The organism is Marinomonas sp. AWM4_232, assembly GCF_056158325.1.
In genome coordinates, this window is record NZ_JBSWTA010000001.1 from 3,259,615 (window position 1) to 3,317,285 (window position 57,671).

General features: G+C 45.6%; 49 protein-coding genes, 22 tRNA genes and 1 pseudogene (2 of these 72 only partly in view). 51 read left to right on the forward strand and 21 right to left on the reverse strand.

Annotated elements, in window-relative coordinates; genetic code table 11:
• The 3 genes in view from cheB to ACXAC1_RS15385 are tightly spaced (at most 34 nt apart) and all read right to left on the reverse strand, a layout consistent with a single transcriptional unit that may run on beyond the window.
• A protein-coding gene (gene cheB / locus ACXAC1_RS15375) for a chemotaxis-specific protein-glutamate methyltransferase CheB (RefSeq protein WP_475062589.1) crosses the window boundary here: on the reverse strand, window positions 1-476 show its 5' portion. The gene continues 643 nt to the left of window position 1, outside the view; 476 of the gene's 1,119 nt are visible here — the first part of the coding sequence; the start codon lies at window positions 474-476; its stop codon lies off the left edge, out of view.
• Window positions 477-482: 6 nt separating this feature from the next.
• Entirely contained in the window at window positions 483-2,033 is a 1,551-nt protein-coding gene (locus ACXAC1_RS15380; protein WP_475062591.1) for a chemotaxis protein CheW, read from the reverse strand.
• Window positions 2,034-2,067: 34 nt separating this feature from the next.
• Window positions 2,068-3,978 (reverse strand): methyl-accepting chemotaxis protein, encoded by a 1,911-nt coding sequence (locus tag ACXAC1_RS15385; protein WP_475062593.1) that lies wholly within the window; start codon window positions 3,976-3,978, stop codon window positions 2,068-2,070.
• A gap of 359 nt (window positions 3,979-4,337) precedes the next feature.
• On the opposite strand from ACXAC1_RS15385, the gene ACXAC1_RS15390 reads away from it, so the two are divergent.
• The 22 genes from ACXAC1_RS15390 (at window position 4,338) to ACXAC1_RS15495 (ending at window position 9,747) form a co-directional block, all read left to right on the forward strand.
• Window positions 4,338-4,414, forward strand: a tRNA-Pro gene (locus ACXAC1_RS15390).
• 12 nt (window positions 4,415-4,426) lie between these two features.
• Window positions 4,427-4,502 (forward strand) — tRNA-Thr (locus ACXAC1_RS15395).
• Window positions 4,503-4,538: 36 nt separating this feature from the next.
• Window positions 4,539-4,614, forward strand: a tRNA-Thr gene (locus ACXAC1_RS15400).
• A gap of 21 nt (window positions 4,615-4,635) precedes the next feature.
• Window positions 4,636-4,711 (forward strand) — tRNA-Thr (locus tag ACXAC1_RS15405).
• Window positions 4,712-4,737: 26 nt separating this feature from the next.
• Window positions 4,738-4,813 (forward strand) — tRNA-Thr (locus ACXAC1_RS15410).
• Between the two features lie 26 nt (window positions 4,814-4,839).
• Window positions 4,840-4,915 (forward strand) — tRNA-Thr (locus ACXAC1_RS15415).
• A gap of 26 nt (window positions 4,916-4,941) precedes the next feature.
• Window positions 4,942-5,017 (forward strand) — tRNA-Thr (locus tag ACXAC1_RS15420).
• 15 nt (window positions 5,018-5,032) lie between these two features.
• Window positions 5,033-5,108: transfer RNA gene (locus ACXAC1_RS15425), tRNA-Val, on the forward strand.
• 36 nt (window positions 5,109-5,144) lie between these two features.
• Window positions 5,145-5,221, forward strand: a tRNA-Asp gene (locus ACXAC1_RS15430).
• A gap of 27 nt (window positions 5,222-5,248) precedes the next feature.
• Window positions 5,249-5,324 (forward strand) — tRNA-Val (locus ACXAC1_RS15435).
• 34 nt (window positions 5,325-5,358) lie between these two features.
• Window positions 5,359-5,435, forward strand: a tRNA-Asp gene (locus ACXAC1_RS15440).
• A gap of 47 nt (window positions 5,436-5,482) precedes the next feature.
• Window positions 5,483-5,558: transfer RNA gene (locus tag ACXAC1_RS15445), tRNA-Val, on the forward strand.
• A 36-nt stretch (window positions 5,559-5,594) separates the two neighbouring features.
• Window positions 5,595-5,671 (forward strand) — tRNA-Asp (locus tag ACXAC1_RS15450).
• Window positions 5,672-5,698: 27 nt separating this feature from the next.
• Window positions 5,699-5,774: transfer RNA gene (locus ACXAC1_RS15455), tRNA-Val, on the forward strand.
• Between the two features lie 34 nt (window positions 5,775-5,808).
• Window positions 5,809-5,885, forward strand: a tRNA-Asp gene (locus ACXAC1_RS15460).
• Window positions 5,886-5,932: 47 nt separating this feature from the next.
• Window positions 5,933-6,008, forward strand: a tRNA-Val gene (locus tag ACXAC1_RS15465).
• A 36-nt stretch (window positions 6,009-6,044) separates the two neighbouring features.
• Window positions 6,045-6,121: transfer RNA gene (locus ACXAC1_RS15470), tRNA-Asp, on the forward strand.
• A gap of 27 nt (window positions 6,122-6,148) precedes the next feature.
• Window positions 6,149-6,224 (forward strand) — tRNA-Val (locus ACXAC1_RS15475).
• A gap of 36 nt (window positions 6,225-6,260) precedes the next feature.
• A tRNA-Asp gene (locus tag ACXAC1_RS15480) sits at window positions 6,261-6,337 on the forward strand.
• A gap of 27 nt (window positions 6,338-6,364) precedes the next feature.
• Window positions 6,365-6,440, forward strand: a tRNA-Val gene (locus ACXAC1_RS15485).
• Between the two features lie 761 nt (window positions 6,441-7,201).
• Window positions 7,202-8,206, forward strand: coding sequence for a helix-turn-helix domain-containing protein (locus tag ACXAC1_RS15490; RefSeq protein ID WP_475062595.1), 1,005 nt, complete (start codon window positions 7,202-7,204; stop codon window positions 8,204-8,206).
• Between the two features lie 263 nt (window positions 8,207-8,469).
• Window positions 8,470-9,747 (forward strand): MFS transporter, encoded by a 1,278-nt coding sequence (locus ACXAC1_RS15495; RefSeq protein WP_475062597.1) that lies wholly within the window; start codon window positions 8,470-8,472, stop codon window positions 9,745-9,747.
• 45 nt (window positions 9,748-9,792) lie between these two features.
• On the opposite strand, the pseudogene ACXAC1_RS15500 reads toward ACXAC1_RS15495, so the two are convergent.
• Window positions 9,793-10,116, reverse strand: a pseudogene (locus tag ACXAC1_RS15500) (thioesterase II family protein); the annotation flags it as partial.
• On the opposite strand from ACXAC1_RS15500, the gene ACXAC1_RS15505 reads away from it, so the two are divergent.
• From ACXAC1_RS15505 to ACXAC1_RS15535, 7 genes are all read left to right on the forward strand, one after another.
• Window positions 10,103-10,771, forward strand: a complete 669-nt coding sequence (locus ACXAC1_RS15505; protein WP_475063846.1) for an AMP-binding protein — start codon at window positions 10,103-10,105, stop codon at window positions 10,769-10,771. The pseudogene ACXAC1_RS15500 and the gene ACXAC1_RS15505 overlap by 14 nt on opposite strands.
• 181 nt (window positions 10,772-10,952) lie before the next feature.
• The gene (locus ACXAC1_RS15510; protein ID WP_475062599.1) at window positions 10,953-11,558 is read left to right on the forward strand and encodes a phosphopantetheine-binding protein; all 606 of its coding nucleotides are present in this window, start codon (window positions 10,953-10,955) and stop codon (window positions 11,556-11,558) included.
• Window positions 11,558-13,069 carry an ABC transporter ATP-binding protein gene (locus ACXAC1_RS15515; RefSeq protein ID WP_475062601.1) on the forward strand — a complete coding sequence of 504 codons (1,512 nt, stop codon included), beginning with the start codon at window positions 11,558-11,560 and terminating at the stop codon, window positions 13,067-13,069. Before ACXAC1_RS15510 ends, ACXAC1_RS15515 begins: the two co-directional genes overlap by 1 nt.
• 80 nt (window positions 13,070-13,149) lie before the next feature.
• Window positions 13,150-13,344 (forward strand): hypothetical protein, encoded by a 195-nt coding sequence (locus tag ACXAC1_RS15520; RefSeq protein ID WP_475062603.1) that lies wholly within the window; start codon window positions 13,150-13,152, stop codon window positions 13,342-13,344.
• Window positions 13,344-15,131, forward strand: coding sequence for an ABC transporter ATP-binding protein (locus ACXAC1_RS15525; RefSeq protein WP_475062605.1), 1,788 nt, complete (start codon window positions 13,344-13,346; stop codon window positions 15,129-15,131). The genes ACXAC1_RS15520 and ACXAC1_RS15525 overlap by 1 nt, the downstream gene beginning before the upstream one ends.
• Complete coding sequence (locus ACXAC1_RS15530; RefSeq protein WP_475062607.1) at window positions 15,128-15,394, forward strand: hypothetical protein; 267 nt, start codon at window positions 15,128-15,130, stop codon at window positions 15,392-15,394. The genes ACXAC1_RS15525 and ACXAC1_RS15530 overlap by 4 nt, the downstream gene beginning before the upstream one ends.
• 43 nt (window positions 15,395-15,437) lie before the next feature.
• Window positions 15,438-15,785, forward strand: coding sequence for a chorismate-binding protein (locus tag ACXAC1_RS15535; RefSeq protein WP_475062609.1), 348 nt, complete (start codon window positions 15,438-15,440; stop codon window positions 15,783-15,785).
• Window positions 15,786-15,840: 55 nt separating this feature from the next.
• On the opposite strand, the gene ACXAC1_RS15540 is transcribed toward ACXAC1_RS15535, so the two are convergent.
• A complete protein-coding gene (locus ACXAC1_RS15540) occupies window positions 15,841-16,770 on the reverse strand; it encodes a helix-turn-helix transcriptional regulator (RefSeq protein WP_475062610.1) in 930 nt (309 codons plus the stop codon).
• A 156-nt stretch (window positions 16,771-16,926) separates the two neighbouring features.
• Here ACXAC1_RS15540 and ACXAC1_RS15545 point away from each other — a divergent pair, with 156 nt between their 5' ends.
• The 10 genes from ACXAC1_RS15545 (at window position 16,927) to ACXAC1_RS15590 (ending at window position 26,261) form a co-directional block, all read left to right on the forward strand.
• Window positions 16,927-19,053: a TonB-dependent receptor gene (locus ACXAC1_RS15545; protein WP_475062611.1), complete on the forward strand. Its 2,127-nt coding sequence runs from the start codon at window positions 16,927-16,929 to the stop codon at window positions 19,051-19,053.
• 116 nt (window positions 19,054-19,169) lie between these two features.
• The gene (locus tag ACXAC1_RS15550) at window positions 19,170-20,171 is read left to right on the forward strand and encodes a helix-turn-helix transcriptional regulator (protein WP_475062613.1); all 1,002 of its coding nucleotides are present in this window, start codon (window positions 19,170-19,172) and stop codon (window positions 20,169-20,171) included.
• A gap of 125 nt (window positions 20,172-20,296) precedes the next feature.
• The gene (locus ACXAC1_RS15555) at window positions 20,297-22,435 is read left to right on the forward strand and encodes a TonB-dependent receptor (RefSeq protein WP_475062615.1); all 2,139 of its coding nucleotides are present in this window, start codon (window positions 20,297-20,299) and stop codon (window positions 22,433-22,435) included.
• Between the two features lie 338 nt (window positions 22,436-22,773).
• On the forward strand, window positions 22,774-23,484 hold the full coding sequence (locus tag ACXAC1_RS15560; RefSeq protein WP_475062617.1) for a 4'-phosphopantetheinyl transferase family protein: 711 nt from the start codon (window positions 22,774-22,776) through the stop codon (window positions 23,482-23,484).
• 63 nt (window positions 23,485-23,547) lie between these two features.
• Window positions 23,548-23,733, forward strand: a complete 186-nt coding sequence (locus ACXAC1_RS15565; RefSeq protein ID WP_475062618.1) for a hypothetical protein — start codon at window positions 23,548-23,550, stop codon at window positions 23,731-23,733.
• Between the two features lie 29 nt (window positions 23,734-23,762).
• Window positions 23,763-23,975, forward strand: a complete 213-nt coding sequence (locus ACXAC1_RS15570) for a hypothetical protein (RefSeq protein ID WP_475062619.1) — start codon at window positions 23,763-23,765, stop codon at window positions 23,973-23,975.
• Between the two features lie 438 nt (window positions 23,976-24,413).
• Window positions 24,414-24,776 carry an IS66 family insertion sequence element accessory protein TnpB gene (gene tnpB / locus ACXAC1_RS15575; RefSeq protein WP_475062621.1) on the forward strand — a complete coding sequence of 121 codons (363 nt, stop codon included), beginning with the start codon at window positions 24,414-24,416 and terminating at the stop codon, window positions 24,774-24,776.
• A gap of 36 nt (window positions 24,777-24,812) precedes the next feature.
• Complete coding sequence (locus ACXAC1_RS15580) at window positions 24,813-25,592, forward strand: transposase domain-containing protein (protein ID WP_475062623.1); 780 nt, start codon at window positions 24,813-24,815, stop codon at window positions 25,590-25,592.
• Window positions 25,593-26,081: 489 nt separating this feature from the next.
• A tRNA-Asp gene (locus ACXAC1_RS15585) sits at window positions 26,082-26,158 on the forward strand.
• Between the two features lie 27 nt (window positions 26,159-26,185).
• Window positions 26,186-26,261, forward strand: a tRNA-Val gene (locus tag ACXAC1_RS15590).
• A 1,155-nt stretch (window positions 26,262-27,416) separates the two neighbouring features.
• On the opposite strand, the gene ACXAC1_RS15595 is transcribed toward ACXAC1_RS15590, so the two are convergent.
• Together ACXAC1_RS15595 and ACXAC1_RS15600 are read right to left on the reverse strand one after the other, a co-directional pair.
• Window positions 27,417-28,424, reverse strand: a complete 1,008-nt coding sequence (locus ACXAC1_RS15595) for an MsnO8 family LLM class oxidoreductase (RefSeq protein ID WP_475062624.1) — start codon at window positions 28,422-28,424, stop codon at window positions 27,417-27,419.
• A 53-nt stretch (window positions 28,425-28,477) separates the two neighbouring features.
• Window positions 28,478-29,305 (reverse strand): helix-turn-helix domain-containing protein, encoded by an 828-nt coding sequence (locus tag ACXAC1_RS15600; RefSeq protein ID WP_475062625.1) that lies wholly within the window; start codon window positions 29,303-29,305, stop codon window positions 28,478-28,480.
• A gap of 183 nt (window positions 29,306-29,488) precedes the next feature.
• Here ACXAC1_RS15600 and ACXAC1_RS15605 point away from each other — a divergent pair, with 183 nt between their 5' ends.
• From ACXAC1_RS15605 to ACXAC1_RS15615, 3 genes are read left to right on the forward strand one after another with little or no spacing between them, the layout of a single operon-like run.
• Window positions 29,489-30,628, forward strand: a complete 1,140-nt coding sequence (locus ACXAC1_RS15605; RefSeq protein WP_475062627.1) for a tyramine oxidase subunit B — start codon at window positions 29,489-29,491, stop codon at window positions 30,626-30,628.
• Window positions 30,629-30,673: 45 nt separating this feature from the next.
• Window positions 30,674-31,096: a RidA family protein gene (locus ACXAC1_RS15610; RefSeq protein ID WP_475062628.1), complete on the forward strand. Its 423-nt coding sequence runs from the start codon at window positions 30,674-30,676 to the stop codon at window positions 31,094-31,096.
• A 54-nt stretch (window positions 31,097-31,150) separates the two neighbouring features.
• Window positions 31,151-32,443, forward strand: coding sequence for an NAD(P)/FAD-dependent oxidoreductase (locus ACXAC1_RS15615; protein WP_475062630.1), 1,293 nt, complete (start codon window positions 31,151-31,153; stop codon window positions 32,441-32,443).
• A gap of 143 nt (window positions 32,444-32,586) precedes the next feature.
• Here the strand turns inward: ACXAC1_RS15615 and hpaR are convergent, their stop codons facing one another.
• From hpaR to ACXAC1_RS15635, 4 genes are all read right to left on the reverse strand, one after another.
• Window positions 32,587-33,018, reverse strand: coding sequence for a homoprotocatechuate degradation operon regulator HpaR (hpaR, locus tag ACXAC1_RS15620; protein ID WP_475062631.1), 432 nt, complete (start codon window positions 33,016-33,018; stop codon window positions 32,587-32,589).
• Between the two features lie 76 nt (window positions 33,019-33,094).
• Entirely contained in the window at window positions 33,095-34,252 is a 1,158-nt protein-coding gene (locus ACXAC1_RS15625; protein ID WP_475062633.1) for an MFS transporter, read from the reverse strand.
• Window positions 34,253-34,345: 93 nt separating this feature from the next.
• The gene (locus ACXAC1_RS15630; protein ID WP_475062635.1) at window positions 34,346-35,257 is read right to left on the reverse strand and encodes a p-hydroxyphenylacetate 3-hydroxylase reductase component; all 912 of its coding nucleotides are present in this window, start codon (window positions 35,255-35,257) and stop codon (window positions 34,346-34,348) included.
• A gap of 69 nt (window positions 35,258-35,326) precedes the next feature.
• Window positions 35,327-36,496 (reverse strand): p-hydroxyphenylacetate 3-hydroxylase oxygenase component, encoded by a 1,170-nt coding sequence (locus tag ACXAC1_RS15635; RefSeq protein WP_475062637.1) that lies wholly within the window; start codon window positions 36,494-36,496, stop codon window positions 35,327-35,329.
• Window positions 36,497-36,712: 216 nt separating this feature from the next.
• Here ACXAC1_RS15635 and ACXAC1_RS15640 point away from each other — a divergent pair, with 216 nt between their 5' ends.
• The 9 genes from ACXAC1_RS15640 to ACXAC1_RS15680 all read left to right on the forward strand — a co-directional run bounded on the left by ACXAC1_RS15640 (window position 36,713) and on the right by ACXAC1_RS15680 (window position 48,587).
• A complete protein-coding gene (locus ACXAC1_RS15640; RefSeq protein ID WP_475062640.1) occupies window positions 36,713-38,647 on the forward strand; it encodes an FAD-dependent monooxygenase in 1,935 nt (644 codons plus the stop codon).
• Window positions 38,648-38,776: 129 nt separating this feature from the next.
• On the forward strand, window positions 38,777-39,727 hold the full coding sequence (locus ACXAC1_RS15645) for a tripartite tricarboxylate transporter substrate binding protein (protein ID WP_475062642.1): 951 nt from the start codon (window positions 38,777-38,779) through the stop codon (window positions 39,725-39,727).
• Between the two features lie 54 nt (window positions 39,728-39,781).
• Entirely contained in the window at window positions 39,782-41,143 is a 1,362-nt protein-coding gene (locus ACXAC1_RS15650) for an aldehyde dehydrogenase family protein (RefSeq protein WP_475062643.1), read from the forward strand.
• 58 nt (window positions 41,144-41,201) lie between these two features.
• On the forward strand, window positions 41,202-41,702 hold the full coding sequence (locus tag ACXAC1_RS15655) for a universal stress protein (protein WP_475062644.1): 501 nt from the start codon (window positions 41,202-41,204) through the stop codon (window positions 41,700-41,702).
• Window positions 41,703-42,230 carry a hypothetical protein gene (locus ACXAC1_RS15660; RefSeq protein WP_475062646.1) on the forward strand — a complete coding sequence of 176 codons (528 nt, stop codon included), beginning with the start codon at window positions 41,703-41,705 and terminating at the stop codon, window positions 42,228-42,230.
• Window positions 42,231-42,239: 9 nt separating this feature from the next.
• The gene (locus tag ACXAC1_RS15665) at window positions 42,240-43,724 is read left to right on the forward strand and encodes a tripartite tricarboxylate transporter permease (protein WP_475062648.1); all 1,485 of its coding nucleotides are present in this window, start codon (window positions 42,240-42,242) and stop codon (window positions 43,722-43,724) included.
• 172 nt (window positions 43,725-43,896) lie between these two features.
• Window positions 43,897-44,685, forward strand: coding sequence for an IclR family transcriptional regulator domain-containing protein (locus ACXAC1_RS15670; RefSeq protein ID WP_475062650.1), 789 nt, complete (start codon window positions 43,897-43,899; stop codon window positions 44,683-44,685).
• Between the two features lie 97 nt (window positions 44,686-44,782).
• Entirely contained in the window at window positions 44,783-46,462 is a 1,680-nt protein-coding gene (locus tag ACXAC1_RS15675; RefSeq protein WP_475062652.1) for an arylsulfatase, read from the forward strand.
• Between the two features lie 70 nt (window positions 46,463-46,532).
• Window positions 46,533-48,587 (forward strand): tetratricopeptide repeat protein, encoded by a 2,055-nt coding sequence (locus tag ACXAC1_RS15680; RefSeq protein WP_475062654.1) that lies wholly within the window; start codon window positions 46,533-46,535, stop codon window positions 48,585-48,587.
• Between the two features lie 21 nt (window positions 48,588-48,608).
• Here ACXAC1_RS15680 and ACXAC1_RS15685 read toward each other — a convergent pair whose 3' ends face one another.
• The 10 genes from ACXAC1_RS15685 to ACXAC1_RS15730 all read right to left on the reverse strand — a co-directional run.
• Window positions 48,609-49,793, reverse strand: coding sequence for a multidrug effflux MFS transporter (locus tag ACXAC1_RS15685; RefSeq protein WP_475062656.1), 1,185 nt, complete (start codon window positions 49,791-49,793; stop codon window positions 48,609-48,611).
• Between the two features lie 63 nt (window positions 49,794-49,856).
• Window positions 49,857-51,287: an aldehyde dehydrogenase family protein gene (locus tag ACXAC1_RS15690; RefSeq protein ID WP_475062658.1), complete on the reverse strand. Its 1,431-nt coding sequence runs from the start codon at window positions 51,285-51,287 to the stop codon at window positions 49,857-49,859.
• Between the two features lie 35 nt (window positions 51,288-51,322).
• Complete coding sequence (locus ACXAC1_RS15695) at window positions 51,323-51,748, reverse strand: GlcG/HbpS family heme-binding protein (RefSeq protein WP_475062660.1); 426 nt, start codon at window positions 51,746-51,748, stop codon at window positions 51,323-51,325.
• Between the two features lie 4 nt (window positions 51,749-51,752).
• Complete coding sequence (gene hpaD / locus ACXAC1_RS15700; RefSeq protein WP_475062662.1) at window positions 51,753-52,607, reverse strand: 3,4-dihydroxyphenylacetate 2,3-dioxygenase; 855 nt, start codon at window positions 52,605-52,607, stop codon at window positions 51,753-51,755.
• A 106-nt stretch (window positions 52,608-52,713) separates the two neighbouring features.
• On the reverse strand, window positions 52,714-53,598 hold the full coding sequence (locus ACXAC1_RS15705; protein ID WP_475062664.1) for a helix-turn-helix domain-containing protein: 885 nt from the start codon (window positions 53,596-53,598) through the stop codon (window positions 52,714-52,716).
• A gap of 114 nt (window positions 53,599-53,712) precedes the next feature.
• On the reverse strand, window positions 53,713-54,519 hold the full coding sequence (gene hpaI / locus ACXAC1_RS15710) for a 4-hydroxy-2-oxoheptanedioate aldolase (protein WP_475062666.1): 807 nt from the start codon (window positions 54,517-54,519) through the stop codon (window positions 53,713-53,715).
• Window positions 54,520-54,528: 9 nt separating this feature from the next.
• Entirely contained in the window at window positions 54,529-55,332 is an 804-nt protein-coding gene (gene hpaH, locus ACXAC1_RS15715; RefSeq protein WP_475062668.1) for a 2-oxo-hept-4-ene-1,7-dioate hydratase, read from the reverse strand.
• 9 nt (window positions 55,333-55,341) lie between these two features.
• Window positions 55,342-56,106 (reverse strand): fumarylacetoacetate hydrolase family protein, encoded by a 765-nt coding sequence (locus ACXAC1_RS15720; RefSeq protein ID WP_475062670.1) that lies wholly within the window; start codon window positions 56,104-56,106, stop codon window positions 55,342-55,344.
• Window positions 56,107-56,114: 8 nt separating this feature from the next.
• Entirely contained in the window at window positions 56,115-56,852 is a 738-nt protein-coding gene (locus ACXAC1_RS15725; RefSeq protein WP_475062672.1) for a fumarylacetoacetate hydrolase family protein, read from the reverse strand.
• Window positions 56,853-56,929: 77 nt separating this feature from the next.
• Window positions 56,930-57,671, reverse strand: partial view of a helix-turn-helix transcriptional regulator gene (locus ACXAC1_RS15730; RefSeq protein WP_475062674.1) — the 3' portion only. The gene runs 20 nt beyond the window's last position; the window shows 742 of its 762 coding nt (coding positions 21-762); its start codon lies off the right edge, out of view — the gene reads right to left on this strand; the stop codon is at window positions 56,930-56,932.

Genomic DNA, 57,671 nt, shown 5'->3' on the forward strand with positions numbered 1-57,671 from the left:
CTAACAGTTTGTTGTCTTGAGCGTCGCTCTGCTGTTTTTGTATTGGATACGGTTGGATCACTAACGGCTCTAGGGCGTTTTACTCGCGCTCTCAAAGCAATGCGAATTTTGCTAAGGAGATCGGGGAACGCTTCATTGATGTTTAACGAAACCGTGCCTCCTGGTTTGCAAACATAGTCGACTGCACCCAGCTGAATCGCTTCAATGGTCGACATGGCTCCTCGTTTGGTTAAAGAGGAGAGCATGACGGTAGGGCAGGGATAGCGTTCCATTATATGGCTTAGGCAAGTTAGCCCGTCCATTACCGGCATGTTGATATCCAAAGTGATCGCATCAGGCTGGAAGTGCTGAACCTTTTCCAGACACTCCTCGCCGTTACGAGCAATTTCTACACGATAGCCCTGTTGGCGTAAAAACTCACCGATGTGCTTACGCATGAGGGCTGAATCGTCTACTACAAGTATCAGCTCATTCATGAATAATTACCCTAATTGATTAGCAACGATAGTTTGCTCATTGGCGCTTAGTAGTTCTTTTGCAGACAGAATCTGAATAATTCGGTTACGTTGAGAGAGATTGACTACCTTACCGAGCATACGATTTTGGTCGTCAGATAGTGGAGGAGTATCTTCTATTTGACGTTTCGAAAGACGTAGCACTTCAGAGACCGAGTCCACTACGAAGCCCGTTTTTACGGAATCGATGTTGACCACCAGTATGCGTTGTCGATCACTGGCTTCTGTGCGATTCATGTCAAAACGTGTGCGCATATCGACGACGGGTAATATCGTTCCTCTAAGGTTAACCATGCCATCAATGAAGCTGGCGGTTTTAGGTACCTTGTCGAGTTTTTCTGGGACGCGTGTAATTTCTTGAACATCTTCGATGCTTATACCGTATTCCTGATCGGCAAGTTTAAACACCACCATTTGCTCGTTATCACTATCAAGGTCTAGATCATTATCTTGTTGTTGCTCCATGGTCTGGTCCTCATGATGGGCTTCGTCAAACGCCTTCTGAACGCTAGGGTATTGCAGCAAGCTGCCAGGCTTTAGCACTGACACCAGACGTTTTCCGTTGTCTAAACGACAAATTTTTTCAATATCATCGCTGTTAAAGGTGTTGAGTAATTTCGGAACTTCTCCTTGTTCATTTGGAGAAACTCGCAACACTTCTTTAACACCGTCAACAACCAAACCAACACAGCTGCTTTGCGAAGGTTTATCGTTGAGATCCACCACCAAAATGCGATGATCTTCATTGACTTCACCTTCATACATGCCAAACAAGGAGCGCAAACTGATCAGAGGTAGCACGCGACCGCGAAGGTTGATCAGTCCAAGCACATGGGAATCCACGTGAGGAACCTGTGAAATATCATCGGGGAGGCGTACGATCTCTTGAACAGACCCTAGGTGAAAAGCGTATTCTTGTTCTTCAACGTTGAAGCTGACGAGCATATCGATGTCTTCATCCGCTTCCTCTTCTTCAATAGTGATTGATGTTGTGGAGCCATCAGCCATGCTATTTGATTGGGCTGCATCAGAGATGATGTTTTGAAATTGAGTCTCTACGCATTGCCTTGGTAATAGGATTTGTATAAAACCCTGATCGTCACCACTATTGATCACACCCTGTAATAGTTCGGCATTGATACTGCTTTTGATGCCTTGAGCGTCTTGTATATCACTTTCAGTGACATCAATGACGCGTGATACACGGTCAACCATAAGCCCAATGTTGGAGCCGACATTGACGACCAATATGCGCGAGCTTTCAGTTTGTTCAACACTGTTAAAAGATAATATGGTACGTAAATCCAATACCGGTAAAACGTGTCCCCTTAAGTTAGCTAACCCAAGTAATGACGAGGAAGTCAGAGGCACATCAACCATGCTTGGGACGCGAATAATCTCGACAACATCGATCATTGGGAACGCATAACGCTCTTTGCCAATGAAAAATGTCACGTACTGGTTTAATGATTCTTCGAACTCTTCGTGAGTGAGTTCCGCTACCATGGCATTAGTCATAAGAATCTCCTATACATTCGTATAAATGAAGCGCTTAGACGTTTTGCAATTCGTCAGCAACGGAAGCAATCTCTTCGATTGACATGGACAGTTCTTCGGTACTACGAGACTGCTGCTGAGCCGCAGTGGCACATTCTTCTGCTGCTGTGCTCGCTTGTTCCGCTGCCGCTGCAATCTGTTCCATACCTTTAACGGCTTGGCTAACTGCAGAGGAAATCTCTATCGCGGTTCGTTCTACTTGAGTACTGTTATCTCGAACTGAAATGATATCTTGCTCGATTTTGTTAAGGTCTTGGGTGGACTGAGCAGCTTTATCTACTTCGCGTTTGGCACTTTCTGATGTTTCGGATAGGTCGATGCGCACACGCACAGTTTGATCGCGAATGGCTTTGACCAAATCTTTAATTTGGTCGACGTTCTCGGCAGCTTCGTCAGCTAAGTTTTGGATGTCGCCAGAAACCACCGCAAAACCTTTACCGTATTCACCCGCTCGAGCTGCTTCTACGGCACCATTGACAGCCAACATACTGGTTTTGATGGAAACTGTTGTGATGGTGTCGATAACTTTATCAATGGTGCTGACCATTTGCTCCATTGATGTGATCGCATCAACGTTGCTGCGAGCCGCTTCTAATGATGTGCCGATTCCTGCGATCATTTCATCAACACTGGTTTTGTTGGTAGTAAGTAACTCTTGGATATTCGTTATCAGTTCAAGGGTATTTTGGGAGCGTGTAGAAGCTAGCTCAGAGCCCGTCTCAAGTTGTTTCAAAGCTGCAGCAGATTCTTCTGCCGCTGCTGCCGCTGTTTCGGCACCGCGGCTGATTTCTGAAATCGCAGCGCTAATTTCGCTGGCTGCTCTGTTGATTTCTTCTATAGAGCTGGAAAGCTCTTCTGATGCAGAAGCAACGTCTTCAGCGCTTTTACTGATATCAGAACTGTTTTTGAGGTCGTCAGCGACACTTTCTAAGTCTTGTGAAGATTCTTCTGCGGTTGATAATGCAATGCCTTGCTGTTCAATGGTTTTTACGACTTGTTCTGCTGCGGCAGATTGTTCCTCTGCTGCGGAGGCGATTTCTTCAGAGCCTTTTAAGATATCTCGGCTGGCGGCAAACATCTGATCAGCACTCCCAAGAAGCTCATCGGAGGAGGCGCTAATATCACTGATATCAATGAGGATTTGCTGTAATTGAGAGGTGACTAAGCGACCTTTTTCGACTTCCTCTCGGGCTGTAGTGGCAGATTCTTGAACCGAGTCACTCACTTGACGCGATTGTAGCTGGATACGTTCGATTTGAGCTGCAATATCCAACGCACTTTTCTCAGACACTTCTGCAAGGGATCTAACGGTGTCTGCTACCACAGCAAACCCTTTACCATGCTGACCTGCTCGCCCCGCTTCGATAGCGGCGTTAAGAGCAAGAAGGTTGGTTTGATCTGCGATGCGAGTCACTTGTTTCACTGTTTCGCCGATGTTGCTTGCGAGTTGTTCTAGTTCAGACATCATGGCAACCGAAGCTGTTTGCTTGTCACTGGCGGTACCAATGTTGTCGACAAGATTGGAAATTTCTTTGGAAACATGTTCGATGAGAGTTTGTAGAACGTCTGATCGTTCTTTTGACTCGGTAATGACTTCTTGTTGAACTTTTAGAGATTGGTTGACTTGGTTGATGGCCGCCAGACTTTCTTGGCAGGAGCTGCTGCTTTGTTCTGCCCCAGCAGCAATGCTTGCTGAAGCTTTGGATAACTGTTCTCTTGCGCTACTGGCTTCGGTGATGGCGCTGGCTAATTCGGCGGTCGAAGCCGCGATCCGTTCAGCAGCTTGCTGTTGCTTGGCAACAGTTCTTGCTTGCTTACGTTGAGCTTCTGCACGCTTTGCCGAAGCAGCTGCGTTATCAGTAAGGGATGACGAAGGGGCTGCAACAGTGGACTTTTTTAGGGCCATAACTCAATCTCCAAACACATTAGTCTCTAGTTCCGCAGTGAAGAGTGCTGAACTGCATTCATCGTTTAAAGATAGAGAAATTTATTCCAGGTAATAGTGGAGTCCTGTTGAGAGACTGTGATCAATTTGTGAACAGTTGGTATCTGAATGTAAATTGATCAACGACATTTATTTGGTGAGATTCTGACAGAGCATTTTCAGGAGGGGCGAGGTTTTCCTTATATATAAATAAGTTAGCGGGAAGGTATGTTTTTTAAACAAGAAAAATAAACTGAAAAAAATCTAAAAAAAATCTTTCCTTTTGAATTCGTTATAGTAATATACGCACCCGCTGACAGGGGCAGCGCTCTGGTTAGCAACGGGGCGTAGCGCAGCCTGGTAGCGCACTAGCATGGGGTGCTAGTGGTCGCAGGTTCAAATCCTGCCGTCCCGACCAAAAATTAGAAATGCCGCTATAGCTCAGTTGGTAGAGCACCTGACTTGTAATCAGGGGGTCCCGAGTTCGACTCTTGGTGGCGGCACCATCTAAAGTTTGGTTGTACAATTCGTTAAGCGTTTAAGCCGCTATAGCTCAGTTGGTAGAGCACCTGACTTGTAATCAGGGGGTCCCGAGTTCGACTCTTGGTGGCGGCACCATTAAAACACTTCGCGATATATGCCGCTATAGCTCAGTTGGTAGAGCACCTGACTTGTAATCAGGGGGTCCCGAGTTCGACTCTTGGTGGCGGCACCACTTACAATTTGAAGCGTTTCTTTTGCGCCGCTATAGCTCAGTTGGTAGAGCACCTGACTTGTAATCAGGGGGTCCCGAGTTCGACTCTTGGTGGCGGCACCATCATAAGATGTAGCAAAAGATTATATGCCGCTATAGCTCAGTTGGTAGAGCACCTGACTTGTAATCAGGGGGTCCCGAGTTCGACTCTTGGTGGCGGCACCATTTAAATTGTTACTGGATTTTTGTTTGCCGCTATAGCTCAGTTGGTAGAGCACCTGACTTGTAATCAGGGGGTCCCGAGTTCGACTCTTGGTGGCGGCACCAATATCCAATTGAGAAGGGTGTGTAGCTCAGTTGGGAGAGCGTCGCCCTTACAAGGCGAATGTCGGGAGTTCGAACCTCTCCACACCCACCACTTATAAGTTAGTGGCTAAACAACTTATGACAATATGGAGCGGTAGTTCAGTTGGTTAGAATACCTGCCTGTCACGCAGGGGGTCGCGGGTTCGAGTCCCGTCCGTTCCGCCATCTTTCCTCAAGATGTAAAACTATGACGGGTGTGTAGCTCAGTTGGGAGAGCGTCGCCCTTACAAGGCGAATGTCGGGAGTTCGAACCTCTCCACACCCACCACTTATAAGTCAGTGGCTAAACAACTTATGACAATGGAGCGGTAGTTCAGTTGGTTAGAATACCTGCCTGTCACGCAGGGGGTCGCGGGTTCGAGTCCCGTCCGTTCCGCCACTTACTTTTAATGAGAAGTAAGTCGGTAGCAGTACCATCATTATGATGGGTGTGTAGCTCAGTTGGGAGAGCGTCGCCCTTACAAGGCGAATGTCGGGAGTTCGAACCTCTCCACACCCACCACTTATAAGTCAGTGGCTAAACAACTTATGACAATATGGAGCGGTAGTTCAGTTGGTTAGAATACCTGCCTGTCACGCAGGGGGTCGCGGGTTCGAGTCCCGTCCGTTCCGCCATCTTTCCTCAAGATGTAAAACTATGACGGGTGTGTAGCTCAGTTGGGAGAGCGTCGCCCTTACAAGGCGAATGTCGGGAGTTCGAACCTCTCCACACCCACCACTTATAAGTCAGTGGCTAAACAACTTATGACAATGGAGCGGTAGTTCAGTTGGTTAGAATACCTGCCTGTCACGCAGGGGGTCGCGGGTTCGAGTCCCGTCCGTTCCGCCACTTACTTTTAATGAGAAGTAAGTCGGTAGCAGTACCATCATTATGATGGGTGTGTAGCTCAGTTGGGAGAGCGTCGCCCTTACAAGGCGAATGTCGGGAGTTCGAACCTCTCCACACCCACCACTTATAAGTCAGTGGCTAAACAACTTATGACAGTATGGAGCGGTAGTTCAGTTGGTTAGAATACCTGCCTGTCACGCAGGGGGTCGCGGGTTCGAGTCCCGTCCGTTCCGCCATCTTTCCTCAAGATGTAAAACTATGATGGGTGTGTAGCTCAGTTGGGAGAGCGTCGCCCTTACAAGGCGAATGTCGGGAGTTCGAACCTCTCCACACCCACCACTTATAAGTCAGTGGCTAAACAACTTATGACAGTATGGAGCGGTAGTTCAGTTGGTTAGAATACCTGCCTGTCACGCAGGGGGTCGCGGGTTCGAGTCCCGTCCGTTCCGCCATCTTTCCTCAAGATGTAAAACTATGATGGGTGTGTAGCTCAGTTGGGAGAGCGTCGCCCTTACAAGGCGAATGTCGGGAGTTCGAACCTCTCCACACCCACCACTTATCAATATTGATAAATTTCCTCATAAGTATCTGATCTTAAATAGCTTTTATTTTTCTCCTGTCACATAATGCTTGTGACCACGCTTTGACCAAAATTTTTCCTGATTTTTGATGTGACCGATTTGTGGCATATTTTGCGAATTCCAATTCTTTTGACTTTTTTCAAAGGCATTTTTCGTGTTATTTTGCAGTTCGTACTAACAAGTTACAAATCCCATAGTTTCTCTTTTACAGCACCTTGTTTGACCTCATTGGCTTTCTCTTCCTCTCAGTTAATTTAAAGCTTGAATGGCTTTATGCTCTCGCCAGATCTTGTATGAGTAGATTTCTATTTGAATGGGTTGTGGCATGACTTTAGTTTGATTGATGCTCTTGGAGTGTAGTGGTTTAATCAACCCATCTATTTAGCCAAGGAAGTGTTCTTTGATACTCGCTATAACACGAAGCTTCGAATGATTGTTCATACTGCTTAATGTTGGTCCTATGGTCATACGTTAACGTTGCGCTAATCAAAGTGATGGCGCTTGTTTTATTTCTATTTATATAGTTATGTTATAACGTTTTAAATGAAGATAAAACAAGCGATATTTCTATGGACAGTCGAAAGCAGGTTCTTGCTGCCAGTGTCTATTGTTTAAGGAAGCAATCAGTGTGTGAGCAACTTTATATTTGAAAATGAGAATTATTATCTATAATGTCATCAAAGTATTAGTCCGCTATTGTTGGCGCTATGTTTTAGGGAAGGAATCAAGGCTCGAATGATGAGTACCCAGTTAGATATACTAGATTTTTATCATGACTCTTGCCATAAGCACGGTCAGTACGTTGCTTCAGGGCAAGCTTCACTGATGGGGCGTAAGTACTACCAATATGACGTGATCGGCCCTTCCTTAGAGAAGGGAGGCTGGATGGATTTATTTCAAATAGTCCATGGGCTAACGATTGGTCGTGCATGTGTATCTGCTCCCATGCATTCACAGTACACAGAGTCCCCAGGTGTTATTGCCATCTTTATTGTGTTGTCGGGACAGCTAAATATAGAGACATCTGATGGCAAGATCTTACATAGCTTTGAATCTGGGGCAGTCGGTATTGGCTGTCGGTCTTGTGTCGAAAACCTATTGCTAAATTATAAGTCCAGTCAAGATAATAGGCTTGAAGCGGTTTCTATTGATGTGCCCGTTAGTTTCTTTGGGCAGCTATTTTCGGACCGCGACCTTTCTGAAATAAAATCCTTTCCGCGCGATAATTGTCTGCTCAAAATGGATCACTTATGTCGTCATTTTGCGGTCAAGGTTGCGGACAAGATTATGCAATGCAACTGCGAAAAATTGAACGACATTATCTATGTCGAATCCCTAGTGCTGGAGCTTATTCATAAGATCGCATCACACTTTACGCAGATATTCCAGCCGCATTTTGACATTCATAGACATAGGCACTATCACCAGGTTTGTGAGGCGATCAATATCCTTGAAAACCACTATGATACGAGACATACCATTGCTTCTCTGTCGCGCCAAGTAGGTCTAAATGAGTGTTATTTAAAAGCACTATTTAAGCAGCAGACGGGGCAGACGATTGCTGAGTGTCAACGCAGTATACGTATGAAGAAGGCGAGATATTTTATCGAGTTCTCAGGCTGTAGCGTCATGGATGCTGCGCAGAAAGTTGGTTATAACAATCCAGGACATTTTTCAGCCGCTTTCCGTAAAGAGTATGGTTTATCTCCTTCTTCTCTTAAGCAACTGCTTATGCGTTAAGATCCCCACCCATTCCGCTAGGTATTCTTGCATTCGGACGAATGCTTTGGAGTTGTGCTGCCCTGATCGGGTGGCACATTCTTCCCCATGTTTAGCCCACAGTAATTATTCCAAGTTGAAGATGATTTTTTCCCGATTAGAGATGCGGTTTCCCAGTCGGAGCTGACAGCTTAGTAATTACTCTTAATAATGAGAAACATTCCCATGTTTGTTTGTAAACATATTTGGGCATTAAAAATAATTACTTTGGATCTAATAGAGCAATGAGCAGTATCACGAATCAACCTCGAAGTTTGTCAGTTTCTCGCTCTGAATGGTGGCTGCTTGGTAGCCTATATACAACACAATCACTTGGTATTTGCTTTTTTATCATTGCCCTAGTGGCTATTTTGAGAACTAGGGGCGTGTCTTTTGAGATGCTTAGCATGGTATACATGTTAGGCATGGTGTGGCCCTTTAAATTTCTTTGGGCTGGGTGGGTTGATAAGTGGTCATTTGGTCGATTAGGTCACTATCGTGGTTGGATGATTCTGGCTCAGCTTGGCATGATTATAGTGTTCGCAGCCATGGCATTATTTGATGCTGTTGAGGACTTCTGGACTGTCTATGCGCTGTGTTTGGGTATGGCTTTTTTATCGGCAACTCAGGATATAGCGGTTGATGCAACGGCCTGTCGTATGCTGAGAGAAGAAGACCGAGGGATTGGCAATGGTATTCAAATTGCGGGTGGACTGCTTGGGAATCTGTTAGGTGCCGGTGTTGTTTTAATGATGTATGACAGGCTTGGTTGGGCGGGGTGTTTGTCGGTACTGATGTTGGTGACGAGCGTATCCTTTATTCAACTGCTGTTTTACCAAGAGCGGGATATCGTGATGACAAGGGAATCTGGATGGGTGTTCATAAAGCATATGAGATCTTTTTGGCAGCGTCCCGGAAGTAAGCAATGGTTGGTGATTTTACTTATTTATCCTATCGGAAGTAGCTTAGCTTATTCGTTGGTGGCGCCTGTTTTAGTGGATCAAGGTTGGGCTCTAGAGCGTATTGGCTTTTTAGTTAATGTGGTAGGTTCTAGTTTAGGCGTATTGTCAGCATTAGGAACAGGGTGGCTCATTAAAAAGATGAGCCGCAATAGGGCGCTGCTATTGGCTGGGGTGGTTCAGCTACTGGGGATTGCGGCAATCGCATTACCGGTTTATGGCATGAGCGATAGCTGGTCTGTGACATTTGCGATAGGAATCTATTTTATTTGTTATAACCCGGCGGCAACCATATTAGCGACTTCAATGATGGATTATGTGGCAAATGGTAGTGCACCGGGAACGGAATATACCATGCAGTATAGTATCAAATCTTTTTTTAGTATTGGTATGGTTTCGGTAGGAACCGCCTTAATCGCAACGTTGGGATATTCTGGTGTTTTAATTCTAGCCTTTTTTATTGGCTTGTTTTCTATATTGATTGTTATTCCATATAAATATAAAAGTGCTTCCGTGATGTCTGAAACATATGAATATATACCAGATTTGAAAGAGACTTCATAAATTATAGGAGTGTGATAATGATCACACTCCTATATTGGATGATGCTTATTTAAGTAATATTTTATGAATCTCATCTATTGCTGGCTGTGGGTTTTCTGATAGATAGAAGTGGCCACCAGGAAAGTCTTTTATGGAAAATTTCCCTGTGTGCCATCGACTCCAACCTTGAGCTTGCTCAAGTGTTAGTTCTGAATCATCTACTCCTCTAAAGACGGTAATAGGGGCATTGATATTGGCAGTGGATTGGCCATCCCATGTTTCGAGAATTTTGTAGTCTATACGTATAGATAGAAGAAAAAGATCGCGTATTTCAGGGATTTCTAGCAATTCAGGAGGTGTTCCTCCTAAACGGGTCATTTCTTCACATAAGTCTTGCTTTTCTTGGAGCGCTCAACAAGTCTTTGGCATGGCAGAGGGGTTAATTTGTTATACCCGTATAGATGATAGCGAAGAACTTATCGTTAGCAATCAAGGTCGCCCTATGAGTGCTCTGGACGATATCCGTATCGTCGATGAACTTGGCAATGATGTAGCGGAAGGTGAAGAAGGGGAATTACTGGTAAAAGGCCCTTACACACAAAGAGGATATTATCGCGCTCAGCAATATAACCAACATGCTTTTACCACCGATGGTTATTATTGCAGTGGTGATGAAGTGCGTGAAACTAGAAATGGAAACTTAATTGTTACTGGGCGATTAAAGGACACTATTATTCGTAATGGTGAAAATATCGCTGCGGATGAAATAGAAGATCATTTATTAACTCTTCCAAGTGTACGTCAAGTTTCGGTTGTGGCATTGCCTGATTCAGATACAGGAGAAAGAGTGGCCGCGGCCATCGTTCCAAGCCTTACAACCAAGCCGCCTCCGCTTACAGAGCTGCGGGAACACCTTCGTAGTCAAGGTATAGCAGAATTTAAACTTCCTGAACGTATCAAGACTTTAATACACCTACCTGTTACTGCCGTAGACAAAATAGATAAAAAGCGCATTTTAGAATTTGAGGGAACAGTATGGGATTAAGCAAGCCTTTCTTGCTTTAGTTTAAATTTTTTAGTTTGTTTCCTTTGCTGTCATAACAATGGCAGGGGGATTATTTGACTTCAAAAACTTAAATGATTTAAAGGCATTATCAAAAATGTCGCTGATTTTTTAATAAGAAGTTTTTATTCAAGAATTTTTTAAGAGCAAAGGAGAAACACAGGTGTCCGATAAAAACGAGAAATATGACCATTTAGTGCGATCTGATTTTGAGCAATTATTGACCCAAATTAAGGATCTCGTCAGGGCCACAGTCATAGATAAGACGGCTGATATAAATCATCAATGTGATCTTCTTAAAATGGGGGTGGACTCTATTTCGATGATGAAAATTTCAGGGGTTCTTCGTAAGGCTGGGTGCTCTGTTTCTTTTGTAGAACTCATTGCTTCTCCGACTTTATCTAGCTGGAAAGCTTTGATTCATAATAGCCATCGTGCCTCTGTAGCATCAAAAAGTGACGCAGTCACTCGGTCAGGGATTGTCGATATTAGTAGGGATATGGCACATCATCAAGTGGATCCTTTTGCGCCTTTTGATCTTGCTTTAATACATCATGATATTAGTGATATGCGTTTCTTACGTTGTGAAGAGGAGCAGTCATTTGGTATTACCGCTGGGGTTGGGCATTTAATTGCGCCATTCTGGGAGGAAACCTGTCTAGGTGTCTTTAGCTTACATAATGTACCCGGTAATCACTTTAGTGTGATCGAACCCCCTCATGTTGAAGTGGTGGCGGATTATCTCGCCATGCCATTGAGGAGTCTTTGATGAAGCAGAACGCTGTAGATCAAAAGGAGGCCTCTTTGGAGTCGTTTAAATCGTTACGCAAACCTGTGCATGGCCTAATGTACATGGGGATAGCCTTGGGCGGAATGGGTGCGCTAACCACCTTAGTACCTTTCATCGGTATCGCGCAATTAGGGCAGCTGATGCTGTCCTCAACTTTGCCGGATAGCGCTACCTTAATTGGACTAGGTGTAGCGGTGATTTTGGGATTAATGCTGGGCTGGATGTGCAGTGGCGCGGCGCTTTGGCTGATGCATATTGCCGATCATAGGTTGCAAACGTCATTGCGGCGAGCGCTGGTGAAACGCTTAGGTAAGGTGCCATTGGGATGGTACTCAGATAAGAATTCGGGTGCGGTGCGTAAAGCTGTTCAGGATGATTTAGAAGATCTGCATCATTTGGTGGCGCATCACTATGTTGAGTTAGCCGGAGCCATTGTTTTACCGCTTGGTGGAGTACTGTATTTGCTTTGGTTAGATTGGCGTCTGGCACTGCTGGCGGTTGCAACTCTACCTATTTATTTGTTGGCCTACCTTTGGATGATGCGCGATTTCGGTAGCAAAATGACTCAGCTTGACCAAAGCTTTGCCAAAGTCAGCTCAGCGATTATCGAGTTTGCAAACGGTATTGCTGTGGTGAAAGTATTTGGGCAAACAGGACGCGCTCATGCCAGTTATCAAAATGCCGTCGCGGACTTTAGTTCACGTTATGCTGGATGGGTACGTCCGTTATTGCGCTTAGAAGCGATATCATCCATGGCCCTTTCTGTGCCTATAATTGCCCTAGTGAGTTTGCTAGGTGGTGGTTGGATGGTGCTACAAGGTTGGGTATCGGCGCCGGAGCTCGTGGCTGAGCTGTTGATCGCAATGGTCATTCCTCAAACTTTGATGGCGTTCACCCAAGGGATGGCGGCGCAAAGAAAAGCGCTTGCCGCAGCGCAACGAGTCACCCAGTTGCTGGATGTTGAGGAGCTGCCGTGCTCTTTATCTCCCCAAGTCCCTTCTAATGCAGAGGTCTGTTTTGAGCGAGTGTCTTTTAGCTTTGATGGCAATGATGACATTCTCAAAGATATCAATCTTGTTTGTAAACCCAACACAGTAACTGCCTTGGTTGGAGCATCAGGTGCAGGCAAATCTACCCTAGCTAAATTAGTGCCGCGTTTTTATGACGTAACACAGGGGGCTATTCGTTTGGGTGGTGTTGACTTGCGAGAGGTTGATCCCAGTGTTTTATATCAGCATGTCGGTTTCGTATTACAGGACGCCCAGCTGTTATGGGGGACGGTACGGGACAACTTGTGTTTTGGTAAACCAAATGCCACCCAGGAAGAGATAGAAAACGTTGCTCGTTTAGCCCGTATTCATGACCGTATTTTGTTACTTCCAAGAGGCTATGACTCAGTCATTGGTGAAGATGCCATATTTTCAGGGGGGAAGCGCAACGGCTATCTATCGCTCGAAACTTGCTCTCAGATACCCCCATCCTCATTTTAGACGAGGCCACCGCCCATGCTGATCCCGAATCCGAAGCACAAGTACAACAGGCCCTTTCAGAGGTAACAAAAGGCCGTACTGTGATAGTGATTGCCCATCGTTTATCTACCATTACCAAGGTGGATCAGATTGTTGTGTTGGATCAGGGACAAATTAAAGAGCAGGGCCGTCATGAGGAGCTGCTCAATGCGCAAGGAATCTACCGCCGAATGTGGCATACCTTTTCTAATGCAGCGGATGTCAAAACCTATGAATCTGACAAGGAGGCGGTCTAATGTATTCAGGTCTGAAAAAGATATTAGGAGCCGAATACTTTGGTCAATTAAACCGTTATATGGCTTGGTTGATCGGCTTTTCGGTCTTGCAGGGTATCGCTATGGTCATGGTGGTACCGGTTCTGAATGCCATCTTTGTAGGGGACAGTGGTGCGTTAATACATGCTCTGACGGTATTAGCAATACTGGTTCTACTGGTTTGTTTAGCGCACTACCAGCATACAATGAAAGGCTTTGCTCTGGCTTTAGTGGTGTTAACGACACTGCATCAACGCTTGGGCGATCACTTAGTTACTTTACCTACAGGTTGGTTTTCTGAAGATAAAACAGGGCGCTTGTCACGCAGCGCAACCGGGGGAACCTTGATGGTGACCAATGTGTTTGCTCACTTTATGGCCCCTATTGTGTCGGGGTTGGTGACACCTATAACGATTGCAGTATTAATGCTGTTTATTGATTGGCATATTGGTGTCACCGCATTACTTTGCGCACCTGTTATTTATCTTGCTCATCATTGGTCGGCGAAATGGATTGGTAAGACTGAAGCCAATGTGGATGCCGCGGCGGCGCTGGCCAGTAATCGGGTCGTAGAGTTTGCTCAGAAGCAGCAAGTACTGAGAGTGTTTGGCTTAGCGCGTGAGGGCTATCAACCACTTGAAGAGGCGACGGAAAAGCAACGTCATGCAGGCAGCTCAATGTTGGATCAGACTTTTCCGCGTATCTTAGCGGGCGGAATGATCGTTCAGTTAAGCTTTGCCCTTATTGTTTTGGTGGCTGTTGTGCAGGCATTCAATCAAGAAATTTCCTCGGTAGAATTGGTGGCCTTGTTAGCTTTGACGGCTCGTCTAACCGGACCTCTGGCTGAGGCGGCAGGTCGTAGTGGTTTGTTACGTATTGCGGCGAATGATCTTAATCGTTTGGCTGCTTTATTAGATGAAGCACCACTTGATGTTCCTACCACGAATACTCCTGTAACACTTCCTGGAGATGTTCGTTTGGAGCGTGTGCAGTTTGGTTACGATTCTAAGCATCCAGTCTTATCCGACCTGACTTTTCATGTTCCTTGTCAGACGATGACGGCTATTGTAGGTCGGTCTGGCAGCGGCAAAACAACCCTCAGCAAGCTGATTATGCGCTTTTTTGATGCCCAACAGGGCACGGTATATGTGGGGGGGGGCGATGTGAAACAGCAGACTACTGAAGCTCTCATGGCGCAAATTTCGGTGGTTATGCAGGATGTCTACCTATTTGACGATACTTTAGAAGCGAACATTCTGATTGGCTCTCCTAGCGCGAGCCGCGCAGCATTAGCTGAAGCCGCAAAACTAGCCGGAGTAGAAGAGATTGTCCAGCGTTTGCCTAATGGATGGCAAACCCGTGTAGGTGAAGGCGGCAGCGCCTTATCTGGTGGAGAACGCCAGCGTGTTTCGATCGCTCGCGCCATCATTAAAAATGCTCCCATTATGTTATTGGATGAAGCTACCGCGGCTCTGGATCCTGAAAATGAGCTCTATCTCAGGCGAACAATGGAGGTGATGAAACAGCGTGCAACACTCATTGTCATCGCCCATAACTTGCCGACGATTATGGCGGCGGATCAAATCGTGGTGCTGGAAGAGGGACATATTGTTGAACGCGGAAACCATGCTTCGTTAATGTCACAATCTGGGCGTTATCAAGCATTCTGGCATGAAAGAGAGCAAGCCCAAGGGTGGCAATTGACGGTGCCCACTGATGGCTCGAATGAGTACCTATGCGACTCTATTAGAGCGGAGGAAGGGGTATGAATAGTCAAGTTATTGCGGCTGGAATCCCCAAGGTAACGGTGGCGATTCTTGGCGGGTATGGTGATCTTGGCCAAGTGGCGGCTTGGCGCCATGGTGTATGCACGAATGCATTGACGCGCAAAGATCATGTCCAACTACCATTTTTCCCAGGGACTGGTCTTTTACTATCAGCATTAAGTCATGAAAATCAGCGTTTTGCTCGGCAGTTTGGTTTGCAAATTGGCGCGTGGTACACCTGTATTACTGGTCAACATATTAGGTGAGTATTTGAGCGCGTAATACCCCAGAGCCGAGAAGAAGCAGTACATGCAATGCGCCAAGCTTGCTGGAATCGTCTATAACTTACGCCCTACACCGGCTGTCGGAGGATTACCCGTTGATCATGCTGTACGATATATTCGTGAAAGTGAAGAGCTTGATAGAGGATGGTATGCTGCGCCTGTGGGGTATTTGGATCGACAAGGAGGAGGCACCTTCATTGTGGCACTGCGCTCGGCATTGCTAGATCGTCATTCTGCTACGCTGTTTGCTGGGTGCGGTATTGTAAAAGATTCTGATCCGATGAAAGAATGGCTTGAAAGCCAAACGAAAATGAAAACTATGGCATCAGCTATAGCTTGGTCATCGCTGGGAATGGATACTTTGCTGGAGTAAAGGGGCGACTCTTTACTCAACATCCAGGGCACTTACTGTTTAGATTGCTCAACATCTAGTGGGCGTGTTCTCGTCTTACTTGGCCGGGTAATATACCGAAATGCTTGCGGAATATATTAGAGAAGTGGCTGGTATTGCTATAGCCGATTTCTGCTGCAATTTGGGTGACGCTAGCTTCGGAGCGTAGCAGCTTTTGGTGGGCAAACATCATTCGCTCTCGTTGTAGCATTTCATTAATGCTGCAACCGAATACGCGCCGAAAACTGCGCGTTAGTGTACTCGCGCTAAAGCCGTAAAGTTTTGCGAGCTGAGCAATAGTAGGGGGATGGCTTAGATTTGAAAGTAAGTGGTTTTTTAAATCGGTGAGACGATATTGATTCGATGTCGAAACGCGATGAACATTGGATAGGGAAGTAAGAGCCTCCATAAAAAGGCTGGTAAAGACCAACCCCTTGCCTTGGAACCAGAGGTGATTACGAGTAGAGGAACTGGCCGTCATCTCGCTATAAAGCTGTCTCGCCGTGGCGTGTAATTCTGGAAGATATAGGTTGTTAATATAGCCGTTGTGCTCTACTAGTTGCGCCATTAGCTGTTCGTGGTTGTTAATAAATTGGGGTAATACCTCTTTGTTTATGATTAAGGTTACGTTCTCTAATTCTCCTTTCTGGATGTAGCTCCCTCTATATGCTGGGTGATAGCTAATACCGCCGCAGCCTTGAAAAACGGTGTGCTTAGAATCGTCATTTATTTGGCAAAAGCAGCATTGTGCAACCCCCCGCAAGTTTAAATTAAAGCTGAAGTAGATATTGTGCGAGTCATCTTCTAGGGCGATGTTTTGCTTGCAGCTAAAGTGGCTATACCAAGACATCAAGTTAACGCCTTCATACAGTTTTAGCAGCGCTATCTGATAGAAGTTGCCGTCAGAGTAAATCATATGAGCAGACGACTTAATGAGCTCTGTCACTGGAGTAGGAGTACTGGTCATGGCATAGATCCTTACTTAAATAGCTGAGTTAGCCTTATTTGACTCATTAGTGATAAAAATTGACTGTAATTGGGTATTTAGTTAAATGCAACTCATTATCATTATCGGCGAAGTCCTTGTCCATTCGGGATAGTCTATTAATGAGAGGGAAATTTAATGGGATACAAACAGTTAGTGGCCATAATGGCTAGACGCTGGCTAGTATTTGGCAATAGTGCTGCATTGGTACTGGTAGGCTCTTTTACACATGCTGAACAGGTTTCTGATGTCAAAAATGAAAGTGTACTAGGGCCAATTTATGTAAGTGCTCGCCAAGATGGTGAACAAGCAAAAGATCTCGCCTTTAGCGTTAATGTTATTGAGTCAGATGATATTGAAGACCTTCGTCAAACCACGCTGGAAGATGTATTAATCAGCGAACCAAGTGTCAACGTCAATACATCCGGTGGAGCCAACGTTTCCACTATTTATATTCGCGGGGTGGGTGCGCTCTATCCAATGAGTATGGATGACAGCTCTGTAGCAGTAATGCTAGATGGTAGTCCTATCTCTAGCCGTAATATTTCACTTGGCACATTCGATGTAGAACGTATAGAGATTTTGAAAGGCCCTCAAGGAACTTTGTTCGGTGGATTAGGGGAAGCCGGAGGCATAAATATCTCAAGCCGAAAACCAACACCTTATCAGGAAGGTTATGTGCGCGCTGAGTATGGAGAAGAAAATCAATACCTTGTTGAAGGCGCTGTTAGCGGCCCTTTAGCAACAAACCTAAGTGGGCGGTTAGCGGTACGTGCTACTGGCTATGATCATTGGGTGACCAATGATCAAACTGGAAAAGAAATGAGTAGTCCTAAAAAGCAAGCGATTCGTGGCAGCTTGTTATGGGATGCTTCCGACCGCACGAGTGTATTAGTGTCAGCTGAGCAGCATAAGCTAGATGATATGGCTGAGATGTTTGTGTTGCGACCTTATTCATCGGATCCAGCCATTAGCCTTACCCCTGGGCTGTATGACGATGATGAAAAAGAAGTAAAACGTTACAGCGTGAAACTTTCACATGATTTTGATAGTAGCCAATTTACTGCGACGTCTGGTTATACGGATTCCTATAACATTGCTCCCGTGGCGTATGGGCAATATCTGTATCGTGCTTTATATGGCTCCGCAGGAGAATATTGGCAAACGGATGAAAGCCGAGAGAAAGTGTTTACTCAGAACTTGCGTTTTTCTTCATTGCCTCATGCTGAAGTGTTTTGGGCCGCAGGCGCTAGTTTGTCCCAGTCGGATCGCTATTTCGATACCCCCTATAATATGTATGGGGCGGGGAGTGCCCGTAATCGAGATTTTGAAACAGATCGCTATGGTATCTATGGCGAAGCGACATTCCCTGTGGCTGAACGCTGGGATTTGACGACTGGGCTAAGGTACTCGTGGGAAGATCGGGAATACGATGGTCGTTATGCCAGTGGTGGGGAAGTGACCTCAGAACATCGGGATCTAGATGACGACTTTTTTACTGGGCGTCTAGGCTTAGGCTATGACCTTACGGATACTGTGCGCTTATATAGTATGCTCGCTAGGGGTTATAACCCTGGTGGCTTCAATGACTACGCAGCACAGCCTATCGAAAGTGTGCCTTATAAGCCTGCTAAGGTGAATTCATTCGAATTTGGTATGAAGAAAGCTTCTCGAGATGGGAGCTTTAGTATGACAGGAGCTATTTTTTACAATGAAGTAACAGATAATCACCTGTTGTCCTATGACTCAAATACGTTTGTATCAAGTGTTGTTAATGCGGATACTCAAAGTGTTGGTGCCGAGTTAAGTGCAATGGTGGCTGTGACAGATCAACTTACTGTTGAAGGTGGCATTAGCTACACTGACGCTACGATTGAGACTGGTTTAGTCGGCATTGGTGGAGGCGATGTCACGAAGGGCGATAAGGTTCCAGACGTGTCGCCGTGGTCAGGCAAGCTAGCTGTGGCATGGAAAAAGCCACTCACGATTAGCGGTTTGGAGGCACCAATGTTAAATACTCGTCTAAGTTGGAGTTACACTGGTACGCGTCCAGCTGATCCGCAAAATCACTTTGATCTTAATGCCTATAATAAAGTGGATATGCATGTAGGGCTAAACATTGCTAAGGCTGACTTCTATCTTTGGGGAACGAACCTACTCGATGAAGAATATGATCTTTATGGCTACTATGGGGCCGAATCCGCTGCCTATGGCGCACCAGGAAGAGGGCGAACCTTTGGTGCTGGTATGCGTTATGATTGGTAGTTGATTAAGAAGTATTTGTATTAGTGTTACTTACTAAAATATTCCTATGAATTGAGCCGCGTTAATTGCTTTGTTATGTTATATTGTAGCATTGTTGATTGACGCTGCTTTGAGTAATGAAACACTTAGTAATTAATGAATCTGATCTGTTAGGGCTATATTCTGGAGTAGAGGAGAATGAGTTTAGTCTAGTGGATCCTGAGCTATGCACTATGCATATGAAATCAGAAAAGATTGATACGTCATTACTTTATATGGAAGGTCTGGTTTGCGCGCATCGCCCGATGCGCATAGAAATGTCATCCGCTCCTCTTTCTGGTTATATTCATCTTGGCTATGTCATTGATGGCTCGCCTATTAATTATATCGACGGCTGGGGAACTGCAAAAGAGATGAAAGCAGGCCAGTTTTGCTTAGTTTACACTCCTAATATGGATGGCTATTGTGACTATCGTGCGCAGCAATCGGTAGCTTCGAGTTCTTTATGTATGGATGTGTCCTTACTGCACCAATTGTTACAGCATGAGCCTAGGCCACAAGTTACTAACCTTTTTCAGCCAATATTCGACACTCCTCAAATCTGTTTTTCTCTTTTTGGGTCGATGTCTCAAAGTATGCTGAAGCAGATTAATCAGCTTTACCGCCAGCCCAGTTTAGGGGTCATGAACGGCCTATCTCGTCGTGCTTCTGCTTATGCCTTGTTGCAGTTGTCGCTAGATCGCATAGTAGAGGAACACTGCCGTAATCTCGGCCCAGTTAAGTTGACCATCAGTGATGTACAGCGTTTAGAACAAGTAAAAGAGATGTTAAATAGTCAGCTACAATCGTCGCCTACTTTGTCTCAAATAGCCAAAACTGTTGGTTTAAATGAGTTTAAGTTGAAGCAGGGGTTTAAGCAGCTTAATCAAAAAACGGTGTTTGAATACTTGCTTGAGCTGCGGATGCGCAAATCTTCTTATTTACTTGAATCTTCTCAAATGCCTATCATAGACATTGCGCTGCAAGTGGGCTACAACAATCATGGCCATTTCTCGTCTGCTTTTCGTAACTTCTTTGGTAAAACCCCTTCTATGCATAGGCGTTCATACGCTACCGGTGTTTCTAAAATGGCGGGTTAAGGTGTGAGACATGACACTTTAAAAAGCAGTCATAAATGCACCGGTAATTTATCCGTGCTTGAGTAGTTCTAACGTGGCAGCTCTTTATCATTATCCCAAGAAGATACTGATTAGGAGTTGCGTAAATGAAGTTCAAATATCAAGTTTCATTATTGGCACCTTTGGTTTCAAGTCTGGTCATGTCGGGTCTTGCCAAGGCCGATACAGAAACAAATGCCCAAACGTTAGCGCCTTTAAACGTTACGGCTAATAAAATAGAAGAAAACATCCTAACGGTGCCTCAAGCCGTGAGTGTGTTGAGCGAATACGACCTTGAAGACAAAGGAATTCAACAAGTTACCGATGTGGTGAAAGAGATTCCTAATATGAGTGTTCAAACGAACGGCGGGAGTCGTGTGAGTTTTCGAGGACTTAGCTCTTCTTTATTTACCAATAACAACCCTGTTGTGGTCTATATAGATGGTGTGCCTTCGACCGATTATTATGACTTCGACGCATCGTTAGCAAATGTTGAGCGAGTAGAAGTATTGCGAGGCCCTCAAGGTACGCTATACGGCAAAGATGCTATCGGTGCTGTGATTAATATCGTGACGAAACAGCCTGATAATGAGTGGCAAGGTAACGTTGGTGTCGAAGCTGGCAGTCATAATCGTTTGTTTGGCTCGTTTAATGCTAATGGCGCAGTGATTGATGATACCTTGTTTGTTGGTATTAATGGACAGGGTCTTAAGGATGATGGTTGGATCGAGAATGATTATCCTGGAGCCGATAAAGAAGCCAACAAAAAAGATAGCACCAAATTTGGGGCTTATGTTTTATACACACCAACAGAAGATTTTAAAGCGAAACTAAACCTCCAACATCATCATCGGACTGGGTTTTGGTGGGACGCTTATGGGCTACCTTCCGGCGCCGAACTTAGTGAGTTTAATCGAGATGACGCAGAATTCGTTACCTATGACGTGCCGCAAAAGGAAACCGTTAAAACCGATTCACAGAGTTTAAATCTATTATATCGCTTCGACAAAGTGGTGTTTGACTCCACGACGGTCCATAAAAATGTTGATATAGATGGCTTATATGATGCTGACTTTGGTAATGGTGAGGCCTATGCTGGACTCTCTCAATTTAATCAAAATGAGACCGAGTCTTGGTCCCAAGAATTTAAACTCTCAAATAACCTTGCGAATGGAACTCGCTGGGTAAGCGGACTTTATTTTGATAAATCGACGTGCCGACAGGCACCATCAGGGATGGAATTTCCATTTTACGCTGATATGGATGGGGATCAGGTGCCCGAAACATTTGTTGGCAACTACCGTATGAACGCAGAATCGGAAACCAATAGTGAAACCCTCGCTGTATTTGGTCAGATTATGGTGCCATTTTATGATGCGTGGGAGCTCACATTAGGGAGTCGTTTGCAACGAATTCAAAAAGACATAGATCTGAATATGTTTTATCTACCGAAAGGAAAGGAAGGTGAGTCCACCTACCATTTAGCAGGCGAGCATACTTGGCATAAAATACTACCGAAAGCCGCGCTGAGCTATCAGTTTAATCATAATTGGATGATGTATGGATCTTACTCTAAAGGCTATATGCCTGGAGGGTACAACTATTATGCAATGCAGGGCAGTGAACAGGATAATCGGTTTGATGCACAAACATCTGATAACTATGAAATAGGGCTCAAGGCTTCTTTTGATACGGTGACATTGTCGGCAAACGCTTTTTACATGGATATCCAAGATATTCATGTATACAAGGAGATAGGCAGTTTATATCTAACCTCTAACGCAGAAAAAGCACATTCCCAAGGGCTTGAAGTCGAAGCGAATTGGTTTGCCACGGAAAATATTCAAATCAGTACAGCATTAGGGGTAACTGAGGCGAAGTATGATAAATACGATGCTGGTAGTACTAATTATGATGGGCAGCATGTGATCGAAACACCTTCTCACACGGTACGGTTAAGCTTTGCCTATGATCCAGGCGAAGCTTGGTATGGGCGTCTTGATGCTCTGCGTCAGGGGGACATGTACTTCTTTGATGATGCCAATGAGAAAATATCTAAACGATCTGGTTTTACCGTCTTTGATGTAAAAATGGGGTATCGAGAGGATGACTGGAATCTTTATCTTTTTGCCAACAACGTGACGGATGAAAAGTACATTAGAGGATTTATTTCAAATTCATTAGTGAGCGTGGCGACTTTTGGGGAGCCTAGAACGCTTGGTGTTGGGGCTCATTACCAATTTTAAATCCCAGTTTTGCTTGATCATTACCAGTATTCAGTATAGTGATCTAGTGAGTAATCAAAGATGGATTCCATGTGTCGTAAGTAGCGTCAAATCGATTCAAGTTTCATAGGTTCTAAGTGATTTCTTGTTCTGAGAACAGTGCAATGCAGCTGGATTAAGAGTGGTAGCCATTTTTACTCGGCCATCATTGGTACTCTTGATATCTGTAAAGTTTGTACCTGAGGAGCACCTTGCGCAAATATGCTGCAAATTTTTTAGCTTATGAGTCGCCCTAATTAATTCAAGCTGGGCTTAGCAAGGAGCGCAACTTTAGATAATTTATCTGCCTAGAGAATAAAATGATAATTTTGCAAGAACTGGATAAAGGATTTATTTTACAAGGAGGGAAGCTCACCTCTCCGTTTTCTGGAAGTTCGGCGGTTTATTGGCATACTTTTGATCATTTAAAGTATCAGGCAGTAGCTGCCAAGTCATTGGGTATAAGTATTCCAAATGCTCTGGATAAAGCGATGTCAAAACGCTTAGCTGAATTTGTGGCAGGGCGTTATTGCGCCAAGCAAGCCTTGTCTGAGCTTGGAGAAAACAGTGTCCCTGGTTATGGAAGAAATCGCGAGCCAACTTGGCCCCGAGGTAATTGGGGAAGCATTAGCCATAGTAATGGGGTTGCATTAGCTATGGTATCAAAGCAACACAGTATCGGACTTGATATCGAGTCTATTGTAGATCCAAAATTGGTGGCAGATATATCTGATATGATCTTGACCACGAGAGAGCGAGCGCTTTTTAAACAACAGCTTACATGTGAGCTGTTTACCTTGATTTTTTCCCTGAAAGAAAGCTTTTACAAAGCTGCTTATCCCTTTGTACAACGTTGCTTTGGTTTTAGCGCCATTGATGTGTTAAATGTTGATTGGCGCAATGGGACTCTTACTTATCAAGTAAACGAGAGTTTAGCTGATAATATCTATGTGGGTATGATAGGTAGGGCTTTTTTTGTAACACCTTTCCTAGGGCAAATATTAACCTTGGTTGAGTTGGAGGGATTATAAAATTAGAAAGTTTATAAGGTACTGTAGCGTTGCTACGGTAGTATCCTTCTTCTAGAACTTGTTGTGGCAGACGCCTTTGTATGGGAGGCTCTTACTGAGCTTCAAAAGCAAAAATACGAATTGAAGCTGGCTATTCAGAAGGGCAAAGTACAACTGACGTCCGCAGGGCAAGAATGTAAGCATGTTTTGGATGAACGTGAGTTGAAACTGGAGCAAACACTACTGACATTGCCGTTCAAACTGGCTTGAGTGGCCGTGAATATCTACTAGGTCACTGAGTGCATTTGAAGAAAGATTGTTTGCAAGCCTTGTATCAGGCTCAGACACCACGCTGGAGTTACACCTGCAACGTGATTTTGCTTGATGAGATGAACTTGTCACGACCCGAACAATACTTATCGGAATTTCTATCAGCACTAGAGAAGAAAGGCTATGGCGAGAGTTTGATCAGTCTGACTGAAATCTCGCTACCAACGCTCCTAAAGGGTTGAAAGAATGTCACCAGATTCTGGTGCCACTTAATCTCTGGTTTATCAGTACTGCCAGCCACGACGAAGCCTCTTATGAATTAGCCGAGAAGACCTATGATCGCGTCCCTGTTATGACTCTGCCGAAGCAGGACAATATTCAAACTTACCAAATACGATTCAACAAGCTTTGCATTCCGATCCGTGCAGAAAGTCTTTCAGTATGCCTGCTAGCAGCATTAGCCTTAGGCATAAGAGTATCTCAAACAGTTGGCAGGTCACGATATAACCACCCGAAGTGCCGAAACTTTTGAAATCGACTGGGGCTACATCTATGAGAACTGGGTTTATGCATGCCTGCTGGATAAACTCGATCCCCATTAGAAGCGTAAGCGTCCAGTGAACCACGCCTTAATTTAGCGCATCAGATTCGGCATAGTCATGGCTTTTTGAGTAATGACTGTGTTCAATACAAGCGATTCCCTTCCTGTCATTCTGATTTGTGGTTCAGCCGATATACGTAAATCCATTGATGGTTTAACCACTATCGTTGCGTACGACTTAGAGCAAGAGCCATGTTCAGATCGTTTATTCGTCTTTTGCGGCCGAACTCGTAATCGTCTCAAAGTCCTGCAGTGGTCTACTAATGGCTTTTGGCTGCATTACAAGCGCTTAGAAAAAGGTGTGTTTCAATGGCCGGGCATCGAAGATGAGCAATTGTCTTTGCAAGTATCGCCGAAACGGCTCAATTGGCTACTGGATGGCTTACCTCTTAGTCTAGATCAAGCCTACCCAAAAATAACCTACCGTTATCACGAAATTTAGCACGCTCATCTGCTCATGATTGGTATAATCCACGTCATGAAAAAGACACTGAATGACTTACCTGACGACATGGATTTGCTTAAGAAGCTATTGCTTGAGCAAGCGGAGCAGTTGTCGGAAAAAGAGGCTCTGTTGGGTGAAAAGAACGAGCAAATTGACCATTGGAAAACCGGCTATGAACGCCTTCTACAGCAATGGCGTTTGGAACAACATCGCCCGTTTGGAAAAAGCTCTGAGAAGAGTCCTGGTCAAGGTGAGCTGTTTGATGAAGCCGAAACGGTGGTCGCAGAAGAAGAGACTTCAAACGAAGCCGATCCATCGTTAGAAAAGAGCGATGCATCAACGCGTTACCGTCCTAAGCGTCAACAGCTGCCTAAAGATCTTCCTCGCACCGTCATTGAGTTGGATGTATCCGAGGCAGAAAAAGTCTGTGCGTGTTGCCAAGGGGAGCGACATCGTATTGGCGAGGATCGTTCGGAGCGTTTAGAGTTTATCCCTGCTAAAATGACCGTCATTGAAACGGTTCGTCCTAAGTATGGCTGCCGTCATTGCGAACAGAATGAAACGCACGTCACGATCAAACAAGCACCATCAACGCCCAGCCTTATCTCAAAAGGTATCGCGACCCCCAGTTTGCTAAGCCAGATCATCACCAGTAAATACCAATTTGCCTTACCTCAGTATCGACAAGAGGCACTCAAGCGTTCCAGCCCGTGCCGGATGGTGTGCAAATGGACTACAAGAAAGCTGATAATAACTGGCTTCCACCGCAGCCTATCGAGCCGTCATTTAAAATCAGAATCGCGAATCGCCTAAGCTTTCTCCGCTCCAATTTAAAACCGAATTGAGAGAATCTCAGACAATGTCAGACAATGTTGGATATTTGTATTTCGGACAATTTAGTAGCTTCACATCTCGCTTCTATTAATGACTCAGAAGTTTTTTAAAAAAATGTTATCCAAAGCTAGACATAAAAATTCAATGTTGTACTATCCGCGCCCTTTGTCGAGCGAAGCTCATCAGTGAGTATTCTTTCTGTTGAGATGATTGAGTAGTGCTGTGACCACTTTTTTATAAAATTGGCCGCAAAGCTTGAGCGGTTTTTCTTAATGTCGCGAATTAAGCCAATAATTTATTTTATAAGTTATTGATTTAAAATGATATTAAGTTAAAACGCTCGTCAAGGTTGGATGATGCAAGTTAAAGTTCTTTTGATTTTTAGTCCTTACAAGGCGAATGTCGGGAGTTCGAACCTCTCCACACCCACCACTTATAAGTTAGTGGTTAAACAACTTATGACAATATGGAGCGGTAGTTCAGTTGGTTAGAATACCTGCCTGTCACGCAGGGGGTCGCGGGTTCGAGTCCCGTCCGTTCCGCCATCTTTCCTCAAGATGTAAAACTATGATGGGTGTGTAGCTCAGTTGGGAGAGCGTCGCCCTTACAAGGCGAATGTCGGGAGTTCGAACCTCTCCACACCCACCATCTATTCTTACTTAGAAATTCCCTTATAAGTATCTGATATTAAATAATTTTTATCTTCCTTAAGTTACATGGCATTTGTGACCACGCTGTGACCATAATTTTTCTTTATTTTCCATGTGACCACGCTGTGATCGATTTGTCTCACATTTTTCGAGCGTCAATTCTTGTGACCTTTTTCCAAAGGCATTTCTAGTGTGATTTTGCAGTTCGTACCAAGAAGTCACAGGCTTCCTATTCTTCTCTTTTCGAATACCTCGTTTTACCTTATTTGCGTCTTCTGCCTATCAGCTAATTTAAATCTTTAACTGCTTTATGTTCTCGCCAGATCTTGTGAGTAGGTTTTTATTTAAAGGTGCTGTGACCTATTGATGTTTCTAGCAGAACTGAAGGAGGTTGTAGGGATTTCTAAAGCTAATTTTCTAGGAATACTTAGCTGTCACAATAAGCCTTGTAGTAGCTCTGGTGCATGTCTCGATATGTCGTTAACTTGACTTCTAACAACCTGCTAGCTTTCTGTAAGGATGATGAGAGTTCTACTTTAAGGTATTCAGTTCGTTCTAGTATTCAACAATTTTATATTAGGCTGATTCAAGGATGGTGGGCGCTAGATTCCACTCAGTATAAAGTATGTGAGGCTTGTGTCTAAATTGAAACATATACTGAGTGACCAAAAATATCTGAACATCTATTCAAAATGCGAATTAATGGCGAAAAACTTCAATACAAACTAATTGTGACGCTGTTACGATCGAAAGTTCCTCAAGCTGTCTTTCCGTTTGTCTAAAAACAGTGATAGGTGGTACACATAGCCTGTGTGATCGTAATTGACTCCGCTCATCTTCGATGTTTTCTGTATAGGAACGTCTGAATTGGTAGTGAAGTCTCCACAGTGAGCAGGGATGAAGAGAACAGATTGTTCGAAATGTTACGGGTAAAGGATGGGATCGGCATGCTCTGAGATGATTGCTTTTCGAGGTTTGAAACTGGTCTACGGCATTTCGGGAGGAATGTTGCTGGTTATTGGAATCATTGCCGCCATCTGGGTGAAGGTTTATATGAAGCGCGGATTATTCGAGCCTGACCTTGAGTAATTAATGGCTGAACGAAAAAGACGACTTCAGAGGCGTCTTTTTCGTTCGGTATACTAGGAATACTCTAAAGCTGTTGCCCAATTAAGCGATAGCTATCCAGACGCTCTGCTTGACTGTACGTGACGGTTACCATTGCGATTTCCTGGCAGCCATATTCACTTGATAAACGCTGGATCTCGTCCCAGCATTGTTCTGGGGTGCCTACGGTATATCCAGCGAGAATATGATCGTAAGCACTTTGCAATGACACCGGTAGTTGGTGATAGCGGTCTTGAACGTCAGCCGGTGTTAGAAAGTCAGCTCGCTGTCCCATTTGCGCGGCTAACTTACGGTACACGGCAGTGCCAGCACGTAGTTTGGCTTCCTCTTCTGTCTCTGCGCAAATGCTCGCAATCGCCAACATGGTATGACTTGAATGCTCATGATTAGCTTTTTCAAAGGCAGCTCGATAGCCAGCAAAAATCGCAGGATGACAGTTATCAGGGTCAATAAAGCGCGCTAAGGCAAGGTTGTAGCCCAGCTGACCTGCTAGCTCAGCACTTCCACCACTGGAGCCAAGCATCCATAGTTGCGGCTGTGGGGTGTGATCAGGCATGACTTTGATGTCATGAAATGGGTGCCCTTTAGGCAGTGTTTGATGTATGAAACCTTTCAGTTGCTGCGCTTTTTCCGAGTAATAATCGCCAGCGCTCGGTGCATGTGGATAGGCTAACGCTTGTGATGTCAGTCCCGATCCACCTGGAGCACGGCCAATGCCCAGATCGATTCGGTCTGGAAACAAGGTGGCCATCATCGAGAAACATTCCGCGACTTTTAATGGGCTGTAATGAGAGAGCATCACGCCACCACTGCCGACACGTATACGCTCGGTCACACTAGCGAGATGAGACACCAATATCTCCGGGCAAGGATTGGCAAAATGAATGCTGTTATGGTGTTCCGCAACCCAGTATCGGTAATAGCCTAACTGATCGCATAATTTTGCAAGTTCTACGCTAAGGGAAGGGGCTGCATTTTTACCATGGGAACCATGTACGGGGGTTTGATCAACCACTGAAAGTTTGATGGACATCTCTGTTCCTAAAGATAGAATATAATTAACAAGTTAACTATATTCTATCATGTCTAGCTGACTTGCTGTATCCGTGACGCATAAGAGCTTTCTAAAATTTTGCGTTGATAGGCGAATGGTGTAGAGCTGACGAGATTCTTAAACTCACGCATGAAATGTGGTTGATCACTAAAGCCTAGGTTATGAGCAAGTTCGATAAAGGTGACTTCAGACAGTTGATTGATCTGGTTCACGGCGCATTGGCAGCGAACGATTCGACTAAATTCCTTGGGGGAAATCCCTAATTCTTCTCGAAATAAACGCTGTAGGGTTCGCTTGCTTATGCCTGTGAGGGTTTCCAATTCGTTGATTTGAATGTTGCCTGAGCATTCATGAATGGCATTCATTGCCACTTGGGTTTTATTCGACGGTTTAGAAAATTCCTCACCAGATAGGTGGTGCTGGATGATTTGGACTTGGTGGTTAAAGTTTTGGTTGCTAATGAGCTGTTCCAACAGATGGTCGCGATCTTGGGCGAGATCAAATAAGTTCAGCCGTTGGCTGATCAACTCTTTCGCGGATATATTGAGGTATCTTGGTAGAGCGCCAGGTGTAAAGCGCACGCCAAGGTATTCGTGACCAGGTTTCAACTTTGCGTTTTGAGCTTGCAATGTTGAGCCACAAATTTTGGCGCTTGGTGTGGATTCTGAGCAATCAAACATAATATCAATGCAGCCATCAGGAATGGCAAATGTTGCATCCGAGCTAGCGCCCGCTTGAAAACGGTAAATTTGCGACAGGCCTTTAACTTGGGGCTTATATTGAGTCAATCCTTTCATTGCATTGAGCACAAACCATGGCTGCTCACTCGTTCCTTGACATGCTTTTGCTGATGTACGCATTGCTGATGCCTTTTTAATTCTTGTTTTCTTACTTTTGTACTGTGCAGTTATTTCCGCACTTGGCGCGTTTCTTCAATATTTTTAATGCCGAACACTTTAACGTATCCAACAGATACTACGACTCTCATGAGTTGTAGTAAATGCAATTACAATAAAAATTAACATGTTAAGTATAGGTGTAACATGGCCGAGAATACTAAGATTGATTTTATTTACTTGTCGGAAGAGGACATGATCAAAGCTGGCGTCACGGACATGGCGCAGTGTGTGGATACCATGGAAGAGATGTTTGCGCTGCTGCACCAAGGTGATTACCGCATGGCAGGGCCGAATAACGACTCCCATGGAGCAATGATTACTTTTCCAGAGGAATCCCCATTTCCAACGATGCCAAAGCCAACGGCGGATCGTCGTTTGATGGCGATGCCAGCTTATCTTGGCGGAGACTTTCAGACCTGTGGCGTTAAATGGTATGGCTCAAATATCGCTAACCGCGAGCGTGGCTTGCCTCGTTCTATTCTGATGATGATCTTGAACGACATCGAAACCAGTGCCCCCTTGGCAATGATGTCGGCAAACCTACTTTCTGCCTACCGTACCGGTGCCATTCCTGGTGTGGGAGCAAGACATTTAGCTCGTAAAGACGCCAAAGTAATTGGTCTATTGGGTCCTGGTGTGATGGGTAAGACAACCGTTGCGTCCTTTATGGCGGTGCGTCCAAATATCGATACCATCAAAATCAAAGGCCGTGGCCAGAAAAACCTAGATAACTTTGTGGCTTGGGTGAAAGAGACCTACCCGCAGTTAAAAAACATCCAGGTTGTTGACTCCATTGAAGAGGTCGTTCGTGACTCGGATCTTGTGTCGTTCTGTAATTCTGGCGAAGTTGGTGATCCTTCTCTTTACCCAATGGTGAAACACGAGTGGGTGAAACCTGGAGCGTTCTTAGCCATGCCTGCGAGCTGTAGCTTGGATGATGGCATGAGCAGCGACAATGTCCGTAAAGTGATGGACAGTATTGGTCTATACAAAGCTTGGTACGAAGAAGTGCCAAAACCTGCACACAATCACATTCCTCTAGTGGGTATGCGTTTCATGGACATGATCGATGCCAAATTAATGGCGGAAACGGATCTTGAGGACCTAGGCGCGATTGTCTCTGGAGATACACCTGCCCGTCAAAACGACGAAGAAATCATCATCATGTCAGTGGGCGGAATGCCCGTAGAAGACGTTGCTTGGGCAACTGTTGTCTACCGTAACGCTGTTGAAAAAGGCATTGGTGTACCGCTAAACCTTTGGAATACCCCGGCACTGGCGTAACCCTGACTCTACTTGATTTAAAACCTGACTTATAAAGGCATATCCATGGCTAAAATTATTAAAGTGAAAACTGGTTCAAAATTTGAAGAAATTGCAAGCTACTCTCGTGTTGTTGCGGTTGATAACTGGATTTACGTATCCAACACGGCGGGCCGTAACCCTGATACCAAAGAAATTCCTGAAGACGTGATTGAACAAACGGCACAAGTCTTTGAAAACATTGAGCGCGCACTAGTGGCGGTTGGCTCCAGTCTACAAGACGTCGTTGTGTCACGCGTGTTCATTCAGGATCCTGCGGACACTGAAAAAGTCATGGCTTTCATTGGGACTAAATTCCGCGGCGTGGATCCAACCACAACGGTAACCTGTCCACCGCTAGGTTCAACAGTCTACAAAGTGGAGCTGGAAGTGACCGCATACCGTGGTGCCGCTGAAGCAGACGTGGAAACGATCACGATTGCCCAGTAATCAACGGCAAAAGGTTGAATTGGTGATCTGATTCAACCTTTATGGAGGAATGGTATGACGATTACACTTGAGCGTTTGGCGACGCAGGACGAGCTACCTAGCTCTGCATCGGTTGTGGTGATTGGTGGTGGTATCGCAGGTGTGTCTGCGGCGTTAGCTCTAGCAGAGCGCAATATCTCCGTGGTGCTGCTTGAAAAAGGCCATATTGCATGCGAACAATCTTCGAGAAACTTAGGTTGGATTCGTAAAACCAGCCGTCATCCTGATGATGTCCCACTTGCCTTAGCGGCGGATCAACTTTGGGCTCAAATGGCCGAGCGGGTTGGCAGTGACGTAGGTTATAAGCAATCTGGCATTATGTTCCTTTCCCAAACCGATGAGCTGTTGGCAATGCACGAGTCGTGGCTCAAATCGGTTGAGTCCTTGTCTTTAGGCTCGAAAATGCTGTCTCAAAAGGAAATTGATAAGTTGGTGCCGGGCGGTGTAGGGCAGTGGAAAGGGGGATTGTATACCCCGACAGATGGTAAGGCTGAACCTCATCTTGCTGTGCCCGCGATGGCCAAAGCGGCCATGCAAAAGGGCGCTACGATCGTACAACATTGTGCGGTACGTTCATTGGTTACAACAGCGGGTAACATCAGCGGTGTGTTAACGGAAAAAGGCGAAATCCGCTGTGAGCAAGTGTTACTTGCGGGCGGTGCTTGGTCTCGCCGCTTCCTAGGTAACCACGGGATTTCATTGCCCACTTTACCACTGGTGTGCTCTGTGTTGCGCACTGCACCGATGGATGGCCCAACGGACATTGCTGTGGGTGGTCCAGACTTTTCGTTTAGAAAGCATCAAGATGGTGGTTACATCATTACGCAACGCGGTAAGCTGGATGCGCCAGTAACATGGGATCATCTATTAATTGGTCATAAATATTTAGAACAATTAAAACACCAACGTAGCTTCTTAAAAGTATCGATTGGTTCAACGTTCTTTAAAGACCTTGCATTGGGACGCAAATGGAAAGCTGAGGATATTAGCCCGATGGAAAAAGTTCGGGTGAATAATCCTTCCGTTAACCATGGGCTAAATCAGGATGCATTGAATAACTTAAGTAAGGCGTGGCCTGCGTTTGAACAAGCAACCATCGAAGAGGCATGGGCGGGCGTGATTGATGTGACACCGGATTCTAATCCAGTGATTGATCGTATTCACAGCATTCCAGGCTTAACGATCGCTACAGGCTTTTCAGGTCATGGCTTTGGCACTGGGCCTGCAGCGGGGCAATTGGCAGCAGATATCGTATCTGATGTGACGCCAATCATTGATCCTGCGCCGTATAAGTTTGAGCGTTTCTAGGCCGATCAAAATGTCCCCAAAGAGCTATTTAGAGTGTTGAATCATATAGATAAACTTATAAGTGATGATTCTCGATCATCGCTTAATGATTGAATGACTTATTAGTTCTGCCCTTTTTTGCGCAACCTTCTGGTTGCGCTTTTTTATTTATTAGGAGGAGAGAGTTTTATGACTTCTTCTAATAATGAGCTTAACTCTTTCAATTTTTTCTCGCCTAATTGATCGATCAGTTGTTTATAGCCAGCGTCCACATATGGACGAAATTCTGAAACCAGTGTTTTTGCCTTGTCAGATAACGACAGCAAAGTGATGCGTTGATCCTCGTGAGAGCGAATACGAATGATCATGCCGTCTTCTACAAAACTCTTAATAATACGAGTCAGGCTAGGGCTTAAAATACAGCACAGCTGTGCCAGTTGTTTCGCTTCCAATTCCTTGTGGTCGTTCAGTACACGTAATACTCGCCATTGTTGTTCCGTGAAGCCTGCTTGTTGTAATACAGGTCTAAAAAATGTCATTGCTGACTCGCGGGCTCGGAGCAGCTGTAGGGTTAATGAGTCTTCAAGTTTCTTCATGTGTGAGTAGGGCTTAATTAATAAGTTTTATAATAGTTTAAAGGTAAGTGGTTGGTATTCATAGTTATGCGGTGAGCTAAAGCGTTTTGTAAACGCAGAAATGCCAGACAGCGGCCACAGCACAGAACGCCAGGATGCAGACTGCGAATAAGCTGCTATGAAGCGTAATGAGCCAGGGTGCCAGCTGAGAGATAAACGCGCCCATAGACAGCTGTAAAAAGCCCATCAAGCCTGCTGCGGTTGTGGTCTGATTTGCCAGTGCGCCTACACCTGCAGATTGATAAGAGGGTTGGCTGATACCTCGTCCAAAGGTGACTAAAGACATGGGTAAAAACAGCATTGCATAGGATGTCGGTAGAATGAACTGTGCGAGTAACAGCAAAATGGCGCCCATTACACAAATTACATTGCCAACATTAATGGTTTTATTTACTTGCCAGATTTTATTAAGGCGAGTGCTACAAAAGCCGCCCACTAAGAAGCTGGTAGAAATACAAATAAACCAATAGCCAAATAACTCAGGGTTGTGTGATGTATCGGGAATTAAATACGGGGCGCTAGCAACGAAAATATAAAAACAGCAGGCGATGAGCGTATTGGCACCGGTATACGTCCGAAACTGCGTGTTTTGCAGTAATTCACGGTACTGGATAAGGGTCTGTGCTAAGCCAAGTCGCGTGGTGGGTTGAATATGGCCTTGTATTACTTTCTTGAATGCTAGAATAAGGATAAAAGCCTGAATCGCAGAGAGAAGTCCAATGCTTGCCCATCCTAAATAGGAGCTGAGATAACTCCCTAGCAGTGGAGCAATGCTTTGTGATAACGCAATCGCCATGACAATGTAACCCATCATATGTGAGCTTTGCTCTTTGCCGTAGGTCAGCACGAGTAATGATCGGGCATTAGACACTAAGACCGCACCGCCTAGTCCTTGTAGTACTCGGCTAACAAGTAGGAAGTACACATTTACATCCAACCAGGTAAGCGCTCCTCCCGCTAAAAAGAGCACTAGACCAAGCTGGATGGTCTTAGATTGTCCTAGGGCATTAATCATAACGCCCACCGACAGTTGCCCCACAGCGAGTGCAATCAAATAAAGAGACACGCTCATCTGTATTAAGCTATGGCTGACCTGAAAGTGCAGCGCTAAATTGGGCAACAGAGGAATGATCATGTTCAGTGCCAATGGGCTGGCCATGGACATTAGGATGAGCGTGCTAAGGGTCTTATTCAACGGTTTATCTCTCTCAATTTGAAAGCACGAAAGGCCAAGAGGAAAATTCCCCTTGGCCTTTGAATGCATTAACTTAAAATGCGGATGTTTACATCAGCAAAGCTGTCTAAGCAGCATCTGAAGCTGTTGCTTAAAGACTTCATATTCTTCATCCGTGAACTCTTCAAACACTTCATCGGTTTGTTTTTGTGAAATATCCCAGAGCCTATCGGCCATCTCTTGGCCTTTTGACGTCAAAGAAAAATCAGCGTTAATAAAGCCAAATTGCTGCAAACTATCTACGCCGGCGGTCACGTCTTCTTCAGGGATGGTGACCAAATGTTTTAGATCTTCAAGGGTAGTGTTTGATGTGTCACTCAGCACTAGTAGTAAACGCGCTTCGCTGGTGCTTAAGCCAGACGCAGACTGTTTCGGCAGGTAGTTTTCCTGAATCTTCTGCAACACCTTATTCATTAAATAAATCGCACTGTTATGCAGGCGTTCTAATGTAGAGGGTGATGCCACCGGGTCACTAGACTGGGTGCCGGTAAATGGAATCGCGCCAGCGTAATTACCCTGAACATACAACAATGGGCTACGGCTGTGATTTTCAAAAGCGACTACTTTACCGATCATAATCCAGTGGTCGCCACCGTCTACGATCTGGTAGTTTTCACATTGAAAGTTAGCGGCTGTATTGGCCAGCAGGGGAGCATTACCTGCCCCTAAAGAAAACTCTGCTTCAGCGAATTTATCTTCACTGCGACGGGCGAAATGATTGGAAACGTCAATTTGATCTGCGGCCAGGATATTCACAGCAAAGTGGCTTGCTTTTTCAAACACTGGGTAACTGCCTGACTCTTTGATAATGCTCCATAGCACCAACGGTGGATCAAGCGATACGGAGTTAAAACTGTTGGCGGTGACGCCCACTTTGGTGCCGTCTTCAGATTGAGCGGTAATAACGGTCACGCCAGTGGCGAAGTTGCCAAGACAACGGCGGAATTCTTTTGGGTCGAAGTTCATAATCTGAGTGCTCTTTTATTATTAGAAGTGAGCGAGAGCAATTAGCACTAGCTCTCGCAGCAATGTTGATTAAAGTAATGATGGATCTGGCTCAAGTCCCATGATTTCTCGGCCTAGGATCTGGGCACAGACATCGTAGTCGGTGTAAGCATGAGCACCACACATATGGCAATCACGGAATAAGCGCTGAGCTTCTTTATCCAGCATCCACTGTGTTGCACCAATCGCATTGAAAAGGCGGTCGACAGCTTCAATACACATTTTTACGGCATAGGCTTGGTTAGTACGCCAGTAAGCCAGTTCTTCTCGATTTGGGTAGCGATGCGCTTCTGCAAATTCACGGTGCTCGTCCCACGTTTTTTCCATGAACGCACGGGCTGCATTAACCTGATGTGTCGACTCCGCTAAACGCATCAAAGCTGGGGTTGCTGCATTGACCTTAGCGCCCGTGTAAGCACGAACACGCTTAGAAGTAACGTCTTTAAACACTTCAAGCATGCGTTCAGCCACACCTAATGCCATGGAAGCAAAGCCAGAAGCAAAGTAAGGGCGGTAAGGTGCGTAGAAAACTTTGCTGTCAGGGTATAGGCCAAAACCAGCAGATTTACCTTCCATCATATCTTTTGCTTTTTGAATACGATGTTCAGGCACAAAGGCATCTTCGATCACTAGCGTCTTAGTACCAGAGCCTTTCATGGCCATGGAGTGCCAATCATCTTGGATGCTGTAATCAGAGCGAGGAATCACGGCGAAACAGTAGTCTTTCGCACCTTCGCTGTTGTCGCGTAGGAAGCCGACAATGGCCCATTCAGCATGATCACAGCCGCTGCTCCACATCATATTGCCAGTGAACTTGATACCGCCTTCGGCTTCTTCATATTTGCCAAACGGTGCAATACTACTGCTCGCCGTTGCATCTGGGTTGTCGCCCCACACATCTTCTTGCAGCTCTTTTGAGAACATCGCCATTTGATGGTTGTGAGTACAAAGCAAGCTAAAGGCCCAAGCAGTACTGCAACAAGCGCCCGCTAGTGCCGCAATACAGTCACAGAACTCTGGTAGCGAAATCTCATAGCCGCCGTAGGCTTTAGGCAAAAACGCCTTGTGCAACCCGATTTTTTTCAGCAGTTCGATGTTTTCAGTTGGGACTTTTCGCAAATCTTCCGCGTGAGATGCGTTCTTGGCAATCTCCGGAAGAACAGACTTAAGATCTTCAAGCAATGGATTAGGACGCTTCATGGCAAAACCTCTTTATTTTTATGTGTTCAGATACAGCACATTATTAGAAATGCTCCAGTCGAGATGAATGGCCAATTCGAGCTAATCACTAGGACTTTTCTGGAAAATTAAGTATCGCGCTTCCAGTTATTTGATATTTATTGACAGTTATCAATTTAACATGTTAATTAATTTTTATATAGGGATTCAGTCCCGATATAAAAAGAGGAACATGTAATGCAATATCATTTGAACGGGTTTAAGCCGGGAAACTATCAAGTGCCAGATAGAGCTCGTAAGCCATATCCAAACCCACCTGTATTGGATTTACCGACTAACGTGGATGTCCTAATTGTCGGTACTGGTCCGGCAGGACTGACGATGGCGCGTCAAATGGCAGAGTTTGAAGACATCAAAACCTGCATCGTAGATATGGCGCCAGGTCCGCTGCTTTTCGGCCGTGCAGACGGCATTTCGTGCCGCACAATGGAAATCATGGAAGCCTTCAATAGCAGTGAAATGGTCGTAAAAGAGACCTATCAATTGAAGCAGAATACTTTCTGGGAGCCGGATGCGCAAAACCCTCAAAACATTAAGCGCACCGAGAAAATTGCAGATGCGCGGGCGGGGCTGTCTGAATTTACCCACGGCATTGTCAACCAAGCTCGTCTACATGAGCTACTTATTGATGGTATGCGAAATTCCATTACACAACTTGAGCCTCACTACAGTCGCGAGCTGGTTGACTTGTCAATTGACGACGCGTTGACTCAAGATATTCAGGCGTATCCGATTACTGCAGTGTTTAAACGGACGGATGCCGCCGGAAATGGCAACACCGAAACGGTGAAGGCTCGGTATGTGGTTGGCTGCGATGGTGGACGTAGTCGCGTACGCAAAAGTATGGGGATAGAGTTGCAAGGTGATTCCGCAAACAAAGCCTGGGGTGTTATGGATATCCTGCTTAATACAGACTTCCCTGATATCCGTGTAAAGAGTTTTATTCAGTCCAAAGATCATGGGGCTGTAATGACCATCCCCCGTGAAGGCGGCTACCTATGCCGTTTCTATGTCGAGCTGGATCTACTGGGCAAAGATAAGCGTGCCAGCGATGTAAAGATGACAGAGAAAGATTTGATTGCCAAAGCACAGAAAATCTTTCATCCGTATACATTGGATGTGAAAGAAGTCGCTTGGTGGTCGATCTACGAAGTAGGTCAGCGCATTGCTGAGCGTTTTGATAATCGCCCAGTTGGCAGTTCTGAAGACATCATTCCACGAGGTTTTGTTGCGGGTGATGCGTGCCATACTCACAGTCCGAAAGGGGGCTGGGGGCTGAATACCTCTTTGCCGGATACTTTTAATCTGGGGTGGAAACTAGCGTCTGTGCTTCAGGGCAAAAGTGATCCGAAGCTTTTGCATACTTATGAGATCGAGCGTCGCAAAGTGGCCCAACAACTTATTGATGCAGACCGCGAACTATCTAAGCTGGTGGCGACGCGTCCTGATGCGGGTGATGATTCCAAACAAGCTAAAGTCGACACTGCTAAAATTGAAGCCTTTATGAAGCGTCAAAGCGGCTTTGTCTCAGGCACTGCAATTGAGTATTTTCCTTCTTATATTTGTACTGGGCAGGAATACCAAGAGCTGGCATCGGGCTTCAAAATTGGTCAACGCTTTCATTCTGCCGAAGCGCAACGTACCGCAGATGGACGTATTGAGCATCTAGGACATTTAGTTAAAGCAGATGGCCGCTGGCGCCTGTTTGTTTTTGGTGGTGAACAAAGTCCGATTGATAAGAATTCTGAGGCATATAAACTGATTGATTTCTTAGCCAATGATGAAACCTCACCAGTCATCAAATTTACGCCAAAAGATGCTGATATTGACTCAGTCATTGATACTTATGCGGTCTTTCAACAACAAGACTTGTCAATTCATGAGCTTCATCCCTACCTTTGGCCTGCTAAAGGCAAATACGGCCTGCGTGACTACGAGAAGGTATATCAACCCAAACCAGGCAGTGATATTTATGACCTTCGTGGCGTTAATCGTACGGATGGGTGTGTAGTAGTGGTTCGTCCAGATCAACACATTGCCGCAATCTTACCAATAACAGCACATCGTGAACTGGCTGCATTTTTTAATCATTTCATGATTGAACAGAACTAGCCGAAATGGCCCAGAAACTGAACTTTCGGGCTGTATTTGCATCGCTGTAAAAATGTCCCCAAAGGGACATAGAGGATATAGAGACGTATGTGTAACTTTGATATATCGCAAACAAAAGGAAGCATAAAAATGAAAAAAAGCGCGAAACTACTATTAGCACCAATTGCATGCTCTATGGTAATGGGAGCTGTGTCGACAGCAGCCATGGCTGCGGATTACCCAAATCGCCCAGTTCGCTTTGTTGTGCCTTGGCCGCCAGGCGACTTAGAGGACGTGTTAACTCGTAAAATAGCTGAAGAGATGTCTAAAGAGACAGGCGTGCCAGCAAGTGTTGTCAACAAGCCTGGTGGCGGTGGTGTATTGGGTGCTACAGCAGTCGCTCAATCACGCCCAGATGGCAGCGTGATTGGCTCATTCGTGGTGGACTTGGTAACTTCTCAAGTAGTGGGTGGCAATGCGCCTTACTCAAAAGACGACTTTGAACCAGTGGGTATTTTCTTAGATTACCCATTTGTTTTGGCAACCAAGGCTGATGCCCCATACAACACATTGGCAGAATTAGCGGAATACTCTAAAACTCACGATATTTCTCTTGGCCACTTCGGCTATCAAGCCTTACCGACTGTTTTAACCTTCAAAGCCGCGGATCAGTTGGGTATCAATATCGCGTCTGATTCAGCGTTTAACGAGCTAAACTGTGCGACTTTAGCGAACGGTGATGCGGATATTACCAATACTACAACGCAACTAATCCTTCCTTGTTTAGATTCAGGTGAAGTGAAGCTACTTACTTCTTATACCTTTAATCGATTGGTTACAGCACCAGACATACCAACACTAAATGAAGAAACAGGAATCACTCAAACACTTTGGAACGGTCTGTTTGTTAAAAAAGGCACGCCTAAAGAAGTGAAAGAAAAAATCGCATCCATTGCCCAAACTGCACTGCAAAGCCCTGACGTAATCAAACTTCAAGAGACGACAGGTGCCGGTGTGTATTGGACCAATATGGATGATGCCGAAAAAGTAATCGAGCTAGATTACGAAAATGCGAAAAAACTGGCGGAAGCTAATAAATAGCCATCCATGCCTGCCGGTTTGAAATCCACATAACAATAAAATGGTGTGTACTACATGACGATTAATGTAATCAACCCTGCCACGAAAGCGGTTTATAAAAGTATTCCGGAAACCACGGAAGCGGAATTAAACAGCATTGTTGAAACCGCGAAACAAGCCTTTGAGGTTTGGCGTTCGAAATCTGATGAAGAGCGTACCCAAGCCATGCTGAACATTGCCGACGAAATCGAGGCATGTGCAGCGGAATTGGCACAAATCGTTGTTTCAGAACAAGGTAAACCGCTTGCGATTGCGCAAATGGAAGTGGGTGGGGCTGCTGGTTGGACTCGATACAACGCGAGTTTGTCTTTAGAAGCGGAAGTGATCGAAGACAGTGCCGAGCGTTACGTTGAGATTCAGCGTTTACCTGTTGGGGTGGTGGCGTCTATCACGCCGTGGAACTGGCCACTGATGATTGCAGTGTGGCACATCATGCCTGCCCTAAAAGCGGGTTGTAGTGTGGTGGTAAAACCGGCGTCAACAACGCCTATCAACACCATCAAATTAGCGGAAATTATCAACAAGCACACCCTTCCTAACTTGGTTCAGGTAGTGGTCGGTGGCGGCCGAGCGATTGGTGAACCATTGGTGCAACATCCTGATGTGAAGAAGCTAGTGTTCACCGGCTCGACCCCGGTGGGTAAACACCTTGCTAAGATAGCTGTGGGAGACCTTAAGAAAATCACTCTTGAGCTGGGCGGCAATGATGCGGGCATCGTGTTGCAAAATGCGGACATCAGCAAGATCGCTGAAAAGATCTACATGACGTCTTTCATCAACATGGGACAAACCTGTGCTTGTCTGAAACGTTTGTACGTGCATCGTTCTAAGTACGACGCGCTTGCCAAGGCCTTGGCGGAAATTGCTGCAGCGCAAGTCGTTGGCAATGGTATGGATGCAGGTGTGACCTTTGGTCCGGTGCAAAATGAGAAGCAATTTAACAGCGTGAGAGCCATGATCGACGAAGCCAAAGCGGCGGGTGCTGAGGTCATTGAACCTGCGCTGCCAGAAGGTTTGGATGGCTACTTTATTGCGCCAACATTGGTGAAAAATCCGCAACACGAGATGTCGGTGGTGTGTGAAGAGCAGTTTGGTCCTGTGTTGCCGATCATTCCGTTTGATGATGTCAAAGAGGTGATGTCACACGCGATTCACAAAGAATTCGCTTTGGGTGGATCTGTCTGGGGCGAGCCGTGTGAAGAGTTAGATTGGGTGGTGTCTCAATTAGACTCTGGCACTGTATGGGTAAATAACCATGCGGAAGTCCTGCCTCATATCCCATTTGGTGGTAACAAAGACTCTGGTCTGGGTGTTGAATTCGGTAAAGAAGGATTACTTGAGTATACGGTTAGAAAAGTGGTTAACCGAGCTAAGTAAATCATAAAGATAAGGCGTAGCTTCGATCTGAGGCTACGCCTTTTTTATGGGGTAATTCATGAAACATATTCTCTATGCTTCCGATTTGGAAAATGGAAGTCGAGTGGTATTGCATGCGGCGATTGAGCAAGCAATCCAAAGTAAAGGACAAATTTATTTTTTACATGTGTCAGAGCAATTTCATAGAGGCCAAGATGAAACACTGGGCGGATTTCGAATTAAAGAAGCCCACGACAAGCATCTTGAGTCGCTAAAAACAGAAATTCGCACTTACATGAAACAGCGCATTCATAACTTCGTCACGGAAGAGCTACAGCAGTCCGAGTTCGATGCAGAACAAATCGAAGTCATTGTCACGTTTGGTGAACCGGCGAAAAAAATTGTTGAAGTGGCAACAGACATTGAAGCAAAGATGATCGTGATGGGAGACCGCCGTGTCAGTGGCCTGTCCCGCTTATTTTTAGGGTCGACCGCTCAGAAAGTCATTCACAGTGCTTCCACTCCGGTTCTCATTGTCCCGATTTCAAATACCATCAAGCAAGTTGAGGTATTAAGATAAATGGACCATGCACAGCGTAAATCTAAACTGTTTTTCATTGTGACCTTGGTTGTCACTTGTTACTTAATCATTAGCTTCCCAGAGCATACCACCACCTTAAAGCGTGCGCGTGGCTGGTATACACAGCCCTATATCGCACCGTTGGTAGGTTTAAGTATCTTAGCTTTTTTCTCCTTTATTAAGCTTCTGACTTTATTAAAACCCGTGAAAGGTGAGCCTAGTCTAATCCAAGGGCTGATTGAAAACCTACCTTACTATCAAGTGGTAGTGATAACCGGTGGACTTTTCATTGCTTACATTTATGCATTGGGCTGGATTGGTTTTGCGCCAGCTACCTTGCTGTTTGTTTTAGCGCTGCTTTGGTTGAGTCGTCTGCTGTCATGGTTTTGGGTCGCATGTGCCATCGCAGCGGTGTCCATGATCGTGTTGATTTTCCGAGTTGGGGTCAATATTTGGTTTCCAGATGTTGTGCTCTATGAAGCGCTGTTTAGTGACGGTGTCCTTTGGTTTATGAACAGTTACTTGTAGAGATGATGTATGGAACTGATTAGTTTAGGTATTAACGAAGTCCTAAATGGCGGTGTCATTTGGGCAGTGATTATAGGTGCGCTGATAGGCGTTACCATAGGCTCTATTCCTGGGCTTGAGCCCGCCGGGGTAATGGCGATTTTGCTGCCATTAACTTTCTCCATGGAGCCGTTATTTGGCGTCACGCTTTTGTTAGGGGTGTACGGTGGTGCCTGGTATGGCGGAGCCATCCCCGCTATTTTGATGAATACGCCAGGAACGCCGGTGGCGGTATTGACCACCTACGACGGCTATCCCATGGCGAAGCGGGGGGAAGGTAAAAAAGCGCTGTCGATTGCTTATACCTCATCCTTTTTTGGCGGCATCATTTCAGTATTGTCTTTGGTGTTTTTTGCACCGGTATTATCTCAGGTAGCCACCCTGTTTGGTTCTGCTGAGTTTGCCATGTTGGCGCTACTTGGGATGGTTTTTGTGGTCTTGGCGCACAACGACTATGCCATTGAAGCGGCGGCAATGATTGGCCTCGGGATGTTCCTTGGCACCATCGGTATTGACCGCTCTTACAACACACAAGTGTATACGTTAGATCAATCCTTCTTGCTCGCTGGTGTACCCTTGGTGCCGGCGGTAATCGGTTTGTTTGCCATGTCTCAGGCGTATATCTTACTGTCGACGAAAAGTGGCGATTCATTCAAAACGAAGTTGGAAGGCTCCGGCCATCTATCAGGCTTCGTGGTGTTAATGCGCAATAAAGTCACCGCCATTCGTTCGGCTATTTTAGGGGTATTAATGGGGCTACTGCCTGGCGTAGGGGAGTTTGGCTCACAGTTTTTCTCCTATACCTTAGCTCAGAAATTCTCTAAAAAGCCTGAAGAGTTTGGCAATGGTGCCGAAGCAGGGATTGTGGCATCAGAAACGTCCAACAATGCCGTAACAGCATCAGTAATGATCCCACTGTTGGCGTTTGGTATCCCTGCGGATGCTTTGATGGCTATGCTGTTATCAGTGTTTATGGTGCATAACTACATTCCAGGCCCACGTCTGTTCACGGAGCATCCAGAGTTTATTTCTGGTCTTTATGTGTCCTTGTTCATCATGAACGTCTTCGTGTTTGTGTACTTAACGTTTGCTTCAAAATATATCGTTAACATCACTCGTATCCGAGGACGATTCATTGGCGCATTGATCTTCGTGCTCGGCTTCTTAGGTGCCTACAGCCAGAATTACCAAATCACCGATGCACTGATTGCGCTGTTCTTCTCCGTAATTGGCTACATCATGAAGCGCAACAATATCCCTGCGGTACCCATTATCCTTGGTTTAGTACTGGGCCCAGTGTTTTTGGACCGTATGCGTCAAGCATTAGGAGTATCCAATGGCAATTTCGAGATCTTCGTAGATCGACCAATTGCCCTGACCTTGTTGATGCTTACTATTTTGTCGATTACTGTATTTGTTATTAGCAAAGTACGTCGTAAAGCGGTTACGGCCTAAGTTCTCTTATAGGCATACATTGAAGCCCCTATGATTCAGCAGGATTATGGGGCTTTTTATATGAACTCATTTGTAAATCAAGCCCGTATAGCAGCATCCGACTTTCGTAAAACTCCATGAAATTAGAGTTTTATTTAGTTAATCCATAAAGATTTCTAGAGGGGCGCCCCTAGTGAAGGAGAATAGATCGGTTGTTCGAGTAATGTCTTTACTTGACTATCTCTCATCAGTCGCTGGTCAAGTATCACTGCATCAAATTGCCTCAGCAACAAAATTAGATAAAGCAACTTTGTTGCGAATTTTAGGGACGCTAGAAGCACGGGGTTGGGTGTATCGATCGATTAATGATGGTAATTATTCTTTAGGTAGAAAAGCCGTATTATTGGGAGACCAGCTTCCACAAGAAAGGCTGATGTCACAGCTGGCCAGCCCTTTAATGACAGAGATGTTTGAGTTGACTCATTGGCCTTCTGACTTAACTGTGTTCGATGGCGAGCGCATGGTTATTTTAGAGAGCACAAGGCGTCTAAGCCACAATATCTGTCATCGGGGCATGATAGGGTTCCGTCCCAATCTCTTCGATTCAGCTGTAGGTCGAGCTTATATTACCGCCATGCCTCACAAGTCGCTAGCTGATCTTCTTGTATCAGCTAAAAGCGAAGTGGGTATCGTCTATACCAAAGAATTTGTGAACGCTTTGATAGAGCAAGTTCAGCAGCATGGCTACGCATTGCGCGAGCGCTTATATCACGGCGGCATAGATGATCATGAAACGGAAATTTCTGAGTCTATTGCGGTCCCCATTTGGCTTCAGGATCAGGTAGTCGCTTGCATCAATCTGATCTATTTGAACAGCAATGATGATCTGCAATTAAGATTTCATTATGCTGAGATACTTAAACATTACGCCATGCGTATTTCACAAGCCCTAAAGCAGCATCAATATGTTGCTCCCTACTAAAATTCACTGTGTGAAATGTGACTTTGTTCTGATTAATCCTGGTGATTACTCTGAAATTGCAAATTAATTGCACATCACTATTTAAGAGAAGTCACAAATGAGAATATCGAATTATAAAAAATTAGCTGTCACAGTTTTCGTGGCTACGCTACCTGCAGGCGTTTATGCAGGAGAAGCACAAAAATCACCTAATATTTTACTGATTGTCGCAGACGATTTGGGCCATTCCGATATTGGTAGCTTCGGCAGTGAGATAAACACGCCAACTTTGGATGAATTGGCCGAGTCAGGTTTTAAATTGACCAACTTCCATACTGCCCCGGCTTGCTCGCCGACTCGGGCTTCACTATTGACCGGCGTCGATCCGCATATTGCAGGCTTAGGGAATATGGCGGAAGAGCTAGCGCCCAACCAAGAAGGGCAACCGGGCTACGAGGGGCATATTAATGATCGCGTGGTGACGTTGACAGAGTTGCTAAAGGATGCGGGTTACCGTACCTATATCACCGGCAAGTGGCATCTAGGTAAAGATGAAGCCTCCAATCCCCAGGCTCGTGGTTTTGATCACAGTTTTGTGTTGCTTCCCGGTGGCGCGAGTCACTTTAGTGATATGAAACCGGCCTATGCGCCAACCCCGGAGGCCAAAGCGGGCTACACCGACAATGGTGTTCTTTTAGACAAACTCCCCGACACGTTTGAATACTCATCGCAGTACTATGCAGAGCGATTGATCTCTGATCTCAAAGAAGGCCAAGGATCAGAGCAGCCATTTTTTGCGATGTTGAGCTTTACCGCCCCTCATTGGCCCTTACAAGCACCCGATACGGTGATCGAAAAATACAAAGGCGTCTACGATGCGGGTTACGATGTGCTGTTTAAACATCGTCTTCAAGCACAACAAGATCTAGGCATTATCCCAAAGGACGCGGAAGGCTCTGAGCGTCTAGCGAAAGGTCAGGCGTGGGCGTCCTTAACACCTGAGCAGCGTAAAACAGAAGTCCGAGCGATGGAAATCTACGCCGCGATGGTGGATGAAATGGATCGCTATACGGGGAAGGTTCTCAACTACTTGAAAGAAACGGGGCAATTCGAAAACACCCTGATTGTGTTTCTATCAGATAATGGTCCAGAGGGCCATGATATTGATGAAACGTGGCCCGGTGACCTTTTTCCGAAAATTCGTGCAGTGATTGATCAAACCAATGATTTCAGTTATGAGCGAATGGGACGTCCAGGCTCCTATACCTTCTTAGGCCCTAACTGGGGCTGGGCAGCATCTCCAGCCTTTAGTATGCAAAAAGGCTTCCCGACCGAAGGTGGCACGCGCTCTATTGGCATCATCAAATTGCCTAGTACGGATAGTGCTGGTCAACGCATTGATAGCTATACGAATGTCATGGATTTAGCACCAACAGTCCTTGAAATTGCCAATCTGGAAGCTCCTCAAGGCCTCTATAAAGGAAAAAATGTCGCACCAATTCAGGGTGTGTCGCTCATGCCTATATTAAAAGGCGAAGCCAATCATGCCAATGAACGTATTGTTGGGGGGGAGTTATTTGGTAAGTATTTTGTACGTAAAGGTGATTGGAAAATGGTCCTAATGCCGGCACCCCATGGTACTGGAAAGGCACAATTATTTAATCTCAAAACGGATTTAGCAGAGCGTAATGATGTGGCGGCTGAGCATCCAAATGTGATGGCAGAAATGCGTGACCATTGGCAAGCCTATGTGCAGCAAAATAATGTTATTTTGCCAAATTGGGTAAGCGGCTACTAATTGCACAGTTACAAACATGGCCTGCTCCCCGCGGAGTGGGCTATGTTCTATGTGGATTAGAGACAAGATTATGCGTTATGTTTCAGCTTTCTTATTTAGCTTAGCACGAGGGCTTACAAGTGCGGTGGCACAGGAATGTGCTTCCTGTCACGTGCAAGAGCATCAAGCCTGGCAAACTTCCCAGCATGCGTTAGCGATGCAAGCGGCAAACAGCGAGTCCATTTTGGCTGATTTTCCCTCTTCTTATCAAGATGAACAGGTCACAGCACGATTTCAGGTGCAAAATGGTAAGTATTTAGTACATCTAAAAGAGCAAGGAGAGCCGGAAGCGCTTTGGACAATACGCTATGTCATCGGTGTTGAGCCTTTACAGCAGTACTTAATCGAAATTGGTGATGGGAAAGTTCAAGCATTAAACATTGCTTGGGATACACGCCCAAGAGATGAGGGTGGAGAAAATTGGTTGCGCTTGGATCAGCAAACACCACAAACGGCTGGTCATCCGCTACATTGGAAAGGCATTTATCAAAACTGGAATGGAATGTGTGCAGATTGTCATGTGACTGACTTTAAAAAGAATTATGAACTGAGTCGTGATCGCTTCCGATCGCAATGGAGCGCGATCAATGTCAGTTGTAGTGCTTGTCATGCAAAAGCCGAAGAACATGAGCGTAGAGCTCTTATTGGTGACTATGTAAGTGCCGGAGAAGCTGTTCAAAGTAATATATTTGTGCCAGGGCGTTCAGCTACAGCAGTCCCCAGAGCCATAACCGAAAGAGCGGTTGATAACACGACGCTGACTTGCGGACGTTGTCATTCATTAAGGACTAAGTTACATAGTGGGCCAGGCTTAAAAATAGGTGAGGACTATAGCCTAACGCGCTTATTTTCTCCTTTATACACCGCTGAAGGCCATGTGAATGATGAAGCCTATGTGCTTGGGTCTTTCATGCAAAGCAAAATGTATCAAGCCGGCGTGACTTGTACCAATTGTCATAACCCTCATACAGGTAAGTTACTTCTGCCTAACAACGGTGTTTGCTTACAGTGTCATGAGGCCTCAGTCTATGAACAGACTACTCATCATAACCATCCACTAGGGAAGGCGGGGTCAATGTGTGTGGAGTGCCATATGCCGGAGCGAACATTCATGACGATTGACCGTCGTAGAGAGCACAGCTTTTCCATTCCTACATTAACGCCAAACAATGAGTGCCTAACATGTCATCAGGATAAAGATGAGGAGTGGAATAGAGCTGCTTTTGCCGAGTTATGGCCAAATCATTTGAGTAAAACACATTGGTCTGGTTATAAATCGAATGTAGGCCAGACGGTGTTGGATTATATTCGGAATCAGCAAGAGCCGGAGCTTAGACGAGCTACCTTGATCGAAGAGAATGCTGAGCTGATAGCACAACAGGCGCCCCCATTGCTGTTAAACCTGCTTGAGGATGATGGGGATCTTATTCGCGAGAGTGCTTGGCGCGCTGCGGCCTTATTAGCCCCCGAAGACCTGACAGATAAAATTGACTCGGGATTAAATGACCCTCTGTTGGCAGTACGTTTAAGTTCTTTTCAAACATTATCGACCCTAAAAGTGGATACCAGCAGGCGCCCGGAGAGTGAGGCAGAGTATCGTGAATATTTAGATCAAATATCGGATCGTCCTTCGGGACTCGTATTGAGAGCGAATTTCGACATCAGTCATGCTCGATATGAGGAGGCGTTACAACATTTGAACAGAGCCATCGAGATGGATCTGGACTATAGTCCTGCGCGTATCCAGTTAATTGAGCTGTACCGCTTTTTGGAACGGTTTGATGCTGCTATGCAGATAATCAAGGAAGGACTTTCATTTGATCAAGAAAAGTCTATGCTGATTCATTATAAAGGTCTTATTGAGCTTAAACAGAAGCATTACGACAAAGCGCTTATGAGTTTAAAAGCGGCTGCGTATGCCGCTCCAGAATCATTTGTATTTGCCTATCGCTATATTGTTGCTTTGACTTTATTGAACCATAATCAAGAAGCCATTTCAGAATTACAGTGGGCAAAACAGCGCTTCCCAGCACAGCCAGAATGGCGTGCTGTTGAGGAAAGGCTGTCTCCATCTCCTAAGTATTAAGCAGGCAGCAGAGGTGCCCCCTTAGCAAACGTTAACCCGTGTACTCAATACGAAACTTATAAAGCAAACGCAGCCAAAGCCCGCCATAATCAACAGTAGCGAATTGGGTGTGCCATCAAACATTAACGATGTGATGTAGGTGCTAAGAGCGCCTAGGGCAAATTGCATGGCGACCAATAAGCCTGCTGCGGTACCCGCACGGTTGGGAATAATGTTAAACAAGCTGGCCAAGCAGTTGGCACCAATGGAGCCGGTCACACTGATATAAAGCATACTGGACAGCATGAACAGTGGGGCAGGGGGGGAACTGATGGTTCCGATGATGGCCATACAACAGGTTGCTATCATCGAAATAGAAATCGCAAACCGTAAGGCGTGTTCAGAGGAGTAGCGACTCAGGATTCGCTTGTTGACCAGGGTCATGACGATGATCGCGCCAATATTGGCGGAAAAGAGCAGGCCGTAAGTGGATTCGCTGTATTCAAAGTGCTCAATATAGACAAACGCTGATGCAGCAATGAAGGCAAACATGGCGGCAAATGAAAAGCCGTTGGTCAGTATCAAAAAGCAAACTTTGGGCTCTTTTAGACAGGCAATATAGGAAGCAAAATACGCTTGCAAGCTGGGGGTGTGATTTGATTCTTTAGCAGGCTCTTGAATCAGTGCGAAAATGCCAACAAAGGCGATCAGTGAGAATGCCGCTAAAAAATAGAAGATCCAACGCCAATAAAAAACTTGTACAATATAGGCACCCAACAGTGGCGCAAACAACATCACGATCATGGATATGATGTGCATGGTGGAAAGAATGCCAGCTGCTTGCTTCGGTGCAAAGTAATCTCGTACTAGCGCCCTGGCAAGTACGGCGGCGGCCGCGGCTCCGATGGATTGAAAAGCGCGATAGGCGATCAGCGATTCGCCGGACTGGGCAATGGCACACCCTATACTGGTGAGTGCGTAAAGGAAGGTCCCTGCCAGCAGTAATTTCTTGCGCCCCAATTGATCGGACAACGGGCCAAACAGCAGCATGCCTAACGTCATACCCACAAGAAAGGCGGTAATACTGTACTGAACGGTTTGTTGGCTCGAATCTAGATCGGCCGCAATGATCGGTAAACTGGGTAAATACATATCGATGGACAGAGGGCCAAAGGCAACGAGATAACCGAGCAATGGCACCAGCCATCGAGAATGAGTAGAAGTCATGTTTGCGTCCTTATAAAACAAAAAGCCAACATTGAGTTGGCTTTTTTCGAGAAAATGAGCGGCTTATTTTGGTGTACGCAACACCATTAGCTTCAATTCAGTCATGTCTTCGATGGCATAACGAATACCTTCACGACCTAAGCCACTGTCTTTCACGCCACCGTAGGGCATGTGGTCCACACGCCAAGATGGCACATCGCCAATCACGACACCACCAACTTCTAGCTCTTCCCATGCTTTGTGGGCTTTGTAGATGTCTTTAGTGAAAATCCCTGCTTGTAAACCAAAATCAGAGTTATTAACTTCTTCCAGTGCTTTATCGAAATCTGAGAACTTAGACAAAATAGCAACAGGGCCGAAGGCTTCTTGATTGTTCACCGTCATATCAGAGGTAACGTTTTCCAGCAGAGTCGCTTCTAACATCGCGCCGTCACGTTTGCCGCCCGCTAATACGGTGGCACCAGCCGCTTGGGCTTCTAGTACCCAGCCATGCAAGCGTTCTGCTTCTTTTACCGAGATCATCGGCCCGATGAACGTCTGCTCATCTGCAGGATCGCCCATCACAAGGTTACTAACGGCCGTGGTCAGTTTGTCTTTCGCTTGGTCATATAGAGATTCATGTACCATGATGCGCTGTACACTGATGCAGCTTTGGCCTGACTGGTAGTAAGCACCAAAAATAATGCGCTGTACGGCATCTTCTAAATCCGTCCCTTCATCGACGATGCAGGCGGCATTGCCACCCAGTTCAAGCACAACAGGTTTTTTACCCGCTTTCTTTTTCAGGTCCCAGCCCACATCCGGTGAACCCGTGAAACTGAGCAGTTTCAGACGGTCATCAGTGGTAAACAAGTCTGCGCCGTCACGGCGGCAAGGCAGGATCGAAAAGGCACCTTCAGGTAGTTCTGTTTCCGCTAGAATCTCCGCTACGATCAACGCACTAATGGGCGTTAACGAAGCAGGTTTCAGAATAAAGGTACAGCCCGCAGCAATAGCTGGTGCGATTTTATGGGCTGCAAGATTCAACGGGAAATTGAACGGCGAAATAAAAGAACAAGGGCCAATTGGGAAGCGCTTCCACTGACCTTGGTAGCCTTCCGCGCGTGGTGAAATGTCCATTGGCATCACTTCACCATAAATTCGTGTCGCTTCTTCGGCAGCGATTTGGAACGTATCAATTAAACGCGTCACTTCACCACGAGCGTCTTTAATCGGTTTGCCTGCTTCTTCGCATAAGGCAACAGCAAGCTCTTCGGCACGTTCTTTAAAGCGTGCGACACAGTGATTCAAAATGGCTTGGCGCTTATACGACGGCAACGCTTTCATTGCTGGCTGGGCTTTATCCGCTGCGGCAATGGCTTTATCAATATCGGCTGCAGAAGCGAGCGCAACGGTAGCAATCAGTTTGTCAGAATACTTGTTGCGAACTTCAAGATCTTCATTGGCGTAAACGGGTTTACTGGCCAAGTAGAATGGGTACTGCTTCTTTAACATATCGTGTGTCTCTCTTTGTTGTTATCTGAAGGTTGTTATCCGAATAGGGACTCAATGGCATACTGAGCACAGTCAATATCTTGACTTTCACTGCCCCCAGAAACACCAATGGCGCCCACCACTTCATCGTTGATGACAATAGGAAGGCCACCGCCTAAGTAGGTGAATTTGGGCTCGCTTTGCAGCGCAGCAAGGACGACTTGTTTCTGCGCTAAGCTGGTTTGCCAATCTCGCGTGGGGCGGCGAAAGGATAGGGCGGTATAGGCTTTTTTCTCTGCCACGCCCATTGAGATCAACGGTGACTGATTCATCCGCAAACTGGTAAGGGAATGACCAGTAGTGTCCACAATCGTCAGGCTGATATGGATATTTAGACGTTCAGCGTGGTGGATGGCAGCCATTCCCATCTGAATGGCTGCCATAGTGGTTAAGTTGGTTTGTTGTGTCACGTGTGTGGTCATGTGCTCACTCTATGGGAAAGATCACATTCGCCTGTCCGGTGCCGGAGCTTGGGAAGTAATCGGTAATGACTTCAGCTTTGCCTTGGTATTTATCCCAGCCCAAAGCCCCAAATAACATCGCAGTATCGTGCATGCCACCTTCACCACAGCAGTGTTGTGCGTAGTCAGGCAACATGGCTAAGAAGGTTTTGTTGTCACCTTTTTGCCACAGTTCTAATACACGCAAATCCACTTGGCGGTTAAATTCACGCGAGATGGTGAACGTGCCATTGTTGGCAGCGTACAGTTCGTTCTCCCAAATCTTGTGAGACAAGGAGCCAGAAGCGAGCAACATAACATTGTTATCGCTGGCTTCAATCGCTTCGAGAATCGCTTCGCCAATCAGACGAGATTCTTCTAAGTTATGAACAGTGCACCATGCTGCAACGGATACCACGTCAAAATGGTTGTCTTCGTTCATGTAACGCATTGGCACTAAGGTGCCGTACTCTAAATCGAGAGTTTCTACTTGGTGAGATAACATATGTACCCCTTTCGCCGTTGCCTTTTCAGCGATGGCGTCACCGAGTGTCGGGTTACCACGGTATTCGTATTCCAGATTTTGAATAAAGTGTGGGAACTCATGACTGGTGTAGACCCCTTTAAAGCTGGCATTTGAATTCACATGATGGCCTGCGTTCACAAGCCAATGGGTGTCCAACACGACGATGGTGTCGACGCCAGCTTCTTTTGCTCGGCGAGCAATTTCTTTATGCCCATCGATGGCTGCTTGTCGGCAACCTTGAAGATTGCCTGGTTGTTCCGACAGCAACATAGTTGGGACATGTGTGATTTTTGCCGCAACAGATAACTTACCCATAACTGATACCTCAAATAGTATTTTACTTAACATGTTAAGTAAATATATGCGGGGAAAATTAATCCTTCAATCGCAGATAGTTTGTTGTTTGACTTAGGGCAAGAGACTAATGATTGCTTTGCTGATTTCTAAAATCCGTTGGTGATTGTCCCGTCTTACGCATGAAAAAGCGTGAGAAATAAGACGGTTCTAGCATATTCAAATGGTAGCTGATTTCACTGAAACTGAGGCTGGTGTGAGAAAGTAGCCGTTTGGCCTCGAGAATCACACGGCCATTGATAATTTGCTTAGGGCTTGAGCCGGCGATTTTCTTGCAGATGTAGTGCAGTCGGCTCTCATTCAAATGCAATTGCTCACAGTAAAAGCTGACATTGCGGTGCTCAATATAATGAGACTCCACTAAGTGGCTAAATTTTCGGAAAAGAGTGACTTCTGTGTGTTTATGCTGATTTTTTGGGGACTTGGCCTCAGATAAGCGAACCATTTCAATGACCAACAACCGCAAAATGGAGACCATTGCAGGATGTTGTAAATCTCGTTGCTCTTGCCACTCATTTTTTAACAGGGAGAAGAGCGTTTCAATGGTCTGCCACTGTGAGGTGTCTGTTTGCTCAGAATGCAGTACCAGGGGCATATACAAAGTGGTCCGATCAATATTCAGCTGCTCAATGATCTCTTCCAATACGAGACGGTGCATGGTGATCACAAACCCAGGTGCTTCAGGCTCTGTCCAGAAAGCATGGGGCGTAGAGCTGGGCGTGTAAAACAGTGCTTTACCTTGGGTTTGATAGGTATTTTGATCGATGTTGAAGAGTGTTTTACCAGACTGGACAAAATGAAACTGGCAGTATTCACTGTGCAGATGCATGGGCATATCACGACCAAAAAAATCTGCCAGCTTGCCTAGCTTATCAAAGTGAATGGTCGCATCTTGGTATGCGAGGTCGTAATCTTCACCGATATTGATATTGGGGATCCATTCAGTTTTCATAACAGCGATCACTATGTTTAGATTTCAGCATAAAAAAAGCCCAGCGAACTGGGCAAAAAAAGGGTGATGCGGGCACGCCATTAAGTTCATTTTAGTACCTAAATGGACGCGAAACTAGTAGACGGAGGCATTACCCTGGAGGTCATTGTTGAGTTCAGGCTTAAACTCACTGACTAAATTTTTCGTGGCGGTCATCAGTAAACCTGTGTCACTGCCGACGGCAACAAACAGTGCGCCGCAGTCTAGGTAGCGTCGAGCCTGTTTCTTGTCGGCCATCAGTACGCCTGGCGCTTTGCCTGCGGCAACAATCTTGGCAATGCTGGCTTCGATGACTTTGACCACTTCTGGGTGGTTTGGCTGGCCAATGTAGCCAAGTGACGCGCTTAAATCTGCTGGGCCGATGAACACACCATCCACGCCGTCTACCGCGAGAATATTGTCCAACTCTTCAACCGCTTTTGCAGACTCAATTTGAACCAACACGCAGATTTCATCGTTTGCAGTGGTCAGGTAATCTTGAGTGCGGTTGAACTGAGAGGCACGAGCCAAAGCACTGCCCACACCACGCACACCCTGCGGCGGGTAACGTGTACCACGTACGATTTGCTCGGCTTGCTCGGCACTGTCAACCATCGGTGCCAAAACTGTTTGCACGCCTAAGTCTAAGATTTGCTTCAGCGCCACATCGTCCGCCCAAGCTGGACGCACAATCGGATGTGTTGCAAACGGCGCTAGAGCTTGAATTTGCCCCAACATCGTTTGTAGCGTGTTCGGTGCGTGTTCACCGTCAATCAATAACCAGTCAAACCCAGCGGAACCGATCAGCTCCGCTGTGTAATTGTTAGCAAGACCTAACCAAAGGCCTATTTGCGGCTCTTTATTAATAAGGGCCTGCTTAAAGGTGTTTTTTGGTGCAGACATGCGAACCCCTTATTTAAAGTAGCAAGACACAGAGCCTAGCGTGCCGAAGTCGACATTGAAGGTATCGCCTTTACGGGCCGCAACGGGGCGAGTAAAGGAACCACCCAGAATGATTTGTCCAGGTTGTAGCTCCACATCAAACGGTGCCAATTTATTGGCCAACCAAGCTACGCCATTGGCTGGATGGTTCAGTACGCCGGCAGCGACACCTGTTTCTTCAATCACACCATTGCGTTGCATGATGGCAGATACCCAGCGTAGATCCAGTTCATCAATGCTGATTGGACGACCACCTAGGATGATTGCAGCATTGGCAGCATTGTCTGAAATAGTGTCGAACACTTTACGCGGGCGGCCACTTTCAGGATCGATGGACTGGCTGCGGGCATCGATCAGCTCTAGAGCTGGGACCACGTGCCCCGTTGCATCATAGACATCAAAAATAGTGACATTTGGGCCTTTCAATGGCTTTTTCAGAATGAAGGCCAACTCCACTTCAATACGCGGCACGATGAAATCATCGGTGTTGATTTCACAACCGTCGTGATAAAGCATGTCATCCAATAATGTGCCGTAATCTGGCTCATCAATCTGTGAGCTCATTTGCATGGCACGAGAGGTCAAACCGATTTTATGGCCAATGATTTCGCGACCTTCATTGAGCTTGATGTCCAACCATTCACGCTGAATCGCGTAGGCGTCTTCAATGGTAATATCTGGATAGTCCAATGAAATCTGGCGGATCTGTTTGCGAGACTTTTCCGCTTCATGCAAGCGTTGTGCGCAGGTAGTGATAATATCTTTTGAAAGCATGACAGACTCCTAGTTTAAGCTCGTAAGGTATTCAGATTCAGAAATAATGGTATTGGTCAGTACGCCAACACCTTCCACTTCCGTTGTTACCACATCACCAGGTTTCACATCCGCTAGACCTTCAGGCGTACCCGTAAAGATCATATCGCCTGGTGTCAGAGTCATGATGTCACTTAGGTAAGAAATCAAATGTGGGATATCAAACACCAGGTCTTTAGTGTTGCCTTCTTGCTTAAGCTCGCCATTGATGTAAGTGCGTAGCACAAGATTGTGTGGATCTTTGATTTGATCTGCGTCGACAATGTAAGGACCAATCGGTGTACATGTGTCGCGGCTTTTTACACGCAGGTTAGGGCGGTAGTAGTTCTCTAGGTAATCGCGAATCGCGTAGTCATTACCCACAGTGTAACCACCTACGTAAGACATGGCGTCTTCTTTGGAAACGTTTTTCGCTTCTTTACCAATCACCACCACAAGCTCACACTCATAGTGCATGTAATCGACATTGTCTGGACGGTAAGTGTTTTGTTCATGGCCAATCAATGTGTTGCTGTTTTTTAGGAATACCAGCGGCTCATCTGGCGCTTTGAAAGACAGTTCAGCAGCGTGATCTGCGTAGTTAATAGCAAGCACAAACATCTTGCCATCACATGGCGGTAACCATGTAAAAGTACCGTCAGCCAGTACTTCACCGGATGGCGTGACGACTTCATTGTTGTCATTGACCGTTACGTTTAAGGTTTGGTTATTTACTTTTACGCGTGCGTGTTTCATGTTTGCTCTCACTCTACTTCAACTGGGTTCGCTAGACGGCCAACGGCCTCAACATCAATCATGACGATGTCGCCACCTTTAATTTCTAAAGAGGCATCACGTAACGGTGTGCCAGCGATGATGAGGTCGCTTTCTTCAAGAGTCATGAAGCTTGAGATGTAGCTGATGATTTTCTCTACGCTATGAACCAAACGATCGGTGTTTGTGGTGTGCACCAGTTCATCGTTCACATAGGTTTTGATCGATAGGTTGTTTGGGTTTGAAACGATGGCTTTATCCACCACCCAAGGTCCGATTGGGCAAAATGTGTCGCGGCACTTTGCTTTGACCGCTGGGCGGTAAAACGAGGTTTCAGCCAGAGAGACTTCGTTGACAACGGTATAGCCTTTAATAAAGTCCAGTGCTTGCTGTTCTGTTACGCGTGTGGCTGTTTTACCAATGACGATGCCTAGAGCAGGACCTGCATATACTGCGCCTTTGTCAGTTGGCACTTTGATAGTCTGGCCATGACCGACATGGGTGTTATCGGTTTTGATGTGCAGCACCGGTGTTTTAGGTGCGGTTACGTAAGGCTTATCTTCAAATTGGTCTGCTAACGTTGCTACCAAGTCTTTGTTATTCAGGGCAACGCCAATTACTGCGCCGTTCACGGCTGGAGCAAGCGGGTTTGTCATGTCCACAGCAAAAGTCGTGTCACTGGTTTTTGTCACCACTTTGCCGGATTCTTCTAGTCGGTATGTGTACATAGGAATAGTTACCAAGTTATTTAGTTAACATGTTAATTATATTCTCGTAAATAAAACTCAGATGTCAACTTCTGTTTTTAATTTAAGAATTTTCTAAACAGATCTCGCTGGGAGTGGATATTAAGCTTGCGATAAATGTTCTTACGATGGTTCTTGATCGTACCTTCGGAAACAAAGCACATTTCAGCGATGTGTGCCGAGGCTAAGCCTTGCAAAATGTATTGCACCACTTCTTTTTCTCGCTTGGTCAGCCCAAATTGATCCATTACTTGGCTTTGAGCTTCTAACTGCGGATTGTGGTTAGTTGTCAGAATGTGAGTGTCGTTTTCAACCGTTAGAATGGTCGAAAGCAAGGCTTCATGTTTTTGGATGGCCGATTTAATGGACTCAAGGTAAGGGCGTAGTTCACTGTTTAGCTGATGAATTGGTGTTTTATCTGCCGTGTAGGCCAAGCAAATGGTGCGTTCATCGTTCAGGCTAACAATCAGGTTAGCTTCGTTTTTCCAGCCGATCTTATGGTAGAAGCGGTCGTAATATGTGGAGCTTTCAAAATCATGCCGCGTGATGCTGTCTAAGGTCACCAAGGCTTTGTTTTGCTGTTGGTTAATGACGTCGTAAAAAGGGTCAAGCTGGTAGGCAAAGTCACAGTAGAGTTGATCAAGCTCTGGTTCTTGAAACCCCGCTAACAATGCTGGTTTGTCGGCTTTGGGATAACTGAAAACCTTAAAGTTTGAAACGGTTGAAATATTACTAAAGCAAACGCCTACCTGCGTGTAAAAACCGGGCTCTCCTATCGCCCCAATCAGCTCTGGCAGAGCT

Coding starts and splice junctions, on each gene's coding strand:
- ACXAC1_RS15380 (WP_475062591.1), bottom strand. CDS start 2,033: ATGACTAATGCCATGGTAGCGGAACTCACTCACGAAGAGTTCGAAGAA.
- ACXAC1_RS15385 (WP_475062593.1), bottom strand. CDS start 3,978: ATGGCCCTAAAAAAGTCCACTGTTGCAGCCCCTTCGTCATCCCTTACT.
- ACXAC1_RS15490 (WP_475062595.1), top strand. CDS start 7,202: ATGATGAGTACCCAGTTAGATATACTAGATTTTTATCATGACTCTTGC.
- ACXAC1_RS15495 (WP_475062597.1), top strand. CDS start 8,470: ATGAGCAGTATCACGAATCAACCTCGAAGTTTGTCAGTTTCTCGCTCT.
- ACXAC1_RS15515 (WP_475062601.1), top strand. CDS start 11,558: ATGAAGCAGAACGCTGTAGATCAAAAGGAGGCCTCTTTGGAGTCGTTT.
- ACXAC1_RS15525 (WP_475062605.1), top strand. CDS start 13,344: ATGTATTCAGGTCTGAAAAAGATATTAGGAGCCGAATACTTTGGTCAA.
- ACXAC1_RS15530 (WP_475062607.1), top strand. CDS start 15,128: ATGAATAGTCAAGTTATTGCGGCTGGAATCCCCAAGGTAACGGTGGCG.
- ACXAC1_RS15535 (WP_475062609.1), top strand. CDS start 15,438: ATGCAATGCGCCAAGCTTGCTGGAATCGTCTATAACTTACGCCCTACA.
- ACXAC1_RS15540 (WP_475062610.1), bottom strand. CDS start 16,770: ATGACCAGTACTCCTACTCCAGTGACAGAGCTCATTAAGTCGTCTGCT.
- ACXAC1_RS15545 (WP_475062611.1), top strand. CDS start 16,927: ATGGGATACAAACAGTTAGTGGCCATAATGGCTAGACGCTGGCTAGTA.
- ACXAC1_RS15550 (WP_475062613.1), top strand. CDS start 19,170: ATGAAACACTTAGTAATTAATGAATCTGATCTGTTAGGGCTATATTCT.
- ACXAC1_RS15555 (WP_475062615.1), top strand. CDS start 20,297: ATGAAGTTCAAATATCAAGTTTCATTATTGGCACCTTTGGTTTCAAGT.
- ACXAC1_RS15560 (WP_475062617.1), top strand. CDS start 22,774: ATGATAATTTTGCAAGAACTGGATAAAGGATTTATTTTACAAGGAGGG.
- ACXAC1_RS15580 (WP_475062623.1), top strand. CDS start 24,813: ATGAAAAAGACACTGAATGACTTACCTGACGACATGGATTTGCTTAAG.
- ACXAC1_RS15595 (WP_475062624.1), bottom strand. CDS start 28,424: ATGTCCATCAAACTTTCAGTGGTTGATCAAACCCCCGTACATGGTTCC.
- ACXAC1_RS15600 (WP_475062625.1), bottom strand. CDS start 29,305: ATGCGTACATCAGCAAAAGCATGTCAAGGAACGAGTGAGCAGCCATGG.
- ACXAC1_RS15605 (WP_475062627.1), top strand. CDS start 29,489: ATGGCCGAGAATACTAAGATTGATTTTATTTACTTGTCGGAAGAGGAC.
- ACXAC1_RS15610 (WP_475062628.1), top strand. CDS start 30,674: ATGGCTAAAATTATTAAAGTGAAAACTGGTTCAAAATTTGAAGAAATT.
- ACXAC1_RS15615 (WP_475062630.1), top strand. CDS start 31,151: ATGACGATTACACTTGAGCGTTTGGCGACGCAGGACGAGCTACCTAGC.
- hpaR (WP_475062631.1), bottom strand. CDS start 33,018: ATGAAGAAACTTGAAGACTCATTAACCCTACAGCTGCTCCGAGCCCGC.
- ACXAC1_RS15630 (WP_475062635.1), bottom strand. CDS start 35,257: ATGAACTTCGACCCAAAAGAATTCCGCCGTTGTCTTGGCAACTTCGCC.
- ACXAC1_RS15635 (WP_475062637.1), bottom strand. CDS start 36,496: ATGAAGCGTCCTAATCCATTGCTTGAAGATCTTAAGTCTGTTCTTCCG.
- ACXAC1_RS15640 (WP_475062640.1), top strand. CDS start 36,713: ATGCAATATCATTTGAACGGGTTTAAGCCGGGAAACTATCAAGTGCCA.
- ACXAC1_RS15645 (WP_475062642.1), top strand. CDS start 38,777: ATGAAAAAAAGCGCGAAACTACTATTAGCACCAATTGCATGCTCTATG.
- ACXAC1_RS15650 (WP_475062643.1), top strand. CDS start 39,782: ATGACGATTAATGTAATCAACCCTGCCACGAAAGCGGTTTATAAAAGT.
- ACXAC1_RS15655 (WP_475062644.1), top strand. CDS start 41,202: ATGAAACATATTCTCTATGCTTCCGATTTGGAAAATGGAAGTCGAGTG.
- ACXAC1_RS15660 (WP_475062646.1), top strand. CDS start 41,703: ATGGACCATGCACAGCGTAAATCTAAACTGTTTTTCATTGTGACCTTG.
- ACXAC1_RS15665 (WP_475062648.1), top strand. CDS start 42,240: ATGGAACTGATTAGTTTAGGTATTAACGAAGTCCTAAATGGCGGTGTC.
- ACXAC1_RS15675 (WP_475062652.1), top strand. CDS start 44,783: ATGAGAATATCGAATTATAAAAAATTAGCTGTCACAGTTTTCGTGGCT.
- ACXAC1_RS15680 (WP_475062654.1), top strand. CDS start 46,533: ATGCGTTATGTTTCAGCTTTCTTATTTAGCTTAGCACGAGGGCTTACA.
- ACXAC1_RS15685 (WP_475062656.1), bottom strand. CDS start 49,793: ATGACTTCTACTCATTCTCGATGGCTGGTGCCATTGCTCGGTTATCTC.
- ACXAC1_RS15690 (WP_475062658.1), bottom strand. CDS start 51,287: ATGTTAAAGAAGCAGTACCCATTCTACTTGGCCAGTAAACCCGTTTAC.
- ACXAC1_RS15695 (WP_475062660.1), bottom strand. CDS start 51,748: ATGACCACACACGTGACACAACAAACCAACTTAACCACTATGGCAGCC.
- hpaD (WP_475062662.1), bottom strand. CDS start 52,607: ATGGGTAAGTTATCTGTTGCGGCAAAAATCACACATGTCCCAACTATG.
- ACXAC1_RS15705 (WP_475062664.1), bottom strand. CDS start 53,598: ATGAAAACTGAATGGATCCCCAATATCAATATCGGTGAAGATTACGAC.
- hpaI (WP_475062666.1), bottom strand. CDS start 54,519: ATGTCTGCACCAAAAAACACCTTTAAGCAGGCCCTTATTAATAAAGAG.
- hpaH (WP_475062668.1), bottom strand. CDS start 55,332: ATGCTTTCAAAAGATATTATCACTACCTGCGCACAACGCTTGCATGAA.
- ACXAC1_RS15720 (WP_475062670.1), bottom strand. CDS start 56,106: ATGAAACACGCACGCGTAAAAGTAAATAACCAAACCTTAAACGTAACG.
- ACXAC1_RS15725 (WP_475062672.1), bottom strand. CDS start 56,852: ATGTACACATACCGACTAGAAGAATCCGGCAAAGTGGTGACAAAAACC.